The sequence below is a fragment of the Roseivivax sp. CAU 1761 genome, from assembly GCF_054482755.1.
Genome location: NZ_JBTLRM010000006.1, coordinates 33954 through 77060, shown reverse-complemented (window position 1 = coordinate 77060; position 43107 = coordinate 33954). Strand labels below are relative to the sequence as shown.

Below are 43107 nucleotides of genomic sequence, written 5' to 3'. Positions count from 1 at the left end.
CCCCCCCCCCCCCCCCCTCCCCCCCCCCCCCCCCGGCTGGTGCTGGTGCGCGGCGTCAAGGGCGGCCGCGCCGCGTTCCGCCTGGCGCCGCCGTTCGTCCTGCATGCCGGCGCCGCGCATCTCCGCGACGGCGAGGATTACGCCCCCGCGGTGACGGCGATCTTGCGCGACGGCGGGGCATTGCCCATCTGAAGAGAGCGCCGCAAGATTCGGTCGCGAAAACTGGCCGAATTTGAATCATCGACCCCGGAAGGCGTGACTTTCGGTCGCGGCTGTGCTGCAATCCGGGGATCGTTCACCGAATGGAGGTCGCCATGAGCTTGAGTTCGCATCTGCAGGAACTGAAGAAGAAGCACCAAACCCTGTCGGAAAGGGTGGAGGCCGCACAGCGCGCCCCCGGTACGGACGGCCTGCACATTGCAGAACTGAAAAAGCAGAAATTGCGCCTGAAGGAGGAGATCACGCGCCTGTCGGCGCCGCGGATGCACTGATTGCAGGCGCCGGGGATTGGCGCCGCGGCCCGCCCGGGCGCCGATCGACCCGGCATCTGAACGACCCGAACGACCCGCGCATCGCCGCGGGTCGTGTTGCGTGCGGGGGGTGGTTTTTCGGGCGGGCAGGGGGCACGGCCCCGCAATCGCCCCGGAGCCGACGCCCGCACGGCTGCCGGGACCGGGCGCGGGCGGACACCATCGGGAACAACGCCGCCGCCGCCGCAGTCCGGCTCCGATCGGCCCGCGCCGGGGCGCCGATCACGCCGCCGGCCTGAACCGCGCTCGGCGACGATCGGGCGGGCACGTCGGGCGGGCGTAGCGCAGGGCATGCCGCCCGGATCCGGCCCCCGCCCGGCCGATCGGATCACGCTGACGGCGAAGGGTCCGGACGGCGGCAGCGGCGGTCGGGCCGGCACGCGGCGAGGCTCAGATCACGCCCATCTCGGCCAGCGCCCCGGCCAGTTCCGGCGGCAGCGTCTCCTCGGCCTGGCGCCGCGAATCGAGGTCGCGCGGCGCGTCGGCCTCCTCGAGGTAGCGCCAGCCCTGGAAGGCCCGCCGCGGCACCGGGGTGACGCGCAGCAATTCGGGATCGAGGATCAGCTCGCAGCGCCGGATGCCGTCCGCGCGCACCACCTCCTCGAACCGCAGCACCCGCTGGCGGGCCTGGATCAGGCCCTTGATGACCCAGAAGATCGACCCGCCTGCGGTGATCTCCGCCTCGCGTTTCGGCCACATTCGCGTGACGTGGCGCGGATGGCCGTCGGCGCCCCGCGCCGGCGCCGAGGCCTGCCAGCGTGCGAGGCTCTCGACCGAGTCGGTGCCGGCGCTGAGTTTCAGAAGATGGCAGATGCGATTCGGCATGGATTCTCCAGGCTCTTGGCCGTATATTGTAGAGCCCCGGTTCGGGGCTGCAAACTGTAGTGGGGCGCCCCCTTTGTCCCGCGCCGCGCCAGGAGGGTTCGCATGACCCGTTTCTCCGCTCCCATCGCCGAACAGATCTGGGACATGAAGTACCGATTCAAGGCCGCCGATGGCACCCCCCTCGACGACAGCGTGGAGGCGAGCTGGCGCCGCGTCGCCCGCGCCCTGGCGGCGCCCGAGGCCGATCCCGGGCACTGGGAGGAGCGCTTCTACGCCGCGCTCGAGGATTTCCGCTACCTGCCCGCCGGCCGCATCCTCGCCGGCGCCGGCACGGCGCGGTCGGTGACGCTGTTCAACTGCTTCGTCATGGGCACCGTGCCCGACAGCATGGGCGGCATCTTCGACATGCTGAAGGAGGCCGCGCTGACCATGCAGCAGGGCGGCGGCATCGGCTACGATTTCTCCACCATCCGGCCCAAGGGCGCCGCGGTCTCGGGCGTCGCCGCCGACGCTTCGGGGCCGCTCTCCTTCATGGATGTCTGGGACGCCATGTGCCGCACCATCATGTCGGCCGGCTCGCGGCGCGGCGCGATGATGGCGACGATGCGCTGCGACCACCCCGACATCGAGGCCTTCATCGCCGCCAAGGCCGACGGCGCGCGGCTCAGGATGTTCAATCTCTCGGTGCTGGTCACCGACGCGTTCATGCGGGCGGTGGACGAGGACGCCGCCTGGGATCTGAGCTTCGGCGGCAAGGTCTATCGCAGCCTGCCGGCGCGCGATCTGTGGAACCGGATCATGCGCGCCACCTACGATTACGCCGAGCCGGGCGTGATCTTCATCGACCGCATCAACCAGAAGAACAACCTCGCCTATTGCGAGACCATCTCCGCCACCAATCCCTGCGGCGAGCAGCCGCTGCCGCCCTACGGCGCCTGCCTGCTGGGCTCGGTCAACCTGGCGCGGCTGGTCAGCGACCCGTTCACTGATGCCGCCCGGATCGACGAGGCGGCGCTCGACGATCTCGTCGCCACCGCGGTGCGGATGATGGACAACGTGGTCGACGTCTCGCGCTTCCCGCTGCCCGCCCAGGCCGAGGAGGCGCGGCAGAAGCGCCGCATCGGGCTCGGCGTCACCGGGCTGGCCGACGCGCTGCTGATGAAGGGGCTGCGCTACGGCTCCGAGGAGGCAGCGCGCCAGACCGAGCGCTGGTTGCACCGGATCGCCCGCGCCGCCTACCTGGCCTCGGTGCATCTGGCGCGCGAGAAAGGCGCCTTCCCGCTCTTCGACGCGGAGAAGTTCCTTGCCTCGGGGACCATGCAGGACATGGACGAGGACGTGCGCGAGGCGATCCGCGCCCACGGCATCCGCAACGCGCTCCTGACCTCGATCGCGCCCACCGGGACGATCTCGCTCTATGCCGGCAACGTCTCCTCGGGGATCGAGCCGGTCTTCGCCTATGCCTACCGCCGCAAGGTGCTGCAGAAGGACGGCAGCCGCACCGAGGAGGAGGTCGTCGACTACGCCGTGCGGATGTGGCGCGAGCGGAACGGCGACGCCCCCCTGCCGGAGCATTTCGTCAACGCCCAGACCCTCGCGCCTGCGGATCACGTGCGCATGCAGGCGGCGGCGCAGCGCTGGGTCGATTCCTCGATCTCCAAGACCATCAACGTGCCCGAGGACATCGCCTTCGACGCCTTCAAGGACGTCTATCTTCAGGCCTGGCAGAGCGGCTGCAAGGGCTGCACGACCTACCGCCCGAACGAGGTGACCGGGAGCGTGCTCAGCGTGGGGGAGGACACGGCAAAGAATGCTCAAATGCTCGGTACCGCAGGCGAGCGTCTGAAATGGGCGCGAAAGAAGATTGGGCTTTCGCAACGCCAGCTCGCGTCTCAGTCATCAGTGAATGCGACCTACATAGGGAACATCGAAGCTGGCGGAGAAATGAGCCGTAACGCCGCGCAAGACTTATCAGCCACCTTGAAAGTTTCGCCCGGTTGGCTGCTGTTCGGTGACCACGCGCCCGCCCCCGAAGCCGTCGCCACCCCCGCCGCCGAGCCCGAGCGCCCGCATGGCGACGTGGTCTACATGTCCGAGCCGCTGGACCGCCCCGAGACCCTCGAGGGCACCACCTACAAGCTGAAATGGCCCGACAGCGAACACGCCATCTACATCACCCTGAACGACATCGTCGTGGCCGGGCGCCGGCGGCCCTTCGAGGTCTTCATCAACTCGAAGAACATGGAGCATTTCGCCTGGACCGTGGCGCTGACCCGGATGATCTCGGCGGTGTTCCGGCGCGGCGGCGACGTGAGCTTCGTGGTCGAGGAGCTGAAGGCGGTCTTCGACCCGCGCGGCGGCGCCTGGGTGCAGGGCCGCTACATCCCGTCGATCCTCGCGGCGATCGGCGGCGTCATCGAGCAGCACCTGGTGGCCATCGGTTTCCTCGAGGCCGAGGGCATGGGCCTGAAATCCGACCCCCGCGCCGCCACCGCCCCCGCCGCCCGCGGCAAGGCCTGCCCGTCCTGCGGCCAGTACGAGCTGCGCATGCTCGAAGGCTGCCTCACCTGCGCCGCCTGCGGGCACTCGAAATGCGGCTGACGGGCGGGGTCATTTCCTGAGGCACACCTCCGATCCGGCCATCGGACCCGGTCCGATGGCCATTTGCCAGCCAGGTCGTGGCCCTTCGCCGAGGACGGGAGCCTCGCATCGGGCCCTCACCCATCCTCCAACTGCTGAGAGCAGGCCTTCTGCGCAGGGCAAAAGGCACTGCTCCGCTGTAGGCGGGGATCATCCTGCGCGGACTGTCGGCAAGAGACGTGGATGAGGTCTCCCGCGCTTCGTCCGAGGTGAGGGCGGTCCACGCCGGCAATCGCGATCTTGCCGGGCTCGACCCGAGCTCCGTCCTGCACCGAGATGGTCCGGGCAGCGCTGATCCCGGCGATCCTCCCCGTCGCCAGTGTGGTCTTCATGGCCGACGCGAGGGTGTGGCGCTGCGCCATGGGTGCGCTGCCGACGCTCGCCGCGCGCCTCGAGCAGGGCGACCGCTTGGCGCCCGTCGCGGTGCCAATCGATCCTGGGATCGCGCCGGGCCCGCGCGGCTCTTCATCGCCTGGCGTCGCGGTGATGGCGCCGCCCACGCCGCCGGTGACGCTCGCCGCCCCTGCCGGCGCGGCGCTGGCCCAGTCCGACCCGGGAGGACCGGAGCTCAGTCGGTCCGCGGTCCGCGCTCCGCCATGCGCCGTTCGATGGCGTCGAGACGGCGGAGCACCTCGTCGCGGTAATCCTCGGTCGCGGCGTTCGATTCCTGCGCATGGGCATCCTGCATGCTGTTCACGATCAGGCCCACGACGAGGTTCACCACCGCGAAGGTCGTCACCAGGATGAACGGCACGAAGAACATCCAGGCATAGGGATAGGTCTCCATCACCGGACGGACGATGCCCATCGACCAGCTTTCCAGCGTCATGATCTGGAACAGCGAATAGGCGGAGTGGGGGATCGAGCCGAACCAGTCCGGGAAGGCGTCGCCGAAGAGCTTGGTCGCCATCACCGCGGCGATGTAGAAGATCAGCGCCATCAGCAAAAACACCGAGGCCATCCCCGGCAGTGCCGAGACGAAGCCCTCGACCACCCGGCGCAGCGTCGGCGCGACCGAGATGATCCTGAGCAGCCGCAGGATGCGCAGCGCGCGCAGCACCGACAGGCCCTGGGTCGCCGGCACCAGCGCCACGGCGACGATGGCGAAGTCGAAGACGTTCCAGCCGGAGCGGAAGAACGAAGTCCCGCGGGCGAAGATCTTGAGCGCGATCTCGATCACGAAGATCGACAGGCAGAGGGCGTCGAGGAGGATGATCAGCTCGCCGGCCGCCGCCATCGCGGCCTCGGACGTCTCCAGCCCGAGAACCACCGCGTTGAACAGGATCACGCCGGTGATGAAGTTGCGCGTGCCCGAGCGGTCGAGCGTCTCGGCGACAGACTTGCGGATCGACATGCCGATCTCCGTTTCCAGACCCGGCGTCTCTATGCGTATGGTCGCGGAGCGATACAAGGCCCGTCCGGCGGGCGGCTCCGGTCGCCTATGCGCCGGCGGTGCGCCGGCGCCGAGGCGCGCGGGGAATGTCGGGCCTCGCGGGGGGAGCCACGGGGCGGCGCTGCCCTTCAGCCGTCACCGGCACGTCCAGGGCGCGCGGGCCGGCCGCCGTTCGTCCCCATCCGCGCGGGCCGGCCGTGCTGGCCGCTGCGCAGCGCGGGCGCCGCCGGCGACCCGGGGCAAGACGCTTGCTCGGGTGAAACGGCAGCACCGGCGCCGCAGGGCGCGGCGCCGGTGCTGATGACGTCATCCGTCGGGCGCGGGAAGCCCCGGGCCCCGCCTCAGCGGAGCCCCGGGGCCACGGCGACTCAGATGTAGAGCACGTCGGAGAAGACGTGGCGGACAATGTCCTCGCGCTTCAGGCCGCGGGCGGCCAGTTCGGCGTCGGACATGGCGCTCAGGCGGTTGACGCGGCGCACCCGGTGGTTGCTCTCGGCGATGCTGACGAAACCGTTGCCGATGGCGGTCAGGATGCGGGTGAAGAACTTTCCGCGGGAATCCTGCGAAGCGGTCTGGGCGTGAAAATCGGTGGCCGACATGTGACTGTCTCCTTTTCGGGACCGGATGTCCCTCCCTTGCGACATGACATAGTCGCCGCAGCGCAGCATGGCCATGCGCGGAACCGAATGCCCGCCTCCCGCGCAATGCATATCTATCTGGTCGTGCAGGGAAAGCCGCGCAAACGGGGGCGGACCGGTGGACCGCCCCCTGCGTGCTGAAATGGTGCGACTGAAATGCGCAATTGGAAACGCCGCGGCGCCCCCAGCCGTTCCGCAGACTGACACGTGGAAGTGACGTCGCGATGACGCGCCCCCCCGGGGGGCGCCCCGGGCGCGGCGCGGACAGGGCGCCGGACGGCGCCGGCGACGGGCTGGATCACGCGGCTCCGCACGCGGCCTCGGTAGAGCGTCGCCCCCGGGGCGGGCGCGACTCCGCCGGCACGCTGCTCAAGTCCGCGCGCCGGCCCGGGGCGATCACGTCTTGGTCGGCCAGCCCCAGAAGCGCCGCCGCAGGCGCTGAGATCTGCGTGCAAGGCCTCCGGAGGGTCGACAAGGTCCCCCCGAGCGCCGGTCAGGCGCGGCGGGGGCAGCAGCAGGGAGGGGCGGGCAGGGGCCTGGCCGCCCGCTGGCCCCGGCCCGTATCGGCCAGTGACGGCTGCGCCTCGGGCGCCGCCGCGCTCAGTTGCTGCCGTAGATCCCCGGCCCCGGCAGGTCTAGCGCCGCCAGCGCCGCCCCCACCCGGCCGTCGAGCCAGGCGCGGCCGCCATCCACCGCGGCGCCGTAGGCCCCGAGCGGCCCTTCGAGGAACGGCAACGCCTGGGCCAGCGCCGGGCTGACCGCGTAGAGCGCGATGAGCACCGCCCCGACGCCGAGCGCCAGGGCGAAGGCATGGCCGAACTCGACCCGGTCGCGGGCGCGCTCCTCGTCGATCGCGGCGCGCCCCTGCACCGTCTCCACCGGCCGGCGCTCGTCCTCGGAGCGCAGGGTCTGGTTGATCTCGTCGATGTCCGGCAGCAGGTCGCGGCGCGACCCGGTCGCCGCCGGGGTCAGGGCGGGCCGGATCTCGGGGATCGCGGCGGTTCGGTCCTCCGCCGCGTCCGCGGGCGCGGCGGCGTCGCCGGACCCCGGGTCTGGCGCGGGGCGCGGCGTTGGCCGGGTCGCCTCGAAGCCGAACTCGGTCTGGGTCTCGAGAACCTCCGCCGCCGCGGCGCGCCGCCGGGTCTCGTAGTCGCGCTCCTGGCGCAGCACCTCGGCGACCTCGGGGTCGAGATTGCGGCGCGGCGCAGGCGGGACGGGCGGGGCCGCGGGATCGCCCGCCGCTGCCGGCGGGGCCGGAACCGCGGCCTCCGGCACCGCTTCCGGCGCCTCGGCCGGGCCGGCCGGCGCGGCGGGCTCCGGCGCCGGCTCCTCGGCCGCACCGGTCTCGGGCGGCTGGAACCAGGTCTCGCCGCAATCGGAGCATTCCACGTCCCGGCCCTCCGCCGGGATGAGCTCGGCGGGGACGTCGTAGAGGGCGTGGCAGTTCGGACAGGTCAGCCGCATTCCGGGTTCCATGTGCCGCCTCGGGGGCCGGCGCCGCAAAACGGCACCGGCGGCAGAGTAGGGCGGCCGGGGAGCGGGGAAAAGTCCCTTCGCCGGCGTCCCGCCGGATTGAATCCGCGGGGCGCCTCGGGCAAGAGGGGCGGGAACCCAAGATTGCGGGTGCGGCGCCGCGCCGTCCGCCCGTCGCAGCCCCGGGAGGCGGTCGGCCAGGTGATCTCGTTTCAGGATGCGGCCTATTCCTACGGCGGCGGCGAGCTGCTGCACGGGCTCGACCTCACCCTCGCGCCGGGCAGCTTCCATTTCCTCACCGGGCCCTCGGGCGTCGGCAAGACGACGCTGCTCAAGCTCTGCTACGGGGCGCTGAAGCCGACGCGCGGCCGCATCGAGCTGTTCGGGCGCGACGCCGCCCGGCTGGGCCGCGACGGCATCGCCATGCTGCGCCGGCGCATCGGCGTGGTGCACCAGGATTGCCAGTTCCTCGATCACCTGCCGGTCGCCGAGAACGTGGCGCTGCCGCTCGTCGTGTCCGGCCAGGACCGTCCGGCGGCGCGCGCCGACATGGCCGAGCTTCTGGCCTGGGTCGGGCTCACCCACCGCGCCGGGGCGCTGCCGCCGGAACTTTCGGGCGGCGAGCGGCAGCGCGCGGCGCTGGCCCGGGCCGTGATCATGTCGCCCGACGCGATCCTCGCCGACGAGCCCACCGGCAATGTCGACTGGGAGATGTCGCAGCGCCTGCTGACGCTGCTGGTGGAGCTGAACCGGATGGGCAAGACGGTGCTGATCGCCACCCATGACCTGGCGCTGATCCGCGCCGCCAAGGCGCAGGTCCAGGCCCGGGTGCTGCGCATCTCGGACGGCCAGGTGCGGCTCGCGGGGGCCGACCTGTGAGCCGCCTGGCCTCGCGCCTCTCCGCCGCGCTCGGCTCTCGGCTGGGACCGCTCCGGCGCGGCGAGGCCGGCGCCGACCGGGTGGTGCCGCCCTCGGGCTTCACCGTTCACCTGACGCTGTTCAGCGCCGCGGCGATGGCCTTCCTGGCGGTCTTCGCGCTGGCCGTGACCCTCGCCGCCGGGCGCCTGGCCGAGCGCTGGTCGGAGGAATTGGCGCGCGGCGCCACGCTGCGCATCTCGGCCCCGGCCGAGGAGCAGGAGGCGCAGGTGGCAGCGGCGCTGCGGGTGCTCGAGACGACGCCCGGCGTGACGGCGCCGCGCGCACTCTCGGAGGCCGAGCAGCGCGACCTCCTGGCGCCGTGGTTCGGCCCGGACCTGCCGCTCGAGACGCTGCCGGTGCCGCGGCTCGTGGCCTTCAGCGCAACCGGCGCGGGCTTCGACGCTGCCGGGCTGCGGCTGCGGCTGCAGGCCGAGGTGCCGGGCGCGGTGCTCGACGATCACAGCCGCTGGCGGCGGCCGCTGCTGGCGGCGGCGGACGGGCTGCGGCTGTTCGGCTGGGGCGCGCTGGCGCTGATCGCCGCGGCGCTGGCGGCGATGGTGACGCTGGCCGCGCAGGCGGCGCTGGCGGCGAATGCGCGGGTGATCGCGGTGCTGCGGCTGGTCGGCGCCACCGACGGCTACATCGCCGGCGCCTTCGTGCGCCGCTTCACCCTGCGCAGCGCGCTGGGCGCCGCGGCCGGGGCGGCGGCCGGCGGGCTGGCGGTGGCGCTGCTGCCCGAGGCCGTGGAGACCGGCGGCGTGCTGACCGGGCTGGGCTTCGAGGGCGCCGGCTGGCTCTGGCCGCTGGCCGTGCCGCCGCTGGCCGCCGCGGTGGCCTGGATCGCCACGCGGCGCGCCGCGCGCAAGGTTCTGGAGGAACTCGCCTGATGTCTCATGCCGTGCAATGGCTGCGCTCGCTGGTCTTCGTGGGCCAGATCTACCTCGCCATGGCGGTGCTCGGCCTGGCCTTCCTGCCCTGGGCGCTGGTCTCGTCCCGCGGCGCCCGCATGGCCTGCCGCACCTGGTGCCGCTGGGTGCGCTGGAGCGCCGCCTGGATGGTCGGGCTGAAGACCGAGATTCGCGGCGAGGTGCCGGAAGACGAGGTGCTGATCGCCGCCAAGCACCAGTCCTTCCTCGACATCATCCTGATCTTCGGCGCGGTGCCGGCGGGCAAGTTCATCATGAAGCGCGAATTGATGTGGGCGCCGGTGATAGGGCAATACGCGCTGCGGATCGGCTGCGTGCCGGTGGATCGCGGCAAGCGCGGCCAGGCGATCCGCAAGATGGCCGCCGACGTCGCCAAGGGCCGGGCCGATCCCGGCCAGCTGATCATCTATTCCCAGGGCACCCGCGTGGCCCCGGGGGTCAAGGCGCCCTACAAGGTCGGCACCGCGGTGCTCTACGAACAGCTGGGACAGGATTGCGTGCCGGCGGCGACCAATGTGGGTCTGTTCTGGCCGCGCAAGGGCATCTATCGCCGCCCCGGCACCGCGGTGGTGGAGTTCCTGCCGCGGATCCCCGCCGGAACCGGTCAGCGCGACTTCCTGAAGACGCTGGAAGCCGAGGTCGAGGAGGCCTCGGACCGCCTGATGGCCGAGGCCGGCCGTCCCGCCCGTCCGGCACCCTGACCCGCCCCCCTTCTTCTGAGCACAAATATCCCGGGGGTGGGGGGGGGGTGGCCCCCCTTCCAGAGGGCCCGGGCCTGCCATGCTCACATGTGGATCGGCCCGTCGCCGCAGGCCAGCGCCGCCTCGCGCACCGCCTCCGAGAAGGTCGGGTGGGCATGGCAGGTCAGCGCCACGTCCTCGGCCGCGGCGCCGAATTCCATCGCCACGCAGATCTCGTGGATCAGGTCGCCGGCCATCGGGCCGATGATGTGCGCGCCGAGGATGCGGTCGGTCTCCTTGTCGGCGAGGATCTTCACGAAGCCGTCGGCGACGAAGTTGGCCTTGGCCCGGCCGTTGCCCATGAAGGAGAACTTGCCGGCCTTGTAGGCGCGGCCCTCCTCCTTCAGCTCCTGCTCGGTCTTGCCGACGCTGGCGACCTCGGGATGGGTGTAGATCACCGACGGGATGACGCCGTAATTCACGTGCCCGGCCTTGCCGGCGATCACCTCGGCGGCGGCCATGCCCTCGTCCTCGGCCTTGTGGGCGAGCATCGGGCCCTCGGTGGCGTCGCCGATGGCGTAGATGCCGTCGACGGAGGTCTTCCAATGCTTGTCGGTCTTCACGAAGCCGCGCTCGGTGATCTCGACGCCGAGCTCCTTGAGGCCCAGCCCCTCGGTCACCGGGCGGCGGCCGGTGGCGACCAGCACCGCGTCGGCCTCGATCTGGTGCGCGCTGTTGTCCTTCTTCAGGCTGTAGGAGACGGTGACGCGGCCGTCCGTCACCTCCGCCCCCGAGACCGCTGCGCCGAGCTGGAACTTCAGCCCCTGCTTTTGCAGGATCTTCTGGAACGCCTTCTGCACCTCGGCATCCATCGTCGGCGTGATCGTGTCGAGATATTCCAGCACCGTCACCTCGGCGCCGAGCCGGGCATAGACCGACCCCATCTCGAGCCCGATCACGCCGGCGCCGATCACCACCATCCTCTCGGGGATTTTCTCGAGCTCCAGCGCGCCGGTGGAGGAGACGATCACCTTCTCGTCGATCTCCACGCCCTTGAGCTGGGCCACGTCCGAGCCGGTGGCGATGATGATGTTCTTCGCCTCGTGCGTCTCGTCGCCGACTTTCACCTTGCCCTTCTCGGGGATCGAGCCCCAGCCCTTGAGCCAATCGATCTTGTTCTTCTTGAACAGGAACTCGATGCCCTTGGTGTTGGTCTCGATGGTCTCGGACTTGTAGGTCAGCATCTGCGCCCAGTCGACCTCGGGGGCGGCGCCTTTCAGGCCCATCTTGGCGAAGTTGTGCTGCGCCTCGTGCAGCTGGTGGGTGGCGTGCAGCAGCGCCTTCGACGGGATGCAGCCGACATTCAGGCAGGTGCCGCCGAGCGTCTCGCGGCCCTCGACGCAGGCGGTCTTGAGCCCGAGCTGCGCGGCGCGGATCGCGGCGACGTAGCCGCCGGGGCCGGAGCCGATCACGATGACGTCGTATTGGGCCATGGGGAGGGGTCCTTTCTTGTGTGGGCGGGGGAGGGGCGCTGCCCCTCTTGGCCGCCTTGCGGCCAATTCACCCCGGGATATTTCGGCTCAGAAGAAGCCATGGCGTCAGAGCAGGGCGGCGACAAGGAGGACGAGCGTCGCCGCGAGGCCCAGGGCCCAGATCAGCGAGCGGCCGGGACGCCAGCCCAGCCAGTAGGCCGGGACGTAGAGGATGCGGGCCGCGACATAGGTCCAGGCGGCGAGGGCGGTGACCGGGCCGGACTTGCCGGCGAGGGTGACGGCGAGCACGGCGATGGTGAAGAGGATCAGCGCCTCGAAATGGTTGGCGAGCGCGCGCTGCAGCCGCGCCGTGCCCTCCGTCAGCGGCCGCGAGGGTGGGCGGTCGCGCGCCGACATGGTGTAGCCGGGGCCGAGCTCGAGATTGGCCGGCACCGCGAAGAGCACGAACTGCACCACCTGCCAGAGCGCGGCGCAGACCAGGGCGGCGAGTTCGGGGCTCATGCGGCGCGCCCCGCCTGGCGGTGCACGGCGCGCAGCGCGATGGCCAGCCGGCCGGCCCGGGCGGCGTCGGTCTCGCCGCGGGCGGAGGGGTGGGGCACTTCGAGATGCGCCACGCCGAAGCGCCGGCAGGTCTGCGCCGCGGCGCGGCCGAGCGCGATCACCGGCCGGCCGGCGATCTCGTGGCGGGTGACGGCGTCGAAGCTCGCCTCGAGCAGCCGGGCGGGCACGCTGTGCGAGCGGGTCGGCGGCAGCAGGTGGCAGGCATGGGTCAGGTAGAGCGCCGACCGCGTCAGCCCGGCGCTGGCCAGCGCGGCGTCGACGACGCGGTTGAAGCGCATCTCGGGCAGGTAGCCGGCGCGGGCCAGCGCCGCGCGGTGGGCGCGGGCGGCGGGCGCGTCGAGAAAGTTGTAGCTCACCAGCACCGGCCCCTCGGGATGGCCGCAGGACAGCTGGTAGGGCGAGACCAGGTCGAGATCGAGCCCGACCTCGGCCAGGGTCGCGTAGCCCGGCGCCGCGAGGGCGCGCCGGGCCGCGAAGAGGGCGGGATCGCTGGCCGGGTTGTGGGGCGTCATGGCTCCTCCGCGAAGCGGTAGGTGACCTCGGAGAAGCGGTCGACCGGGAAGGAGAACAGCGTCGTCATGTCCTCCTCGGCGGTGAAGCCGTGATCCTGGCCGGGCGGGATGTAGAGCGTGTCGCCGGGCGCGAGGGCGAGGTCGCGGTCGCCGAGCCGCGCCGTGCCGCGGCCCGAGATCACGTGAACGGTCTCGGCCACCTCGTGGCGGTGGGCGGATTCGGAATGGCCGGCGGCGAGGTAGAACAGGCCCTGGCAGAGACTGGCGCTGGGGCCGCCATCGGCATCCACCAGCAGGCGGTATTTCAGGCCGCCGAGGCGGGCCTCCTCCATCACCTTAAGCTCGGGCGCGTCCTTGGGGATGTGGACGGGGTGGGGCATCGGGTCTCTCCTGGCTCGGGGCCCCTGGGGGCCGGGTCGACCGGACCACCTAGCAGGCCGCGAGCGCGGGGAAATGGCCGGGCGGCGCCGCCCGGCCGGGTCTCGCTCAGAGATCCATCAGCAGGCGGCGCGGATCCTCGAGCGCCTCCTTGACGCGGACGAGGAAGGTCACCGCGCCCTTGCCGTCGACGATGCGGTGATCGTAGCTCAGCGCCAGGTACATCATCGGCCGGGCGACGATCTGGCCGTCGACCACCATCGGACGCTGCTGGATCTTGTGCATGCCGAGGATGCCCGATTGCGGCGGGTTGAGGATCGGCGAGGACATCAGCGAGCCGTAGACGCCGCCATTGGAGATGGTGAAGGTGCCGCCCTGCATCTCGGCCATGCTGAGCTTGCCGTCGCGGGCGCGCTTGCCCTTCTCGGCGATGGCCTTCTCGATCTCGGCGAAGGACATGGCGTCGGCGTCGCGGATCACCGGCACGACGAGGCCGGTGGGAGTGCCGGTGGCGATGCCCATATGCACGAAGTTCTTGTAGACGATGTCGGTGCCGTCGATCTCGGCGTTGACCTCGGGGACCTCCTTCAGGGCGTGGCAGCAGGCCTTGGTGAAGAACGACATGAAGCCAAGCCGGACGCCGTGCTTCTTCTCGAAGAGCTCCTTGTATTCCGAGCGCAGCGCCATGGTCTCGGTCATGTCCACCTCGTTGTAGGTGGTCAGCATGGCGGCGGTGTTCTGGGCGTCCTTGAGGCGGCGCGCGATGGTCTGGCGCAGGCGGGTCATCTTGACCCGCTCCTCGCGGCCGGCATCCTCGGCCGAGACCGGGGCGCGCGGCGCCCGGGGGGCCTCGGCGGCCGGGGCGGGGGCGCTGCCGGCGGCGGCGCGGGCCACGTCCTCCTTCATCACCCGGCCGTCGCGGCCGGAGCCCTGGACCTGGCCGCGATCCAGCCCCTTTTCGGCCATCGCCTTCTTGGCCGAGGGCGCGTCCTCGACATCGCCGCGGCCCTGCCCGGCGGCGGGCATGGTGTACTGGTTGTCGCTCGGCGGGGCGGCCGGGGCGTCGCCGCCCGTCTCGGCGCCCGCGGCGGGCTTCGCCGCGCCGGCCTTGCCGCCGGCGCCCTTGGCGATCACCGCGAGCTGGGCATCGGCCTGCACCGTGGTGCCCTCCTCGGCGAGGATCTCCGACAGCGTGCCGGCGGCCGGCGCGGGCACCTCGACCGAGACCTTGTCGGTCTCGAGCTCGCAGAGCGTCTCGTCGGCCTCGACGCTGTCGCCGACTTTCTTGAACCAGGTCGCCACGGTGGCCTCCGAGACCGACTCGCCCAGCGTCGGCACCATCACCTCGACCGCCTCGCCGGCGCCCTCGCCCTGGGCGTCGCCAGAACCGTCGGCCTCGGCAGGCTCGGCCTTCTGGGCGGCCTTCTTCTTCTCGGATTCGCGCACCTGGGGCTGCTCGGAGCCGGCCTCGCCGGCCTCCGCGATGGTCGCGAGCAGGGCGTCGACGCCCACCGTCTCGCCCTCCTGGGCGACGATGTCGTCGAGCTTGCCGGAGGCCGGCGAGGGCACTTCCACCGTCACCTTGTCGGTCTCCAGCTCGCACAGCATCTCGTCCTCGGCGACGCTGTCGCCGGGCTTCTTGAACCAGGTCGCCACCGTGGCTTCGGTCACCGACTCGCCCAGGGTGGGCACGCGCACTTCGGTCGTCATGTCGTCACTTTCCTTCGATCGTCAGCGCTTCGTCGACAAGCGCTTCCTGCTGGGCTTTGTGGGTGGAGGCGAGGCCGGTCGCCGGCGAGGCCGAGGTCGCGCGGCCGATATAGCGGGCCCGCGGGCAGGCTGCCTCGATGCGGCCGAGCACCCATTCGATGTTGGGCTCGATGAAGCTCCAGGCGCCCTGGTTCTTGGGCTCCTCCTGACACCAGATCACCTCGGCCTGCTTGAAGCGCGACAGCTCCTTGACGAGGCTCATCGCCGGGAACGGATAGAATTGCTCGACCCGCATCAGGTAGACGTCCTCGAGGCCGCGCGCGTCGCGCTCCTCGAGCAGGTCGAAATAGACCTTGCCCGAGCACATCACCACGCGCTTGATCTCGCTGTCGGGCTTCAGCGTCATCTCCGAATTGCCCTTCTCGGCATCGTCCCAGAGGACGCGATGGAAGGACGAGCCGTCGAGGAAATCCTCCGCCGTGGAGACCGCGAGCTTGTGCCGCAGCAGCGATTTCGGCGTCATCAGGATCAGCGGCTTGCGGTAGGAGCGGTGCAGCTGCCGGCGCAGGATGTGGAAGTAGTTGGCCGGGGTCGAGCAGTTCGCGACGATCCAGTTGTCCTGACCGCAAAGCTGCAGGAAGCGCTCGAGCCGGGCCGAGGAATGCTCGGGGCCCTGGCCCTCGTAGCCGTGCGGCAGCAGGCAGACGAGGCCCGACATGCGCAGCCATTTCGATTCCCCCGAGGAGACGAACTGGTCGAACATGATCTGCGCGCCGTTGGCAAAGTCGCCGAACTGCGCCTCCCAGAGCGTCAGGGCGTTGGGCTCGGCGAGGCTGTAGCCGTATTCGAAGCCCAGCACCGCGTATTCCGACAACGCCGAGTCGATGGCCTCGAACCGGGCCTGGCCCTCGCGGATGTGGTTCAGCGGGAAGTAGCGCTCCTCGGTCTCCTGGTCGACGATGGCGGAATGGCGCTGCGAGAAGGTGCCGCGCACCGAATCCTGGCCCGACAGGCGGACCGGGTAGCCCTCGGTCAGCAGCGAGCCGAAGGCCAGCGCCTCGGCGGTCGCCCAGTCGAAGCCCTGGCCGGACTCGAACATCTTGGCGCGCGCCTCGATCAGGCGGCCGACGGTGCGGTGCACGGCGAGGCTCTCGGCCGGCGAGGTCAGGGCGCGGCCGATCTCCTCCAGGGTCTTCTTCTTGATCGAGGTGCGGCCGCGCTGGTACTTGCCCTGCTTCTGCCGGTCGAGATGGCTCCACCGCCCGTCGAGCCAGTCGGCCTTGTTGGGCTTGTAGTTCTTGCCGGCCTCGAACTCCTCGTTGAGATGCGCCTGGAAGGCGGTCTTCATGTCCTCGATCTCGCCCTCGGGGATCAGCCCGTCCTTGACCAGCGTCTCGGTGTAGAGCGTGAGCGTCGTCTTGTGGCCCTTGATCTGCTTGTACATCACCGGGTTGGTGAACATCGGCTCGTCGCCCTCGTTGTGCCCGAACCGGCGGTAGCAGAAGATGTCGATGACCACGTCCTTGCCGAACTTCTGGCGGAACTCGGTGGCGACCTTGGCGGCGTGCACCACGGCCTCGGGGTCGTCGCCGTTGACGTGGAAGATCGGCGCCTCGACCACCAGCGCGTTGTCGGTCGGGTAGGGCGAGGAGCGCGAGAAATGCGGCGCCGTGGTGAAGCCGATCTGGTTGTTCACCACGAGGTGGATGGTGCCGCCGGTGCGGTGGCCGCGCAGGCCCGAGAGCGCGAAGCATTCCGCCACCACGCCCTGGCCGGCAAAGGCCGCGTCGCCGTGCAGCAGGATCGGCAGCACCTTGGAGCGGGTCTCGTCCCGGTACTGGTCCTGCTTGGCGCGGACCTTGCCCAGGACCACCGGGTTCACCGCCTCGAGGTGGCTGGGGTTGGCGGTCAGCGACAGGTGCACGGTGTTGCCGTCGAATTCGCGGTCATGGGAGGCGCCGAGGTGGTATTTCACGTCGCCCGAGCCGTCGACATCCTCGGGCTTGAAGCTGCCGCCCTGGAACTCGTTGAAGATCGCCCGGTAGGGCTTGCCCATCACGTTGGCCAGCACGTTGAGGCGGCCGCGATGCGGCATGCCGATGACGATCTCCTCGATCCCCAGCGCGCCGCCGCGCTTGATGATCTGCTCCATCGCCGGCACGAGGCTTTCGCCCCCATCGAGGCCGAAGCGCTTGGTGCCGGTATACTTGACGTGCAGGAACTTCTCGAAGCCCTCGGCCTCGACCATCTTGTTGAGGATGGCGCGCCGGCCCTCGCGGGTGAACTTCACCTCCTTGCCGTAGCCCTCGATCCGCTCCTTCAGCCAGGCGGATTGCTCGGGGTCGGAGATGTGCATGTACTGAAGCGCGAAGGTGCCGCAATAGGTGCGCTGCAGCACGCTGACGATCTCGCGCAGGGAGGCGATCTCGAGCCCCAGCACGTTGTCGATGAAGATCGGCCGGTCGAGATCGGCCTCGGTGAAGCCGTAGCTCCGCGGGTCGAGCTCGGGATGCTCCTGGTCGAGATTGCGCATGCCGAGCGGGTCGAGCGTGGCGGCGAGGTGGCCGCGGATCCGGTAGGCGCGGATGATCATCAGGGCGCGGATCGAATCCAGCACCGCGCGCTGCACCTGGTCGTCGGTGAGCTGCACGCCCTTGGCCTCGGCCTTGTCGGCGACCTTCTGGGCGGCGGCCTTGGCCTCGCTCGGCATCGCCGGCATCGGCCATTCCCCTGTCAGCGCGGCGGTCAGGTCGTCGGCGGGCTGCGGCGGCCAGTCGCGGCGCGCCCAGGACGGGCCCTCGGCCTCGCGCTTGACCGAGATCTCGTCGTCGCCCAGGCTGCGGAAGAAGTCGCTCCAGGCCTCGTCGACCGCGTTCGGGTCGTTGGCGTAGCGGGCATACATCTGTTCGAGGTAATCCGCGTTCGCCCCCTGCATGAAGGAGGAGGCGTGGAATTGGTCGTTCGGAGACTGGTCGGTCATGTCTTTCGCTCCTGGTGCGCCCCGGAGGGCCTTGGCGCGCCCCTGCCGGGGGCGGGGCGCACCGCAAGTTCGGAACGCCGCCCCGCGGGGCGGCGCGGGCCTCAGCCCTGCTTGATCGCCTCGAGCACCGCCTCGCCCAGCGTCGCCGGGCTGTCGGCCACCACGATGCCGGCGGATTTCATCGCCTCGATCTTGTCCTCGGCGCCGCCCTTGCCGCCGGCGACGATGGCGCCGGCATGGCCCATGCGGCGGCCCGGAGGCGCGGTGCGGCCGGCGATGAAGCCGGCGGTCGGCTTCCAGCGGCCCTTCTTCTTCTCGTCGGCGAGGAACTGCGCGGCGTCCTCCTCGGCGGAGCCGCCGATCTCGCCGATCATGATGATGGCCTCGGTCTCGGGATCGTCGAGGAACCATTCCAGCACGTCGAGATGCTCCGTTCCCTTGATCGGATCACCGCCGATGCCGACGCAGGTCGACTGGCCGAGGCCGACATCGGTGGTCTGCTTCACGGCCTCGTAGGTAAGCGTGCCGGAGCGCGAAACCACCCCGACCTTGCCGCGCTTGTGGATGTGGCCGGGCATGATGCCGATCTTGCAGGCCTCGGGCGTGATGACGCCGGGGCAGTTGGGACCGATGAGCTTCGACTTGGAGCCTTCCAGCGCGCGCTTGACCTTCATCATGTCAAGCACCGGGATGCCCTCGGTGATGCAGATGATCAGCTCCATCTCGGCGTCGATGGCCTCCATGATCGAATCCGCGGCGAAGGGCGGCGGCACGTAGATCACGCTGGCATTGGCCTCGGTCTTGGCCTTGGCCTCGTGCACGGAGTCGAAGACCGGCAGGTCGAGATGGGTCTGCCCACCCTTCCCCGGGGTCACGCCGCCGACCATCTTGGTGCCGTAGGCGATGGCCTGTTCGGTGTGGAAGGTGCCCTGGGAGCCGGTCAGGCCCTGGCAGATCACCTTGGTGTTCGCATCGACAAGAATTGCCATCTTGGTGTCGTCCCTTTTGTCCCTCGGGACGGGCCCCGCCGGTGCGCCCGGGCGGCCCGTCGAAACGTATCGTCAGTAATTCGCGGAATCGTCGTCCACGAGTTCGTCGAGCGCCCGCACCAGCACCAGCGCGCCGCCCATCAGGATCAGCGTGCGGCCGAGCGAGCCGGTCAGGTTGCGCGGGATCAGGCCCGCAATCCCGTCGCGCGCGGTGCGCGCCATGTCCCGCCGCCGGGTCAGACCGCGCCAGTGCGGCTTGGTCGCCGGCTGCGGCAGGCGCAGCAGGTCCGGGTCGGTGCGCCGCAGCAGCAGCCCCGCCACCACCATGCCCAGCCCCACCGCGAACGGCATCAGGGGCGAGAGGCGGTCGCGCGGCGGCAGCTCCGGCAGATCCGGCAGCGTGGGCAGGCTGGGCAGGGTGCGCTTGGAAAAGAGTGCCATGGAGGATCCTCCCTGTTGTCCACCGGCCGGGCCCGCGATCAGGCCGGGCCGACCGGTGCCGGCGATGGGTTCACCGACCAACGCGGCCATCCGTGCAGAGGTCCCGGCCTGCGCCATGGACCTCCGTGCCCGATTGCACTTCCGTGGCCGTCCCCGGCCCCGCCGTCACCCCGCCGCGGCCATGCGCGCGCGCCGGAGCCCGCGCGGCGCCGGGGCGGTCAGGGCCGGAAGCGCGACGCGGCGCGGCGGTCTGCGGGCTGCCGCAGGCCGCGCCGCCGGGGCCGGCCGGAACGAGAGGTGCGCGCACCGGCACGGCTCAGCCCTTGACCGCCTTGACGATCTTCTCGGCGCCGTCCGACAGGCTGTCGGCGGCGATCACGTCGAGCCCGCTCTCGTTGATCAGCTTCTTGCCCTGGTCGACGTTGGTGCCCTCGAGCCGGACCACCAGCGGCACCTGCAGGCCGACCTCCTTGACCGCGGCGATCACGCCCTCGGCGATCACGTCGCAGCGCATGATGCCGCCGAAGATGTTGACGAGGATGCCCTTCACGTTCTTGTCGGAGGTGATGATCTTGAACGCCTCGGTAACCTTTTCCTTGGTGGCCGAACCGCCGACATCGAGGAAGTTCGCGGGCTCGGCGCCGTAGAGCTTGATGATGTCCATGGTTGCCATGGCAAGGCCGGCGCCGTTGACCATGCAGCCGATCTCGCCGTCGAGCGCGATGTAGTTGAGGTCGTACTTGGACGCCTGCAGTTCCTTCGAATCCTCTTCGGTCTCGTCGCGCAGCTCGGCGACCTCGGACTGGCGGTAAAGCGCGTTGCCGTCGAAGCCGAGCTTGGCGTCGAGCACCTTCAGGTCGCCCTTGTCGGTGACGATCAGCGGGTTGATCTCGAGCATCTCCATGTCGCGCTCGATGAAGGCGTGGTAGAGGATGCCCATCAGCTTGACGCATTGCTTCATCTGGGCGCCCTCGAGCCCCAGCGCGAAGGCGATGCGGCGGCCGTGGAACGGCTGGTAGCCGGTGGCCGGGTCGACCGAGAAGGACAGGATCTTCTCCGGCGTCGCGGCGGCGACCTCCTCGATGTCCATGCCGCCCTCGGTGGAGCAGACGAAGGAGACGCGGCTCGACACGCGGTCGACCAGCAGCGCGAGATAGAGCTCGCGCTCGATGTCGGAGCCTTCCTCGATATAGATGCGGTTGACCTGCTTGCCGGCCGGGCCGGTCTGGTGGGTGACCAGGGTCTTGCCCAGCATCCGCTTGGCTTCCTGCTCGGCCTCTTCCACCGACTTGGCGAGCCGCACGCCGCCCTTCTCGCCGGCATCGGATTCCTTGAACGAGCCCTTGCCGCGCCCGCCGGCATGGATCTGCGCCTTCACCACCCAGAGCGGGCCGTCCATCGCGCTGGCCGCGGTCTTGGCCTCCTCGGCCCGCAGCACCACCCGGCCGTCCGAGACCGGAGCGCCGTAGCTCCGCAGGAGCGCCTTCGCCTGGTATTCGTGGATATTCATATGCGGTGGTCCCTGTTCTGCTGTGCTTGCCGCCGTATAGGCACGAGGTTAGGGCGGACTTAAACGGAATCTCGCACTTGGCGCCCCAACGCGGCGCATTTTCCGGCTTTGTGGTCACAGCGTTCGCGGGTGTGATCACGAAATGCGCGGCGCGGCGCGGCGGGTGACAAGAGCGCGCGCGAACGGCAAAAGCGGGAAGGCCCGCGAAGGGGAATCGGCAGCGGAGGCGGCAGAGATGGCGGCACAGGGTGAAGCGACGGACGCGGCGACCGCGGCGGGGCAGGGTAGCGCGGGACAGGCCGCCGCGGGCCCGCGCATCGGGCTTACCGTCGTCGCGGCGCGGCGGCCCGACCTGCTGCGCCGGACCCTCGACAGTTTCGCCGAAAGGCTCTTCGCGCGGGTCGATCTGGCCTGGGTGCGGGTCAATGTCGACCCGATCTTCGGCGACGCGGCGGCGGGGGAGGCCGTGCGGGCGCTGCTGGCGGAGCGCTTTCCCGGCGCCCGGGTCACCTGCCCGGAGAGCCCGGGCTTCGGCGCGGCGGTGAAGCGGCTCTGGACCGACCTGCCGGACGGGCCGTTCCTGCATCTCGAGGATGACTGGATCGCCAACGAGCCGATCGACGCGCCGCGCGCCCTGTCCTGGCTCGACGCGGAGATCAAGGCGGTGTCGCTGCTGTCGGAGACCCACGGGCCCAAGGGACGCGGCGCGTTCAGCGAAGGGCTCCACAAGACCAAGGTGTTCGGGATCACCCTGCGCCGTACCGTGGTGCCGCGCTTCGGGCTGTCGCCGAGCTTCTTCGACGGCGCCTTCGCGCGGCACTGCGCCGCGCTGATGGACCCGGCGCTGGACCCGGAAAAGCAGATGCGGCGGCCCTACAACAAGGCGATGACCGACCACGTCGAGCGTTACCGCTGCCGCTTTCTCAAGGCCGCGGATGGCGGCCCGCTGGTCACCGATATCGGCCGCGATTGGCAGGCCGAGCGCGGCATCGTCAAGTCGGTGGCCGAAGGCACCAGCACCTGGACGCAGAACGGGCGCGACGGTTAGGTCGCGCCCGGTCCCAAGCTCGTCGCGCCGGCCTCGGGCCGGCGATGTCAGGCCAGCGTGTCGTCGATCTTCTTGCAGGCGTCGACGAGACCCTTCACGGCGTTGACCGAGTTGTCGAACATCGCCTGCTCGTCCTGGGTCATCTTGATGTCGACGACGCGCTCGACGCCGCCCGAGCCGATCACCGTCGGCACGCCCACATACATCCCCTTCAGGCCCAGCACGCCGTCGCACCAGGCGGCGCAGGGCAGCACGCGCTTCTGGTCCTTCAGGTAGGCCTCGGCCATCTCGATGGCGGAGGTGGCGGGCGCGTAGAAGGCCGAGCCGGTCTTCAGCAGGCCGACGATCTCGGCGCCGCCGTCGCGGGTGCGCTGCACGATGGCGTCGAGCTTGTCCTGCGTGGTCCAGCCCATCGACACGAGGTCGGGCAGCGGGATGCCGGCCACGGTGGAGTAGCGGGTCAGCGGCACCATGGTGTCGCCGTGGCCGCCCAGCACGAAGGCGGTGACGTCCTTCATCGACACGTTGAACTCGAGGCTCAGGAAGTGGCGGAAGCGCGCGCTGTCGAGCACGCCCGCCATGCCGCAGACCTTCTCGTGCGGCAGGCCGGAGAATTCGCGCAGCGCCCAGACCATCGCGTCGAGCGGGTTGGTGATGCAGATCACGAAGGCGTTCGGCGCGTTGGCCTTGATGCCCTCGCCGACGGCCTTCATGACCTTCAGGTTGATGCCGAGCAGGTCGTCGCGGCTCATCCCCGGCTTGCGCGGCACCCCGGCGGTGACGATGCAGACATCGGCGCCGGCGATGTCGGCGTAATCCGAGGTGCCCTTGAGATGGGCGTCGAAGCCTTCCGAGGGACCGCTTTCGGCGATGTCGAGCGCCTTGCCCTCGGGGATGCCCTCGGCAATGTCGAACAGCACGACGTCGCCCAGCTCCTTCATCGCCGCGAGATGCGCGAGCGTGCCGCCGATCTGTCCGGCGCCGATGAGCGCGATCTTGGGTCTGGCCATGGAAGTCTCTCCGTTCCGATCCATTGCGATTTTCCGCGCATGGCTAAGCCGTTCCCCGGCGCCGTGCAAGAGCGCCGCAACGCGGCATGGGGCGGGCCGACCCTCGCCACGCCGGCCTGTGAGCGCTAAATCGCGCCCGGAAAGCGGCTTAGGGACGGGACCGCGCATGGAGCTTCTGAGCGCCCCGGTATTGGCCCTCGCGGTGCCGGCGGTGATCTTCGCGGGCATCTCGAAGGGCGGCTTCGGCTCGGCCGCGGCCTTTGCCTCGGCGTCGATTCTGGCGCTGATCCTGCCGCCAGGCACGGCGCTCGGGATTCTGCTGCCGCTGCTGATGCTGATCGATCTGGCGAGCCTGCCGCCGTTCTGGCGGCGCTGGCACTGGCCGGCGGTGCGGGTGCTGCTCTGGGGGGCGCTGCCCGGGGTGGCGCTGGGGGCGCTGTTCTACCGCTGGGCCGACGCCGACGCGGTGCGCCTGCTGATCGGCCTCGTCTGTCTCGCCTTCGTGGCCTGGCAGGGCCTGGTCAGCGGCGGCGTGCTGCGCCTCGGGGCGCGCCGGATCGGCCGGACGGGGGGCGTGCTGGCGGGGGTCGCGGTGGGCTTCACCAGCTTCGTCAGCCATGCCGGCGGCCCGCCAGCGATGGTCTACCTGCTGGGCCGCGGCCTGTCGAAGACGGCGTTCCAGGCCACCACCGTGCTGCTGTTCTGGGCGGTCAACCTGGCCAAGGCCGCGCTCTATGCCGGGATGGGAATCTTCACCTCCGAGACGCTGCTGCTTGACCTGGTGCTGGCGCCCTTCGCGATCTTCGGCACCTGGGCCGGGGTGCGGCTGCACCACTGGCTGCCCGAACGCGCCTTCTTCGCCATCACCTACGTGCTGCTCACCGTGACCGGCGGGCGGCTGATCTGGGACGCGCTGACCTGATGGCGCGGCGAATCGGCGGCGCGCCGCGGGCCCGGACCGCCCGCCCGGGGCCGCGCGACGGGACCGCTTGGCGCGGCCGGGCCCGGGGCAGCTACCCTTGCATTGTGGACTTTCGCATACATTTCTGCTGCAATGCGGCACATTTCCCTTGAAATATGCTGCCCGGAATGGCGCATAAGGCGCAACTTTGTTTCGCATCGGAGAGGAGAGGCGCATGCTGACCCGTCCCTACCGTTCGGTTCTCTATATTCCCGGATCGCGCGACCGGGCCGTGGCCAAGGCCCGCAGCCTGCCGGTGGATGCGGTGATCTTCGACCTCGAGGACGCCGTGTCCCCAGACGAGAAGCCGCGCGCCCGCGACACCCTGGCCGCCGCGCTGGCAGAGGGCGGGTTCGGACATCGCGCCCGCATCGTGCGGATCAACGGGCTCGACACCGAATGGGGCCGCGCCGATGCCCAGGCGGTCGCCGGCATGGCCTGCGACGCGGTGCTGCTGCCTAAGGTCGAGCGCCCCGAACAGATCGACGCGCTGGCCGCGATCACCGGCGACCTGCCGGTCTGGGCGATGATGGAGACGCCGCTCGGCATGCTCAACGCCCGCGCCATCGCCGAGCATCCGAAGCTCGAGGGCATGGTCATGGGCACCAACGACCTGATCAAGGATCTGGGCGCCCGGGCGACCGCGGACCGGGTCGCGGTGCTGGCCTCGCTCGGGCACTGCGTGATCGCCGCCAAGGCCTTCGGCAAGGTCGTCGTCGACGGCGTCTACAACGCCTTCAAGGACGCAGACGGGCTCGCCGCGGAATGCCGCCAGGGCCGCGACATGGGATTCGACGGCAAGACGCTGATCCACCCGGCGCAGATCGACACCGCCAATGCCGCCTTCGGCCCCTCGGACGAGGAGGTCGATCTGGCGCGGCGCCAGATCGAAGCCTTCGAGGCGGCGAAATCCTCGGGGCAGGGGGTCGCCGTGGTCGATGGCCGCATCGTCGAGAACCTGCACGTGGCCACCGCGCGCAAGCTCCTGGCGCAGGCCCAGGCCATCTCGCAGATTGCCGCCGAATGAGCTGGCTGCTGCTGATCGCCGGCCTCGCCCTCTGGGCCGGGTCGCATCTCGGCCCGCGGCTGGCCCAGGGCGGCGGCGAGATCACCGGGAGCCGGCGCAAGATCGCCGCGGCCGGGGTCGGGCTCGGCCTCCTGCTGATCATCCTCGGCTACCGCTGGACGCCCTTCGTGGCGGTCTGGACGCCGCCGTCGGCGATGGTCCACGTCAACAACCTGCTGATGCTGGTGGCGGTCTTCGTCTTCGGCATGAGCGCGACCAAGGGTCGGCTGCGCGGGCGGCTGCGCCACCCGCAGCTGATCGCTGTGAAGATCTGGGCGCTGGCCCACCTGCTGGTGAACGGCGACCTGGCCTCGATCCTGATGTTCGGCACGCTGCTGGTCTGGGCCGTGGCCGAGGTCATCGTGATCAACCGCACCACGGTCTGGGAGCGGCCCGCCCCCGGCCCGGCCAGCCGCGACATCGTCCTCGTCGTCATCACCGTGGTGATGTTCGCCCTGATCACCGGCCTGCACGCGCTTCTCGGCGTCTGGCCGTTCCCGGGATAAGTTCATGAAGTTGTATCGTTTCCTGTCTGCCGACGACACCTCCGCCTTCTGCCACAAGGTTTCCGCGGCGCTTTCGAAGGGCTGGGAGCTCTACGGCGATCCGACCTATGCCTTCGACGCCGCCAACGGCGTGATGCGCTGCGGCCAGGCGGTGACCAAGGAGGTCGCGGGCAGCTATTCGCCCGACCTCAAGCTGGGAGAGCAGTGATGAGGGACCACCCCGCCATGCCGAGCAAGACCAATCCGGGCCGCTTCTTCGAGGATTACCGGATCGGCGAGGTGATCCGCCACGCCGTGCCCCGCACCGTCGGCGCCGGCGAGCGCGCGCTCTACCATGCGCTCTACCCCGCCCGGCACGCGCTCTATTCCTCCGACGCCTTCGCGCAGGCCTGCGGCCTGCCGGCGGCGCCGCTCGACGATCTCGCCGCCTTCCACGTGGTCTTCGGCAAGACCGTGCCCGACGTGTCGCTGAACGCCCGCGCCAATCTCGGCTATGCCGAGGGCCGCTGGCACGCCCCGGTCTGGCCCGGCGACACCCTGCGCTCGGAATCCGAGGTCATCGGCCTCAAGCAGAATTCCAACGGCAAGACCGGCGTCGTCTGGGTCCGGACCCGCGGCTACAACCAGCACGACCGGGTGGTGCTCGACTACGTGCGCTGGGTCATGGTGAAGAAGCGCGACCCCGAGGCCGCGGCGCCCGAGACCGTGGTGCCGGAGCTGAAGCCGGCGCTTGGCGCCGCGGATCTCGCGATCCCGGAGGGGCTCGATTTCGCGCGCTACGATTTCGACCTCGCCGGGGAGCCGCACCGGCTGTCGGATTACCGCGTTGGCGAGGTGATCGACCATGTCGACGGCGTCACCGTCGAGGAGGCCGAGCACATGCTGGCCACGCGGCTCTGGCAGAACACCTCCAAGGTGCATTTCGACGGCACCCAGCGCGAGGACGGCAAGCGGTTGATCTATGGCGGCCACGTCATCTCCATGGCCCGCGCGCTGAGCTTCAACGGCCTGGCCAACGCCCAGATGGTGGCCGGGCTGAACGCCGGCAGCCACGCCAATCCCTGCTTCTCCGGCGACACGATCCGGGCCTGGTCCGAAGTGCTCGACATGGCCGAAACCGGGCGCCCGGGCATCGGCGCGCTGCGGCTGCGGCTCGTCGCCACCCGCGACGGTTCGGTGGGCACGCTCAAGGGGGACGACGGCAAGTATCTCCCCGGCGTGCTGCTCGACCTCGATTACTGGGCGCTGATCCCGGCCTGAGCGGCGCCGGGGCGCGGCGCTCGATTGCCGGCGGGAATCGCCGGGCACGATACGGAGGCGCGCCGCTCCGGCGCCCGACCGGACCCGCCGGCGCGCCGTTACCGCCACCTTTGTGATCACGCCTCCGCGCGGCGTGATCACGGAATGCGGAAAATCGCCTTTCTGCACGCGCAAACCGGCCGGTGCGGCGCCAAGGCTTCGTGACACCCGGAAAAAAACCATTAGAACCCCGGCCAAGGGTTAGCGAAAGGACTACGCCATGCCAGACGTGAACCGCGGCAACCGCCCGCTGTCACCCTTCATGCTGGGGCAGTATTACCGGTTCCAGATCACCTCGGTCTCGTCGATCCTGACCCGGATCACCGGCAATGCGCTGATCGTCACCATGTTGTTGATCGTGTGGTGGTTCCTCGCCGCGGCGAGCGGGCCCGAGGCCTTCGCCACCGCCAACGGGGTGCTGACCTCGTGGTTCGGCGATCTGGTGCTGACGCTGTCGCTGCTGGGGCTCTGGTACCACTTCCTGGCCGGGCTGCGGCACCTGCTCTGGGACGCCGGCTACGGGCTGGAGATCGACATTGCCGAGAAGCTCGGCTGGGGCTGCATCGCCGGGTCGGCGATCCTCACCCTGCTGACCGTGCTGATCGTATGACCGACCGCGAGAAAGGAGCGCGTCCCATGGCCTTCATGACCGACCGCAAGCGCGCCAACCGCTGGGGCAGCGCGAAATCCGGCACCCACCATTTCTGGCGCATGAAGGTGCAGTCGGTGGCGCTGGCGATCCTCGTGCCGCTCTTCGTCTTCACCTTCGGCCCGGCGCTGGGCGGCTCCTACGAGGAGATCGCCGCCTATTTCGCCCGGCCCTTCCCGGCGATCGTCGCGGCGCTGACCATCGTCGTCGCCTTCGTCCATTTCGCCGAGGGCTTCCAGGTCATGGTCGAGGATTACGTCCACGGCCTGGCCGGCAAGGCCCTGATCATCGGCATGACCTGCCTCTCCTACGCCGCCGCCGCGACCGGGCTGTTCGCCGTCGCGCGCCTGGCGCTCTGACCGGAGCAACGACCTTATGGCTGCATACGACTACGAGACGCATGACTACGACGTCGTGGTGGTGGGGGCGGGCGGCTCCGGCCTGCGCGCGACCCTCGGCATGGCCGAGCAGGGGCTGAAGACCGCCTGCGTCACCAAGGTCTTCCCGACCCGTTCGCACACCGTGGCGGCGCAGGGCGGCATCGCCGCCTCGCTGTCCAACATGGGCCCGGACCACTGGCAGTGGCACATGTACGACACCGTGAAGGGGTCGGACTGGCTCGGCGACACCGACGCCATGGAATACCTCGCCCGGCACGCCCCCGAGGCGGTCTACGAGCTCGAGCATTACGGCGTGCCGTTCTCGCGCACCGAGGAGGGCAAGATCTACCAGCGCCCCTTCGGCGGCCACACCACCGAGTTCGGCGAGGGCCCGGCGGTGCAGCGCACCTGCGCCGCCGCCGACCGCACCGGACACGCCATCCTGCACACGCTCTACGGCCAGAGCCTCAAGCAGAAGGCCGAGTTCTACATCGAGTATTTCGCCATCGACCTGCTGATGGACGCCGACGGCGCCTGCACCGGGGTGGTGTGCTGGAAGCTCGACGACGGCACCATGCACGTCTTCAACGCCAAGATGGTGGTGCTGGCGACCGGCGGCTACGGCCGGGCCTATTTTTCGGCCACCTCGGCCCATACCTGCACCGGCGACGGCGGCGGCATGGTGGCGCGGGCCGGGCTGCCGCTGCAGGACATGGAATTCGTGCAATTCCACCCGACCGGCATCTACGGCGCCGGCTGCCTGATCACCGAGGGCGCCCGCGGCGAGGGCGGCTACCTGACCAACTCCGAGGGCGAGCGCTTCATGGAGCGCTACGCCCCGACCTACAAGGACCTGGCGCCGCGCGACTATGTCAGCCGCTCGATGACCATGGAGATCCGCGAGGGCCGCGGCGTCGGCGAGCACGGCGACCACATCCACCTGAACCTGTCGCACCTGCCCAAGGAGGCGCTGCAGCTGCGCCTGCCGGGGATCTCGGAATCGGCCAAGATCTTCGCCGGCGTCGATGTCACCAAGGAGCCGATCCCGGTGATTCCGACGGTGCATTACAACATGGGCGGCATCCCCACGAATTACTGGGGCGAGGTGCTGGACCCGACCGGGGAGGACCCGAACCGCGTCGTGCCCGGCCTGATGGCGGTGGGCGAGGCCGGCTGCGCCAGCGTGCACGGCGCCAACCGCCTGGGCTCCAACTCGCTCATCGACCTGGTGGTCTTCGGCCGCGCCGCGGCGATCCGCGCCGGCCAGGTGGTGGACCGCGCCGCCCGGCCGCGGGCGGTGGACCAGGGCCAGATCGACCAGGCGCTGGGCCGCTTCGACGCGATCCGGCACGCCAAGGGCTCGGTGCCCACCGCCGAGCTGCGGCTCGAGATGCAGCGCACCATGCAGAGCGACGCGGCGGTGTTCCGCACCGCCGAGACCATGGCCGAGGGCGTCGAGAAGATGACCGCGATCGCCGGCAAGCTCGACGACCTGCACGTCACTGACCGCAGCCTGGTCTGGAACTCCGACCTGATGGAGACGCTGGAGCTCACCAACCTGATGCCCAACGCGCTGACCACCATCGTCTCGGCCGAGGCGCGCAAGGAAAGCCGCGGCGCCCATGCCCATGAGGACCACACCGAGCGCGACGACGAGAACTGGCGCGTCCACACCATCGCCCGCATCGCCGACGGCAAGGTGGAGCTGAGCTACCGGCCGGTGATCACCGCGCCGCTGACCACCGCGGACGAGGGCGGCATCGCCGAGGAGCGCATCGCTCCCAAGGCGCGGACCTTCTGATGCGGCGGGCGGCAATCCTCGCGCTGACGGCGCTGGTTCTGGCGGGCTGCACGGCCCAGGCGCAGGACCAGATCGCCCGCGGCGCCGCCCGCTCGACGGTCAACCGGGTGGTGCTCGAGCGCTATCCCGGGGTGCCGCTCGAGCCGGCGATCGACTGCATCATCGACAATGCCAGCGCCCAGCAGATCCTCGCGCTGGCGGCCGATTCCGTGGGCGGTCCGACGGCCTCCTCGGCCGAGATCGTGGCCGAGATCGTGTCGCGGCCGCCGACGCTGCAATGTCTGGCGGCGGAAGGCCTGCCGGCGCTGCTGGCCGGCGCCGGGAGCCGCTGAGCGATGCTCGGGCTCTTCCGCAAGGCGCAGCCGCCGGCCAAGCTCCGGCCGGAAGGCCGCGTGGCGCCGGTGGGACAGCGCGCCCCCGGCGGCAGCCCGCGCCTGCCGGCGGCAATCCGGGCGGAGGTCCAGCCGGGGTTTCCGGAAGTCGACGGCCCGCACTATCTCGACGTGCTGGCCGAGCTGCACGCCATCCTCGCGCCGGACTGGTATCTCGAGATCGGCACCAGCCGCGGCCATTCGCTGCGCCTGTGCCCGGGCAATTTCGTCGCCATCGACCCCGCCTTCGAGGTCAGCGACTTCGCGATGGGGCAGATGCGGCAGGGCCATTTCCTGCAGATGACCTCGGACGAGGCCTTCGCCTCGGACTTTCTGGCGCGCAACGGCATCGCCCCGAAGCTCGGCTTTCTCGACGGCATGCACCGGTTCGAATACCTGCTGCGCGACGTGATGAACTTCGAGAAATGCGCCGCCCCGGGCGCCGTCGCGGTGCTGCACGATTGCCTGCCGTTCAACGCCGCGATGACGGCGCGGGACTGGGACCGCGAGGCGCTGCGCTTCTGGACCGGCGACGTCTGGAAGACGCTCGCCATTCTCGAGGAGACGCGGCCCGATCTGGGCATCCACGTGCTCGACGCCTACCCTACGGGGCTGGTCGTCCTGACCGGACTCGATCCGGAGAACCGGGTGCTCGACGCCGCCTACGAGGAGTGCGTCGCGCGCCATCTCGACCTCGACATCGAAGCCTACGGCGCGGAGCGCTACTTCGGGGCGCGCGCCATCGAGAGCAGCCACGGCTTCGTGACCTCGCTTCGCGCCGGCACGGCGCAGACCCGACCCGAGAAAGGGGCCTGATCCCATGGTTCAACTCACCCTGCCCAAGAATTCCCGCATCCGCACCGGCAAGACCTGGCCGAAGCCGGAGGGCGCGAGCAACCTGCGCAAGTTCCAGATCTACCGCTGGAGCCCGGATGACGGCGAGAATCCCCGCGTCGACACCTATTTCGTCGACATGGACACCTGCGGGCCGATGGTTCTCGACGCGCTGATCAAGATCAAGAACGAGATCGATCCGACGCTGGCCTTCCGCCGCTCCTGCCGTGAGGGCATCTGCGGCTCCTGCGGCATGAACATCGACGGCATCAACACGCTGGCCTGCATCTACGGCATGGACGAGATCAAGGGCGACGTGAAGATCTACCCGCTGCCGCACATGCCGGTGGTGCGCGACCTGATCCCCGACCTGACGCTGTTCTACGCCCAGCACGCCTCGATCATGCCGTGGCTCGAGACCACCACCAACCGTCCCGCCAAGGAGTGGCGGCAGTCGATCGAGGACCGCGAGAAGCTCGACGGTCTCTACGAATGCGTGATGTGCGCCTCCTGCTCCACGGCCTGCCCGTCCTACTGGTGGAACGGCGACCGCTATCTCGGGCCCGCGGCGCTGCTGCACGCCTATCGCTGGATCGTCGACAGCCGCGACGAGGCGACCGGGGCGCGGCTCGACGATCTCGAGGATCCGTTCAAGCTCTACCGCTGCCACACCATCATGAACTGCGCCAAGACCTGCCCCAAGGGCCTGAACCCGGCCAAGGCGATCAGCCAGATCAAGAAAATGATGGTCGAACGCACGATGTGATCCGCCCGCCGGAGCACAGCTCCGGACCGACGGCCCCGGCGCGGTCCGGGGCCGTTTCGCGTCCGGGGTCTGCGTGTGCCGATGTATGCAGTGCCGGCATAGCCCGGATGCAGCTTTCGGGGATGAAAATGCCGCGCTGCGGCGACATATCGGGATCGGGGAGGGAGCCACGGATCACACCCGAGAGGCATCCATGACCGATCGCAGCGACACCCGCCGCAGCCCGCGCCCCGAAGAGGCGCTCGCCATTCTCGCCGAACAACTGTCCTATTACGAGCCGGCGACCCCGGCCGTGCGTCCGGAGCGCGACGATGCCACCGACGCCCTGCGCTGGACCCGCGCCGCCTGACGCCCTACCTGCCGCCTGTCCCGGCCCTGCCGGGGCGGGCGCCACCGGGAGAGGGGAGACCCGCGATGCTCATCCTGCTCGGCCTCGTCGTCGCGCTGATCCTGATCGCCGTCTTCGCCAACCGCGAGACCCGCGCCTGTCGCTGGCGGGAATACCTCAGGAGTGACACGGAAAGCACATGGACCTGCCTGCAATGCGGGGCCGAAACCCCCGGATCCCGGGGCCGCGCGCCGCAATCGTGTCTGGCCCGCAACGGCTGAGCGGGCCATCCGAAAAACCGGAATCCGGCCGCAATCACCCTCTTGAAGTGAATCGGCATCTGCCCGATATGCGCTTCCACAAGACGCCAACGCACGCGCCTCTGTCCCATGGGTCAGCCCCACGGTTACGTAGCGACGGTAACGTCTCTGACAGCACTGGTTGGCCGTCCACGGCCGGGTCTATTGGAGATGGACATGAACGCTTACGTCACCGAGTTCTCGGCGCCCGATGTCGTGCGCGCATCGCGCGTTGAGACCTTCATCCGCAACACCCGCTTCGACCGTCCGACCCTGGTGATCGACACCGAGGCGGTGGCCCGTCAATACGCGGCGCTGGCCGCCGGCCTCGGCCGGGCGACCATCCACTACGCGGTGAAGGCCAACCCGGAGCGCGCGGTTATCGAGACGCTGGTCGGGCTCGGATCGAACTTCGACGCCGCCTCGCGCGCCGAGATCGAGCTCTGCCTGAGCCAGGGCGCCGCGCCCGAGCAGATCTCCTTCGGCAACACCATCAAGAAGCCCGCCGACATCGCCTTCGCGCATCAGGCCGGGATCCGTATCTTCGCCGCCGATGCCGAGGAGGAGCTCGAGAAGATCGCCGAGCACGCCCCCGGCGCGCAGGTCTATATCCGCCTGCTGGTCGACGCCTCCGAGGCCGACTGGCCGCTGTCGCGCAAGTTCGGCACCAGCCGCGTCAAGGCGCTGGCGCTGATGGACATGGCGGTGGCGCTGGGCCTCGCGCCGGTCGGCGTGTCCTTCCATGTCGGCTCGCAGACCCGCCGCTCGGCCATGTGGGCGCCGGTGCTCGACCAGGTGGCCGCCGTCTGGCACGCCGCCCGCGCCGCCGGCCACGACCTGACGCTGCTCAACATCGGCGGCGGCTTCCCGGCCTTCTACACCGAGGAGGTCGAGGGCCCGACCGCCTATGCCGCCGGCGTCATGCGCCAGGTGACCGAGCGTTTCGGCGACGTGCCGCATGTCATGGCCGAGCCGGGCCGCGGCCTGGTGGCCGAGGCCGGCGCCATCGCCGCCGAGGTCCTGCTGGTGTCGAAGAAGTCGGACAACGACCTGCACCGCTGGGTCTATCTCGACATCGGCCGCTTCTCGGGCCTGGCCGAGACCGAGGGCGAGGCGATCCGCTACCGCTTCGTCACCGACCGCGAGCACGAGGCGCACGGCCCCTGCATCCTCGCCGGCCCGTCCTGCGACTCGGCCGACGTGCTCTACGAGAAGCGTCCGGTGGACCTGCCGCTGGGCCTGAAATCCGGCGACCGGGTGATCATCCGCGCCTGCGGCGCCTACACCTCGACCTATTCCTCGGTCTGCTTCAACGGCTTCCCGCCGCTCGACGTGATCGCGATCTGAGCGCGGCGCCGCCCGCATTGATGAAAAAGGCCGGATCCGATCCGGCCTTTTTCCTGTCCGGGGGTGTTTCGTCGCAGCCCAAGAGCCTTTCCGGCCGGACGGTTCGGCAGCGTCCGGCCGTCGCGAACGGTTGGCGCCCCGCCACCCGCTTTGCGGGATTGGACGTTGGCAAGGGCGACGGGACGCCTCCGTTCCGGGACCCGGCCCGCCAGCCGGGTCCATGCTGCGAGTTTGGCGCCAATTCGGTAAAGAAGGGGTAAACGAATTGCCCCGAATCCGCGAAATTGCCGAGGAAGGATCGCCTCCATGTCGACTGCTCCCGTTGACGCCGATCAGCGTCGCGCCGCGCCCGCGGTGATTTGCTATCCGCGCGCGACCTTACCCGCGCCGCCGATGCAGCTTTATCGCGCCGCCCTCGCCGGGGCGCGGCTGACGTCGGAAATTGCCGTGGCGCCGCGCAGCGCCGAATGTTTCCGGGTTCCGGCGGGCCATTTCTTTACCATTCGGTCAATCGACGGTCCCCAGGTCGGCGATCTCAATCTCTGGGCCGACGGAGATTTTTCCGAACGGTTCTATTCCGGAAAGACGCGGGCATTGCATGGCAGCCATGTCGGCGAAGGCGACCGGCTGTGGTCCGGCTTTCCGCATCTGCGGCCGATGGCGACGGTCGTCGCCGACGATCTCGGCTGGTATGGCCGCGACGCCGATGGCGGTGCCGTGCACGACGTCATCGGCACGCGCTGCGATCCCTATACCGCGCGGCTGCTCAGCGGACGGGATTACGACCGCTGCTGCCATTCCAATCTGCTGCGGGCGCTGGTGGCGGAGACCGGATGGCCGCCCGAGGCGGCCGAGCCGCATCTGCACGACGTTCTCAACGTCTTCATGTGCACCGGATTCACCCGCGACACCGGGCAGTATTTCATGAAGGCGAGCCCGGTGCGTCCGGGGGACGGCCTGACCCTGTTCGCCGAGATCGACCTCCTGGGCGCGCTCAGTGCCTGTCCCGGCGGCGATTGCGGCCAGGCCCATTCCAGCGACGCGGCGGCCTGCTTTCCGCTGGGGGTGGAGATCCGGGCGCCGCAGGACGGCGCGCTGGCGGGCTGGGCGCCCCCGGCCCGCAACGGCTATGGCGGCCGTCACGGGCTCTGAGGCGGTCAGGCGAAGGCCGCCTCGAGGGCGATCTCGACCATGTCGCCGAACGAGGATTGGCGGTCCTCCGAGGACAGCGCCTCGCCGGTCAGGAGGTGGTCGCTGACGGTCAGGACGGCCAGCGCCCGCACCCGGCAGCGGGCGGCGACGGTGTAGAGCTCCGCGGCCTCCATCTCCACCGCCAGGATGCCGTGGCGGGTCAGCTGCTCGTTCAGGTCGGGGCGTTCGTCGTAGAACGCGTCCGAGGAATAGATGCCGCCGACATGGCAGCGTCCCGGCCGCGTGGCGGCCGCCTCGGCGGCGGCGCGGAGCAGCGACCAGTCGGCGTGCGGCGCGTAGTTCATTTCCCGGAAGATGCCGCGCGACGGCGTGGAGAGCGAACTGGCGGTCATCGCCAGGATCACGTCGCGCAGCGCCACGCCGTCCTGCATGGCCCCGCAGGAGCCGATGCGGATAAGCGTCGTGGCGCCGTAATCGCGGATCAGTTCGTTGGCGTAGATCGACAGGGAGGGCATGCCCATCCCCGAGCCGTGAATGGTCACGCGGTGGCCGTTCCAGGTGCCGGTATAGCCCAGCATCCCGCGCACGTCGTTGACCAGCCGCGGGGCGTCGAGATACCGCTCCGCCGCCCATTTCGCCCGGTAGGGATCTCCGGGCATCAGGACGCATTCGGCGATATCGCCCGGCTGGGCGCCGATATGGATCGTCATTCGCTCAGATCTTCAGATCGTCGAGGGACTTGCCGTTGTCGAGCGCTTCGATGACCCAGTTCGGTTTGCGGCCGCGTCCGGTCCAGGTCTGATCGGGTGCGGCGGGATTGCGGTAGCGCGGAATGCCCTTGCCGGCCTTTCCGTCACTGCCGATCAGGTCGTCCAGCGAAAAGCCGTACTCCTTTGCGGCGACTTCCGCCGCGCGTTTCGCTTCCGCCCGGCGTCGGGTGTCGATGGTTTTCAGAGCCCTGTCGACGTCGGCTTTCAGACGCTTGAGCTCGTCTTTCGACATATCTTCAAGATTAATATCCATGGCGCTCACTCTCATATTCCGACTTTATTATTGTTCTTTATTTTTTCGGAATTCTTAAAATGACAACAGCCAATTATGTGTCAGCGTCCGGCGCGATCGCAAAAAGCGAAAAACCGCTCAGCCGGGGGCTGAACGGTCTCAATGGTCTGCGCGTCTTGGTATAGGCGGCGCGGGTTTGGCGCCGCGGGGCGCTATTCCGCGGCCACCGCCTTTTCGTCAGCCAGCGAAACGATGTCGCGCATGATGGCATTCAGTTCGAAATCCTTGGGCGTGTAGATTCGCGCCACGCCCATGGCGGTCAGCTTGCGGGCATCCTCTTCGGGGATGATGCCGCCCACCACCACCGGGACATGGCCGAGCCCGGCGGCGCGGAGCCGCTCCAGCGTGTCCTCGACCAGGGGCAGGTGGCTGCCCGACAGGATCGACAGGCCGACCACGTGGGCGCCCTCCTGGGCCGCGCGGACGATCTCCTCGGGCGTCAGGCGAATGCCGGCATAATCGATCTCCATGCCGCAATCGCGGGCCCGGAAGGCGATCTGCTCGGCGCCGTTGGAATGGCCGTCGAGCCCCGGCTTGCCCATCAGGAAGCGCAGCCGGCGGCCCAGCCGGTCGGAGACCGCATCGACCGCGGCGCGGATGTCGTCGAGCCCCTCGGTCTTGTTCGAGGGCGCGGCTGAGACCCCGGTGGGCCCGCGATATTCGCCGTGCGCGCGGCGCATCTCGCCGGCCCATTCGCCGGTGGTGACGCCGGCCCTGGCGGCGGCGATGGAGGCCTCCATGACGTTGCGGCCCTCGCGTGCGGCGTCACGGAGTTCGGCCAGGGCCACCTCCACCGCGGCGGCGTCGCGGCTCTCGCGCCATTCCGCCAGGCGGCCGATCTGCTCGGCTTCGACGGAGGGATCGACGGTCATGATGCCGCCATCCTCGCCCAGGAGCGGCGAGGGTTCGGACTGGGTCCAGCGGTTGACGCCCACCACCACGGTCTCGCCGCGCTCGACGCGGTTGACCCGGTCGGCATTGGATTCGACCAGCCGCGACTTCATGTAGTCGATGGCGCCGATCGCCCCGCCCATGGCATCGAGATTGGCGAGTTCGGCGCGCGCCGCCTCCTTCAGCGTCGCGACCTTGGCATCGACCGCCGGATTGCCGTCGAACAGGTCGTCGAATTCCAGCAGGTCGGTCTCGTAGGCCATGATCTGCTGCATCCGCATCGACCATTGCTGGTCCCAGGGGCGCGGCAGGCCGAGCGCCTCGTTCCAGGCCGGCAATTGCACGGCGCGGGCGCGGGCCTTTTTCGACAGGGTGACCGCCAGCATTTCGATCAGGATCCGGTAGACGTTGTTTTCCGGCTGCTGCTCGGTCAGGCCCAGCGAATTGACCTGCACGCCGTACCTGAAGCGGCGGAATTTCGGGTTCTCGACGCCGTAGCGGTCGCGCAGGATATCGTCCCAGAGATCGACGAAGGCGCGCATCTTGCACATCTCGGTGACGAAGCGGATGCCGGCATTCACGAAGAACGAGATGCGGCCCGCCAGCGTCGGGAAATCCTCGGCCGGAACCCGCGGCTTCAATTCGTCGAGCACCGCGATGGCGGTGGCCAGCGCATAGGCCAGCTCCTGCTCCGGCGTCGCGCCGGCCTCCTGCAGGTGGTAGGAGCAGACATTCATCGGGTTCCACTTGGGAACATGCTTGTAGCAATACTCGGCGACGTCCCCGATCATCTTCAGCGACGGCTTGGGCGGACAGATATAGGTGCCGCGGCTGAGATATTCCTTGATCAGGTCGTTCTGCACCGTGCCCTGCAGCTTGGCCACGTCGGCGCCCTGTTCCTCGGCCACCGCGATATAGAGCGCCAGAAGCCACGGCGCGGTGGCGTTGATCGTCATCGAGGTGTTCATCTGCACGAGCGGGATCTGGTCGAACAGGGTGCGCATGTCGCCCAGGTGGCAGATCGGCACGCCGACCTTGCCGACCTCGCCGCGGGCCAGGACATGGTCGCTGTCATAGCCGGTCTGGGTCGGCAGGTCGAAGGCCACCGACAGGCCGGTCTGCCCCTTGGCGAGGTTGCCGCGATAGAGCGCGTTCGAGGCCCGGGCGGTGGAATGGCCGGCATAGGTCCGGATCAGCCAGGGTTTGTCGCGGGGCGGCAGCGCTTGGGTCTCGGTCATGGCGGTCGGTCACCTGCTGAAATGGGTCTGCAACAATGTTGCGCTCTGGGGTTGATATGCGAAACTTTGTGGCCCTGTCAATTCGCTGCGACGCGGCGAGCGCGCGGCCTTCGGGCGGGGCCGACCCGGCCTGACCGGTGCCGCAATTCCGGTCCGCGCCAGAATGGCGTCTCCGGCACGGCAGACCGACGGCAGAAGGGATCGAGGGAGGGTCGGACTCTCGAAACGCATGGCGGTGGCGGCACTCCTCGGCGCGGCGGGCCCCGGCGGGCTTCCGCCGCGAGACGGTCGTCGGCACCGCGACGGATGCCACCGTTGTCGTCGGCGAAAGCCCCGTCAAGAGGGCGGTGCGAGCCGGCAAACTCGCGGTGAAGGGCGCGCGGATCGCCCAAGTGAGGTCCAGGACGCGCGCGCCGCCGGTCTCCGCCGGGCGCGGGATCTGCACCACGCCCTGGGGCTATGTCGCGGCCTCCCGGCGCGCCGGCGGTACTCATGTCCGCCCGGCCGGTCGAAGCGTGCGGGTCGCGCCGCGGCGCCGCCTGCGCTCTGCGACGCAAGGCCGCGCCTGCCGGCGCGCGGCGGGGCGGACCGTTTCGTTGCAGTGCAGCAATTGCGGGGCGCGGTCCGCCCTCCCATCCCGGACGGGCGCGCAACTTTCTGCGCCGGAAGGGTCATAAAGTTACAATCGGGACGCCAAGGTTGTTGATATGTTGCGTGGCCGATTGTATCTCCGGGACAGAGGCCCCGCGATTCTGCATTGCGGCGTCGCCAGGTCGAAGCACGAGGAAGGAGGCCCCGATGGCTCTGGACACCCAAACCGGCATCGCCGAGTACGATGCGCCCGAAAAAGATCTCTACGAGATCGGCGAGATGCCCCCGATGGGCTACGTGCCGAAGAAGATGTATTGCTGGTGCATCCGGCGCGAGCGCCACGGTGATCCGGACACGAGCTTCCAACAGGAAGTCGTCGACGTGCCGAAGCTCGACAGCTACGAGGTGCTGGTGCTCGTGATGGCCGCGGGCGTCAACTACAACGGTGTCTGGGCCGGCAAGGGCGTGCCGATCAGCCCCTTCGACGTGCACGGCGCCGAGTTCCACATCGCCGGTTCGGACGCCTCGGGCATCGTCTGGGCGGTGGGCGACAAGGTGAAGCGCTGGAAGGTCGGCGACGAGGTCGTGATCCACTGCAACCAGGACGACGGCGACGACGAGGAGTGCAACGGCGGCGACCCGATGCTGTCGCCCTCGCAGCGCATCTGGGGCTACGAGACCCCGGACGGCTCCTTCGCGCAGTTCACCAACGTGCAGGCACAGCAGCTGATGCCGCGGCCCAAGCACCTGACCTGGGAAGAGAGCGCCTGCTACACGCTGACGCTCGCCACCGCCTACCGGATGCTCTTCGGCCATCACCCGCACGAGCTGAAGCCGGGCCAGAACGTGCTGGTCTGGGGCGCCTCGGGCGGCCTCGGCTCCTACGCCATCCAGCTCGCCAACACCGCCGGCGCCAACGCCATCGGCGTGATCTCGGACGAGTCGAAGCGCGACTTCGTCATGTCGATGGGCGCCAAGGGCGTGATCAACCGCAAGGATTTCAAGTGCTGGGGCCAGCTGCCGACGGTCAACACGCCGGAATACAACGAGTGGCTGAAGGAGGCGCGCAAGTTCGGCAAGGCGATCTGGGAGATCACCGGCAAGGGCGTGAACGTCGACATGGTCTTCGAGCATCCCGGTGAATCGACCTTCCCGGTCTCCACTCTGGTGGTGAAGAAGGGCGGCATGGTCGTCATCTGCGCCGGCACCTCGGGCTACAACACCACCTTCGACGTGCGCTACATGTGGATGCACCAGAAGCGCCTGCAGGGCTCGCATTTCGCGCATCTGAAACAGGCCGCGGCGGCCAACCAGCTGATGGTGGAGCGCCGGCTCGATCCCTGCATGTCCGAGGTCTTCCCCTGGGAGGAGATCCCGCACGCGCACATGAAGATGATGCGCAACGAGCACAAGCCGGGCAACATGTCGGTGCTGGTGCAGGCGCCGAAGACCGGCCTGCGCACCTTCGAGGATGCGCTGGCGGCCAAGGGCTGAGCGCCGCGCCCGACCGCTGAGCTGACGGGGAACGGGTCCGCCGGGGGCGGGCCCGTTTCGCATGTCGGGGGGCGTGCCGCGCCTCGCCGGAAATGGGGAGGCCGCATCCGCGAATGGCGCCGGGCGGCAGCGCGGCTTAGGCTGATCTTCACCGTTCGTTAAGCAATACGCGGAGACATTCATGGCCAACGACTGGATCATCGACGTGCTCTCGGATCTCGGTGCATTCGCCCGGGCCAACGGGATGGCGGCGCTCGCCGGCGAACTCGAGGGCGCGCGCTGCGTCGCCCGTGCTGAGATCACCCGCCGGGAGGGGGCGCTTAGTGGGCTTGGTCGCGACCGCGGGTACGACGGACAACGCGCTCGGGCGTCTTGAGGCGGCCGAGACCCTCGCCGATCTGCAGACCGTCTCGGAAAACCTGCGCGCCGCCTACCGGGTCGGGCACCTGGTCTATCACTGGGTCAACGGCGCCGGCGAGCAATATGGCTGCGGCACCTATCCCGAGGCCTGGGTGCGGCGCTACGTGGCGTGCGGCTATCTGCGCGTCGACCCGGTGATCCAGGGCTGCGCGCGCTGCTTCCACCCGGTGGACTGGCGGCAACTCGACTGGTCGGGCCGGGCGCAACGCGCCTTTCTCGAGGATGCGAGGGCGCACGGGCTCGGCGCGCAGGGCTATTCGGTGCCGATCCGCGGCCCGAACGGGCAATTCGCGCTGTTCACCATCAACCACGATTGCGACGATGCCGCCTGGTCGCATTTCCTCGCCGACATGCGGCGCGACTTCATCCTCCTGGCGCATTACTTCAACCAGAAGGCGCTCGACCTCGAACCCGGCCGCACCCCCGATGCCGCACCCGCCCTGTCGCCGCGCGAGGTCGATGCCCTGACATTGCTGGCGCTGGGCTACGGCCGCGCCCAGGCCGCGGCCTCGCTGGCGATCTCCGAGCACACGATCCGGGTCTATATCGAGAGCGCCCGCTTCAAGCTCGGGGCGATGAACACCACCCATGCCGTGGCCCGGGCGTTGCAGCGCGGGCTTCTGGTGCTGTGACAGCGCGCGCCGGTCCGACCGGGCCTTAACGCCCGCCGCCGGAGGCTTCCCGTCGCAGCGACAGGAGGACCCCGGCATGATCCGCTATCTCTACGGCCACCAGCTCGACCGCGCGCCGCGGCTTCGCGACAGCATGTTCCGCGACCGCGCCGACCAGTTCGCGACCCGGCTGGGCTGGGAGGTCACGGTGGACGCGGACGGCTTCGAACGCGACCGCTACGACGGCTGCGACCCGCTCTACGTGATCTGGCAGCGCCGCGACGGGCGGCATGGCGGCTCGATGCGGTTCCTGCCCACGACTGGGCAGACCATGGTTAACGACCATTTCGGGGCGCTGGCCGGCGGCGGCATCCGCAGCCCGCTGATCTGGGAATGCACGCGCTTCTGCCTCGCCCGCGACACCGATCCCGGCTGCGCCGCGGCGCTGATGCTGGCGGGCGGCGAGATCCTCGAGGGCTTCGGCCTGACCCACCTGGTCGGGGTGTTCGATGCCCGCATGGTGCGCATCTACCGGCGCATCGGCGCCGCGCCCGAGGTGATCGGCCAGAGCGGCAGCGGCCGGGCCGCGGTGGCGCTCGGGCTCTGGAGCCTCGCCGCGCCGGTGCGCGCCCGGGTGGCGGCCGCGGCGGGCCTGGCACCGGCGCTGTCGCGGCACTGGTTCGAAGCCGCCTTCGGCCGCGCCGCGCCGGCCGCGGCCCGCGTCGCCTGACGGCCCGCATCGAAGCGTGGGCCGGCGCCGGGCTCTGGCGGTCGCCGCCGCCGCCCTGTAGGGTCCGGCGCCATGACCGACCCCGCTCTGCGCTTCTCCCCGGACCAGGCCGAGGCCTTCGACCGCGTGGCCGACCTGCTGGCCGCGGCGGGGGTCGACCTCGCAAACGCCAGCACCCGCCCGGCGCAGCCCGGGCGCAGCCGCGTCATGGCGGTGACCGGCAAGGCGGGGTCGGGCAAGACGCTGCTTCTGGCGGAGCTCTGCAAGGCGCTCGACGGCGCCGGGGTGGACCTCGTCTCGGGCGATTACGAGAGCCGCCGCAAGCGCGAGCGCCGCACCCTGGCGATCCTCGCGCCGACCAACAAGGCGGCCAGCGTGCTGCGGATGCGCGGCGTGCCGGCGACCACCATCCACCGCATCCTCTACACCCCGGTCTACGACCCGGAATTCGAGAAGATCGCGGAATGGCTGACCGGCAACATTCCCCGCCCGGAAAGCGCCGAGCTGAGCGAGGAGGCGCTGGACCGCGCCTTCGCCGCCTTCCAGGTGCACAAGTCGGTGCCGGCGGCGCTGGCCGCGGCGGGGCTGCGCGGCTCGGACTTCATCTCCGGCTGGAAGCGTCGGGAGGAGCCGCTCGACATCGGCTTCGTGGACGAATCCTCGATGCTGGACGACCGCCAGTTCGAGGACCTGCAGGAGATCTTTCCCAACCTCGTGCTGTTCGGCGACCCGGCGCAGCTCGCCCCGGTGAACCAGTCCGGCAAGATGGTCTTCGACGGCATTGACGGCGAGCGCCGCATGGAGCTGAGCCGCATCCACCGCCAGGAGGCCGACAACCCGATCCTCGACCTGGCCCATGCGCTGGCCGACCCGGCGCTCGAGTTCCACGATTTCGAGCGCATGGTGGAGGACACGGCGCGGCGCGACGACCGGGTGATCTGGGGTCAGCGGGTCGAGGTCGACCTGATGGCGCGCTCGCCGGTTCTGGTCTGGCGCAACGCCACGCGGGTGCGGCTGATCCAGGCCTTCCGGGCGGTGCACGGTGCGCCGGAGGATGCGCTGCTCGAGGGCGAGCCGCTGATCTGCGACGGCATCGAGCTGCCGCTGAAGCACCGCAAGCGCCGGCTCGACCTGGAGGCGCGCGGCCTCATCAAGGGCGCGCAGGTGATCTATCTCGGCCCCGGCAAGTCGCCCGGCTTCTCGCGGCTCCACGTCATCGGCGCCGAGGATCCGCGGGTCTCCGCGGCCTCGATCGTGAAGATCGAGAAGCCCGGCGAGGAGGAGCCCTTCATCCCCTATGCCGCGCGCATGGGCGCGACCTTCCTGCACGGCGCGGCGGTGACCATCCACAAGGCGCAGGGCTCGCAATGGGAGGCGGTGCAGGTCTTCGCCCCCGACCTCTACGCCGCGGCCCGGGCCGGGCGGGTGGAGGCCGGCCAGCCGCTCTGGAAGCGCCTCGCCTATGTCGCGATCACCCGCGCCTCCGAGCGTCTGCACTGGGTCGTGCGCAACCGGCTGGCCAAGCCCTCGGCGCCGCTCTCGGTGGCCGATCTCAAGGCGCCGGCGGCGCCGCTGCAGCTCGAGATCGAGGAGAGCGCGCCGGGCGCCTGACCGGGGCCGGGGGGGGGGGGGGGGGGGGGAGGGGGGAGTGGAGGG

The 43107-nt window shown here is 69.9% G+C and carries 43 protein-coding genes and 1 pseudogene; 27 read left to right on the top strand and 17 right to left on the bottom strand.

The genetic code is table 11. The features are described 5' to 3' along the window. Both ACXYMW_RS05895 and ACXYMW_RS05890 read left to right on the top strand, forming a co-directional pair. Positions 1 to 192 (top strand): annotated as a pseudogene (locus ACXYMW_RS05895) (methyltransferase); the annotation flags it as partial. 122 nt (positions 193 to 314) lie between these two features. Then, positions 315 to 491 (top strand): YdcH family protein, encoded by a 177-nt coding sequence (locus ACXYMW_RS05890; protein WP_459034442.1) that lies wholly within the window; start codon positions 315 to 317, stop codon positions 489 to 491. A 429-nt stretch (positions 492 to 920) separates the two neighbouring features. Here the strand turns inward: ACXYMW_RS05890 and ACXYMW_RS05885 are convergent, their stop codons facing one another. Then, a complete protein-coding gene (locus ACXYMW_RS05885; RefSeq protein WP_459034366.1) occupies positions 921 to 1355 on the bottom strand; it encodes a DUF1489 family protein in 435 nt (144 codons plus the stop codon). A gap of 102 nt (positions 1356 to 1457) precedes the next feature. On the opposite strand from ACXYMW_RS05885, the gene ACXYMW_RS05880 reads away from it, so the two are divergent. After that, positions 1458 to 3956 carry an adenosylcobalamin-dependent ribonucleoside-diphosphate reductase gene (locus ACXYMW_RS05880; protein WP_459034365.1) on the top strand — a complete coding sequence of 833 codons (2499 nt, stop codon included), beginning with the start codon at positions 1458 to 1460 and terminating at the stop codon, positions 3954 to 3956. Positions 3957 to 4563: 607 nt separating this feature from the next. On the opposite strand, the gene ACXYMW_RS05875 is transcribed toward ACXYMW_RS05880, so the two are convergent. The 3 genes from ACXYMW_RS05875 to ACXYMW_RS05865 all read right to left on the bottom strand — a co-directional run bounded on the left by ACXYMW_RS05875 (position 4564) and on the right by ACXYMW_RS05865 (position 7490). Then, a complete protein-coding gene (locus ACXYMW_RS05875; protein ID WP_459034364.1) occupies positions 4564 to 5349 on the bottom strand; it encodes an ion transporter in 786 nt (261 codons plus the stop codon). 407 nt (positions 5350 to 5756) lie between these two features. Continuing rightward, positions 5757 to 5987, bottom strand: a complete 231-nt coding sequence (locus ACXYMW_RS05870) for a DUF1127 domain-containing protein (protein ID WP_459034363.1) — start codon at positions 5985 to 5987, stop codon at positions 5757 to 5759. Between the two features lie 639 nt (positions 5988 to 6626). Continuing rightward, positions 6627 to 7490: a zinc-ribbon domain-containing protein gene (locus ACXYMW_RS05865; RefSeq protein ID WP_459034362.1), complete on the bottom strand. Its 864-nt coding sequence runs from the start codon at positions 7488 to 7490 to the stop codon at positions 6627 to 6629. A gap of 210 nt (positions 7491 to 7700) precedes the next feature. Here ACXYMW_RS05865 and ACXYMW_RS05860 point away from each other — a divergent pair, with 210 nt between their 5' ends. The 3 genes from ACXYMW_RS05860 to ACXYMW_RS05850 are packed head-to-tail and all read left to right on the top strand — an operon-like array spanning position 7701 to position 10044. Then, positions 7701 to 8378, top strand: coding sequence for a cell division ATP-binding protein FtsE (locus tag ACXYMW_RS05860; RefSeq protein WP_459034361.1), 678 nt, complete (start codon positions 7701 to 7703; stop codon positions 8376 to 8378). A gap of 5 nt (positions 8379 to 8383) precedes the next feature. Then, entirely contained in the window at positions 8384 to 9304 is a 921-nt protein-coding gene (locus ACXYMW_RS05855; protein ID WP_459034441.1) for a cell division protein FtsX, read from the top strand. Then, positions 9304 to 10044 (top strand): lysophospholipid acyltransferase family protein, encoded by a 741-nt coding sequence (locus tag ACXYMW_RS05850; RefSeq protein ID WP_459034360.1) that lies wholly within the window; start codon positions 9304 to 9306, stop codon positions 10042 to 10044. Before ACXYMW_RS05855 ends, ACXYMW_RS05850 begins: the two co-directional genes overlap by 1 nt. Positions 10045 to 10127: 83 nt before the next feature. Here the strand turns inward: ACXYMW_RS05850 and lpdA are convergent, their stop codons facing one another. From lpdA to sucC, 9 genes are all read right to left on the bottom strand, one after another. Next, complete coding sequence (gene lpdA / locus ACXYMW_RS05845) at positions 10128 to 11516, bottom strand: dihydrolipoyl dehydrogenase (RefSeq protein ID WP_459034359.1); 1389 nt, start codon at positions 11514 to 11516, stop codon at positions 10128 to 10130. 105 nt (positions 11517 to 11621) lie between these two features. Next, a complete protein-coding gene (locus ACXYMW_RS05840) occupies positions 11622 to 12017 on the bottom strand; it encodes an MAPEG family protein (protein WP_459034358.1) in 396 nt (131 codons plus the stop codon). Then, a complete protein-coding gene (locus ACXYMW_RS05835) occupies positions 12014 to 12589 on the bottom strand; it encodes a uracil-DNA glycosylase family protein (RefSeq protein WP_459034357.1) in 576 nt (191 codons plus the stop codon). Before ACXYMW_RS05835 ends, ACXYMW_RS05840 begins: the two co-directional genes overlap by 4 nt. Further along, on the bottom strand, positions 12586 to 12969 hold the full coding sequence (locus ACXYMW_RS05830; RefSeq protein ID WP_459034356.1) for a cupin domain-containing protein: 384 nt from the start codon (positions 12967 to 12969) through the stop codon (positions 12586 to 12588). Before ACXYMW_RS05830 ends, ACXYMW_RS05835 begins: the two co-directional genes overlap by 4 nt. A 106-nt stretch (positions 12970 to 13075) precedes the next feature. Continuing rightward, positions 13076 to 14677 (bottom strand): 2-oxoglutarate dehydrogenase complex dihydrolipoyllysine-residue succinyltransferase, encoded by a 1602-nt coding sequence (gene odhB, locus ACXYMW_RS05825; protein WP_459034355.1) that lies wholly within the window; start codon positions 14675 to 14677, stop codon positions 13076 to 13078. Between the two features lie 4 nt (positions 14678 to 14681). Then, a complete protein-coding gene (locus tag ACXYMW_RS05820; RefSeq protein ID WP_459034354.1) occupies positions 14682 to 17657 on the bottom strand; it encodes a 2-oxoglutarate dehydrogenase E1 component in 2976 nt (991 codons plus the stop codon). A gap of 101 nt (positions 17658 to 17758) precedes the next feature. Then, positions 17759 to 18646, bottom strand: a complete 888-nt coding sequence (sucD, locus tag ACXYMW_RS05815; RefSeq protein WP_459034353.1) for a succinate--CoA ligase subunit alpha — start codon at positions 18644 to 18646, stop codon at positions 17759 to 17761. A 72-nt stretch (positions 18647 to 18718) separates the two neighbouring features. Beyond that, the gene (locus tag ACXYMW_RS05810; RefSeq protein WP_459034352.1) at positions 18719 to 19087 is read right to left on the bottom strand and encodes a hypothetical protein; all 369 of its coding nucleotides are present in this window, start codon (positions 19085 to 19087) and stop codon (positions 18719 to 18721) included. Between the two features lie 316 nt (positions 19088 to 19403). Then, positions 19404 to 20597 carry an ADP-forming succinate--CoA ligase subunit beta gene (sucC, locus tag ACXYMW_RS05805; RefSeq protein ID WP_459034351.1) on the bottom strand — a complete coding sequence of 398 codons (1194 nt, stop codon included), beginning with the start codon at positions 20595 to 20597 and terminating at the stop codon, positions 19404 to 19406. A gap of 235 nt (positions 20598 to 20832) precedes the next feature. Between sucC and ACXYMW_RS05800 the strand changes: the two genes are divergently transcribed. Further along, positions 20833 to 21645, top strand: coding sequence for a glycosyltransferase family 2 protein (locus ACXYMW_RS05800; RefSeq protein WP_459034350.1), 813 nt, complete (start codon positions 20833 to 20835; stop codon positions 21643 to 21645). Positions 21646 to 21692: 47 nt separating this feature from the next. Here the strand turns inward: ACXYMW_RS05800 and mdh are convergent, their stop codons facing one another. Continuing rightward, the gene (gene mdh, locus ACXYMW_RS05795) at positions 21693 to 22655 is read right to left on the bottom strand and encodes a malate dehydrogenase (RefSeq protein WP_459034349.1); all 963 of its coding nucleotides are present in this window, start codon (positions 22653 to 22655) and stop codon (positions 21693 to 21695) included. A 166-nt stretch (positions 22656 to 22821) separates the two neighbouring features. Between mdh and ACXYMW_RS05790 the strand changes: the two genes are divergently transcribed. The 15 genes from ACXYMW_RS05790 to ACXYMW_RS05720 all read left to right on the top strand — a co-directional run bounded on the left by ACXYMW_RS05790 (position 22822) and on the right by ACXYMW_RS05720 (position 34414). Further along, positions 22822 to 23577 carry a sulfite exporter TauE/SafE family protein gene (locus ACXYMW_RS05790; protein ID WP_459034348.1) on the top strand — a complete coding sequence of 252 codons (756 nt, stop codon included), beginning with the start codon at positions 22822 to 22824 and terminating at the stop codon, positions 23575 to 23577. Between the two features lie 214 nt (positions 23578 to 23791). Beyond that, complete coding sequence (locus ACXYMW_RS05785) at positions 23792 to 24643, top strand: HpcH/HpaI aldolase/citrate lyase family protein (protein ID WP_459034347.1); 852 nt, start codon at positions 23792 to 23794, stop codon at positions 24641 to 24643. Continuing rightward, entirely contained in the window at positions 24640 to 25188 is a 549-nt protein-coding gene (locus ACXYMW_RS05780) for an NnrU family protein (RefSeq protein ID WP_459034346.1), read from the top strand. Before ACXYMW_RS05785 ends, ACXYMW_RS05780 begins: the two co-directional genes overlap by 4 nt. A gap of 4 nt (positions 25189 to 25192) precedes the next feature. Then, positions 25193 to 25396 carry a DUF1737 domain-containing protein gene (locus tag ACXYMW_RS05775; protein WP_459034345.1) on the top strand — a complete coding sequence of 68 codons (204 nt, stop codon included), beginning with the start codon at positions 25193 to 25195 and terminating at the stop codon, positions 25394 to 25396. Between the two features lie 17 nt (positions 25397 to 25413). Further along, the gene (locus ACXYMW_RS05770) at positions 25414 to 26448 is read left to right on the top strand and encodes a MaoC family dehydratase (RefSeq protein ID WP_459034440.1); all 1035 of its coding nucleotides are present in this window, start codon (positions 25414 to 25416) and stop codon (positions 26446 to 26448) included. 259 nt (positions 26449 to 26707) lie between these two features. Continuing rightward, positions 26708 to 27097, top strand: a complete 390-nt coding sequence (sdhC, locus tag ACXYMW_RS05765; RefSeq protein WP_459034344.1) for a succinate dehydrogenase, cytochrome b556 subunit — start codon at positions 26708 to 26710, stop codon at positions 27095 to 27097. Positions 27098 to 27123: 26 nt separating this feature from the next. Then, positions 27124 to 27495, top strand: coding sequence for a succinate dehydrogenase, hydrophobic membrane anchor protein (gene sdhD, locus ACXYMW_RS05760; protein ID WP_459034343.1), 372 nt, complete (start codon positions 27124 to 27126; stop codon positions 27493 to 27495). A gap of 16 nt (positions 27496 to 27511) precedes the next feature. Further along, positions 27512 to 29317: a succinate dehydrogenase flavoprotein subunit gene (gene sdhA / locus ACXYMW_RS05755; RefSeq protein ID WP_459034342.1), complete on the top strand. Its 1806-nt coding sequence runs from the start codon at positions 27512 to 27514 to the stop codon at positions 29315 to 29317. Continuing rightward, the gene (locus ACXYMW_RS05750) at positions 29317 to 29649 is read left to right on the top strand and encodes a hypothetical protein (protein ID WP_459034341.1); all 333 of its coding nucleotides are present in this window, start codon (positions 29317 to 29319) and stop codon (positions 29647 to 29649) included. Before sdhA ends, ACXYMW_RS05750 begins: the two co-directional genes overlap by 1 nt. 3 nt (positions 29650 to 29652) lie before the next feature. Then, positions 29653 to 30504: a class I SAM-dependent methyltransferase gene (locus tag ACXYMW_RS05745; protein ID WP_459034340.1), complete on the top strand. Its 852-nt coding sequence runs from the start codon at positions 29653 to 29655 to the stop codon at positions 30502 to 30504. A gap of 4 nt (positions 30505 to 30508) precedes the next feature. Further along, a complete protein-coding gene (locus ACXYMW_RS05740; protein ID WP_459034339.1) occupies positions 30509 to 31288 on the top strand; it encodes a succinate dehydrogenase iron-sulfur subunit in 780 nt (259 codons plus the stop codon). A gap of 193 nt (positions 31289 to 31481) precedes the next feature. Further along, a complete protein-coding gene (locus tag ACXYMW_RS05735) occupies positions 31482 to 31637 on the top strand; it encodes a hypothetical protein (RefSeq protein WP_459034338.1) in 156 nt (51 codons plus the stop codon). Positions 31638 to 31702: 65 nt separating this feature from the next. Then, positions 31703 to 31897: a hypothetical protein gene (locus ACXYMW_RS05730; RefSeq protein WP_459034337.1), complete on the top strand. Its 195-nt coding sequence runs from the start codon at positions 31703 to 31705 to the stop codon at positions 31895 to 31897. Between the two features lie 195 nt (positions 31898 to 32092). Then, the gene (locus tag ACXYMW_RS05725) at positions 32093 to 33262 is read left to right on the top strand and encodes a type III PLP-dependent enzyme (protein ID WP_459034439.1); all 1170 of its coding nucleotides are present in this window, start codon (positions 32093 to 32095) and stop codon (positions 33260 to 33262) included. A gap of 306 nt (positions 33263 to 33568) precedes the next feature. After that, positions 33569 to 34414, top strand: a complete 846-nt coding sequence (locus ACXYMW_RS05720) for an urea carboxylase-associated family protein (protein WP_459034336.1) — start codon at positions 33569 to 33571, stop codon at positions 34412 to 34414. Between the two features lie 5 nt (positions 34415 to 34419). On the opposite strand, the gene deoD is transcribed toward ACXYMW_RS05720, so the two are convergent. The 3 genes from deoD to ACXYMW_RS05705 all read right to left on the bottom strand — a co-directional run bounded on the left by deoD (position 34420) and on the right by ACXYMW_RS05705 (position 37605). Beyond that, positions 34420 to 35124: a purine-nucleoside phosphorylase gene (gene deoD, locus ACXYMW_RS05715; RefSeq protein WP_459034335.1), complete on the bottom strand. Its 705-nt coding sequence runs from the start codon at positions 35122 to 35124 to the stop codon at positions 34420 to 34422. A 4-nt stretch (positions 35125 to 35128) separates the two neighbouring features. Beyond that, complete coding sequence (locus ACXYMW_RS05710; RefSeq protein ID WP_459034438.1) at positions 35129 to 35437, bottom strand: H-NS histone family protein; 309 nt, start codon at positions 35435 to 35437, stop codon at positions 35129 to 35131. A gap of 191 nt (positions 35438 to 35628) precedes the next feature. Further along, the gene (locus ACXYMW_RS05705; RefSeq protein ID WP_459034334.1) at positions 35629 to 37605 is read right to left on the bottom strand and encodes a methylmalonyl-CoA mutase family protein; all 1977 of its coding nucleotides are present in this window, start codon (positions 37603 to 37605) and stop codon (positions 35629 to 35631) included. Between the two features lie 798 nt (positions 37606 to 38403). On the opposite strand from ACXYMW_RS05705, the gene ccrA reads away from it, so the two are divergent. The 5 genes from ccrA to ACXYMW_RS05680 all read left to right on the top strand — a co-directional run bounded on the left by ccrA (position 38404) and on the right by ACXYMW_RS05680 (position 43062). Beyond that, positions 38404 to 39690 (top strand): crotonyl-CoA carboxylase/reductase, encoded by a 1287-nt coding sequence (gene ccrA / locus ACXYMW_RS05700; protein ID WP_459034333.1) that lies wholly within the window; start codon positions 38404 to 38406, stop codon positions 39688 to 39690. 181 nt (positions 39691 to 39871) lie between these two features. Then, positions 39872 to 40066: a hypothetical protein gene (locus ACXYMW_RS05695; RefSeq protein WP_459034332.1), complete on the top strand. Its 195-nt coding sequence runs from the start codon at positions 39872 to 39874 to the stop codon at positions 40064 to 40066. Then, positions 40014 to 40742, top strand: a complete 729-nt coding sequence (locus ACXYMW_RS05690) for a helix-turn-helix transcriptional regulator (protein ID WP_459034331.1) — start codon at positions 40014 to 40016, stop codon at positions 40740 to 40742. The genes ACXYMW_RS05695 and ACXYMW_RS05690 overlap by 53 nt, the downstream gene beginning before the upstream one ends. A 76-nt stretch (positions 40743 to 40818) precedes the next feature. After that, positions 40819 to 41451 (top strand): acyl-homoserine-lactone synthase, encoded by a 633-nt coding sequence (locus ACXYMW_RS05685; protein ID WP_459034330.1) that lies wholly within the window; start codon positions 40819 to 40821, stop codon positions 41449 to 41451. 72 nt (positions 41452 to 41523) lie between these two features. Continuing rightward, the gene (locus ACXYMW_RS05680) at positions 41524 to 43062 is read left to right on the top strand and encodes an ATP-dependent DNA helicase (RefSeq protein ID WP_459034329.1); all 1539 of its coding nucleotides are present in this window, start codon (positions 41524 to 41526) and stop codon (positions 43060 to 43062) included. The last annotated feature ends 45 nt before the right edge of the window (positions 43063 to 43107 follow it).

What these genes read in the sequence shown, in the direction of transcription:
- sdhD (WP_459034343.1), top strand. Translation starts at nt 27,124, where the DNA reads ATGGCCTTCATGACCGACCGCAAGCGCGCCAACCGCTGGGGCAGCGCG.
- ccrA (WP_459034333.1), top strand. Translation starts at nt 38,404, where the DNA reads ATGGCTCTGGACACCCAAACCGGCATCGCCGAGTACGATGCGCCCGAA.
- ACXYMW_RS05740 (WP_459034339.1), top strand. Translation starts at nt 30,509, where the DNA reads ATGGTTCAACTCACCCTGCCCAAGAATTCCCGCATCCGCACCGGCAAG.
- sdhA (WP_459034342.1), top strand. Translation starts at nt 27,512, where the DNA reads ATGGCTGCATACGACTACGAGACGCATGACTACGACGTCGTGGTGGTG.
- sucD (WP_459034353.1), bottom strand. Translation starts at nt 18,646, where the DNA reads ATGGCAATTCTTGTCGATGCGAACACCAAGGTGATCTGCCAGGGCCTG.
- ACXYMW_RS05850 (WP_459034360.1), top strand. Translation starts at nt 9,304, where the DNA reads ATGTCTCATGCCGTGCAATGGCTGCGCTCGCTGGTCTTCGTGGGCCAG.
- ACXYMW_RS05810 (WP_459034352.1), bottom strand. Translation starts at nt 19,087, where the DNA reads ATGGCACTCTTTTCCAAGCGCACCCTGCCCAGCCTGCCCACGCTGCCG.
- ACXYMW_RS05745 (WP_459034340.1), top strand. Translation starts at nt 29,653, where the DNA reads ATGCTCGGGCTCTTCCGCAAGGCGCAGCCGCCGGCCAAGCTCCGGCCG.
- ACXYMW_RS05830 (WP_459034356.1), bottom strand. Translation starts at nt 12,969, where the DNA reads ATGCCCCACCCCGTCCACATCCCCAAGGACGCGCCCGAGCTTAAGGTG.
- sucC (WP_459034351.1), bottom strand. Translation starts at nt 20,597, where the DNA reads ATGAATATCCACGAATACCAGGCGAAGGCGCTCCTGCGGAGCTACGGC.
- ACXYMW_RS05785 (WP_459034347.1), top strand. Translation starts at nt 23,792, where the DNA reads ATGCTGACCCGTCCCTACCGTTCGGTTCTCTATATTCCCGGATCGCGC.
- odhB (WP_459034355.1), bottom strand. Translation starts at nt 14,677, where the DNA reads ATGACGACCGAAGTGCGCGTGCCCACCCTGGGCGAGTCGGTGACCGAA.
- ACXYMW_RS05720 (WP_459034336.1), top strand. Translation starts at nt 33,569, where the DNA reads ATGTCGACTGCTCCCGTTGACGCCGATCAGCGTCGCGCCGCGCCCGCG.
- ACXYMW_RS05840 (WP_459034358.1), bottom strand. Translation starts at nt 12,017, where the DNA reads ATGAGCCCCGAACTCGCCGCCCTGGTCTGCGCCGCGCTCTGGCAGGTG.
- ACXYMW_RS05885 (WP_459034366.1), bottom strand. Translation starts at nt 1,355, where the DNA reads ATGCCGAATCGCATCTGCCATCTTCTGAAACTCAGCGCCGGCACCGAC.
- ACXYMW_RS05680 (WP_459034329.1), top strand. Translation starts at nt 41,524, where the DNA reads ATGACCGACCCCGCTCTGCGCTTCTCCCCGGACCAGGCCGAGGCCTTC.
- ACXYMW_RS05770 (WP_459034440.1), top strand. Translation starts at nt 25,414, where the DNA reads ATGCCGAGCAAGACCAATCCGGGCCGCTTCTTCGAGGATTACCGGATC.
- ACXYMW_RS05710 (WP_459034438.1), bottom strand. Translation starts at nt 35,437, where the DNA reads ATGGATATTAATCTTGAAGATATGTCGAAAGACGAGCTCAAGCGTCTG.
- ACXYMW_RS05835 (WP_459034357.1), bottom strand. Translation starts at nt 12,589, where the DNA reads ATGACGCCCCACAACCCGGCCAGCGATCCCGCCCTCTTCGCGGCCCGG.
- sdhC (WP_459034344.1), top strand. Translation starts at nt 26,708, where the DNA reads ATGCCAGACGTGAACCGCGGCAACCGCCCGCTGTCACCCTTCATGCTG.
- ACXYMW_RS05735 (WP_459034338.1), top strand. Translation starts at nt 31,482, where the DNA reads ATGACCGATCGCAGCGACACCCGCCGCAGCCCGCGCCCCGAAGAGGCG.
- lpdA (WP_459034359.1), bottom strand. Translation starts at nt 11,516, where the DNA reads ATGGCCCAATACGACGTCATCGTGATCGGCTCCGGCCCCGGCGGCTAC.
- ACXYMW_RS05880 (WP_459034365.1), top strand. Translation starts at nt 1,458, where the DNA reads ATGACCCGTTTCTCCGCTCCCATCGCCGAACAGATCTGGGACATGAAG.
- ACXYMW_RS05865 (WP_459034362.1), bottom strand. Translation starts at nt 7,490, where the DNA reads ATGCGGCTGACCTGTCCGAACTGCCACGCCCTCTACGACGTCCCCGCC.
- ACXYMW_RS05730 (WP_459034337.1), top strand. Translation starts at nt 31,703, where the DNA reads ATGCTCATCCTGCTCGGCCTCGTCGTCGCGCTGATCCTGATCGCCGTC.
- ACXYMW_RS05775 (WP_459034345.1), top strand. Translation starts at nt 25,193, where the DNA reads ATGAAGTTGTATCGTTTCCTGTCTGCCGACGACACCTCCGCCTTCTGC.
- ACXYMW_RS05685 (WP_459034330.1), top strand. Translation starts at nt 40,819, where the DNA reads ATGATCCGCTATCTCTACGGCCACCAGCTCGACCGCGCGCCGCGGCTT.
- ACXYMW_RS05705 (WP_459034334.1), bottom strand. Translation starts at nt 37,605, where the DNA reads ATGACCGAGACCCAAGCGCTGCCGCCCCGCGACAAACCCTGGCTGATC.
- ACXYMW_RS05875 (WP_459034364.1), bottom strand. Translation starts at nt 5,349, where the DNA reads ATGTCGATCCGCAAGTCTGTCGCCGAGACGCTCGACCGCTCGGGCACG.
- ACXYMW_RS05790 (WP_459034348.1), top strand. Translation starts at nt 22,822, where the DNA reads ATGGAGCTTCTGAGCGCCCCGGTATTGGCCCTCGCGGTGCCGGCGGTG.
- ACXYMW_RS05800 (WP_459034350.1), top strand. Translation starts at nt 20,833, where the DNA reads ATGGCGGCACAGGGTGAAGCGACGGACGCGGCGACCGCGGCGGGGCAG.
- deoD (WP_459034335.1), bottom strand. Translation starts at nt 35,124, where the DNA reads ATGACGATCCATATCGGCGCCCAGCCGGGCGATATCGCCGAATGCGTC.
- ACXYMW_RS05890 (WP_459034442.1), top strand. Translation starts at nt 315, where the DNA reads ATGAGCTTGAGTTCGCATCTGCAGGAACTGAAGAAGAAGCACCAAACC.
- ACXYMW_RS05695 (WP_459034332.1), top strand. Translation starts at nt 39,872, where the DNA reads ATGGCCAACGACTGGATCATCGACGTGCTCTCGGATCTCGGTGCATTC.
- ACXYMW_RS05750 (WP_459034341.1), top strand. Translation starts at nt 29,317, where the DNA reads ATGCGGCGGGCGGCAATCCTCGCGCTGACGGCGCTGGTTCTGGCGGGC.
- mdh (WP_459034349.1), bottom strand. Translation starts at nt 22,655, where the DNA reads ATGGCCAGACCCAAGATCGCGCTCATCGGCGCCGGACAGATCGGCGGC.
- ACXYMW_RS05870 (WP_459034363.1), bottom strand. Translation starts at nt 5,987, where the DNA reads ATGTCGGCCACCGATTTTCACGCCCAGACCGCTTCGCAGGATTCCCGC.
- ACXYMW_RS05820 (WP_459034354.1), bottom strand. Translation starts at nt 17,657, where the DNA reads ATGACCGACCAGTCTCCGAACGACCAATTCCACGCCTCCTCCTTCATG.
- ACXYMW_RS05780 (WP_459034346.1), top strand. Translation starts at nt 24,640, where the DNA reads ATGAGCTGGCTGCTGCTGATCGCCGGCCTCGCCCTCTGGGCCGGGTCG.
- ACXYMW_RS05725 (WP_459034439.1), top strand. Translation starts at nt 32,093, where the DNA reads ATGAACGCTTACGTCACCGAGTTCTCGGCGCCCGATGTCGTGCGCGCA.